This window comes from Paenibacillus sp. SYP-B3998 (assembly GCF_010820665.1).
GTDB lineage: Bacteria > Bacillota > Bacilli > Paenibacillales > NBRC-103111 > Paenibacillus_E.
This window is the reverse complement of record NZ_JAAIKC010000009.1, coordinates 1-57,671: the sequence shown is the minus strand read 5'-3', so window position 1 is coordinate 57,671 and position 57,671 is coordinate 1. Positions and strand designations below refer to the sequence as shown.

Annotated in this window: 47 protein-coding genes and 5 pseudogenes (1 of these 52 running past the window's edge); 12 read left to right on the top strand and 40 right to left on the bottom strand. The window is 41.4% G+C overall.

Translation table 11 applies throughout. The annotated features are described in order from the left end of the window. Window positions 1-273, top strand: the final stretch of a protein-coding gene (locus GK047_RS29795) for a hypothetical protein (RefSeq protein ID WP_240344066.1). The gene continues 315 nt to the left of window position 1, outside the view; only the last 273 of its 588 coding nucleotides appear in the window; the start codon falls outside the window, past its left edge; its stop codon occupies window positions 271-273. A gap of 112 nt (window positions 274-385) precedes the next feature. Here GK047_RS29795 and GK047_RS20415 read toward each other — a convergent pair whose 3' ends face one another. The 15 genes from GK047_RS20415 to GK047_RS20345 all read right to left on the bottom strand — a co-directional run bounded on the left by GK047_RS20415 (window position 386) and on the right by GK047_RS20345 (window position 19,486). After that, the gene (locus GK047_RS20415; protein WP_163951064.1) at window positions 386-1,057 is read right to left on the bottom strand and encodes a YdeI/OmpD-associated family protein; all 672 of its coding nucleotides are present in this window, start codon (window positions 1,055-1,057) and stop codon (window positions 386-388) included. Window positions 1,058-1,150: 93 nt separating this feature from the next. Next, on the bottom strand, window positions 1,151-1,366 hold the full coding sequence (locus GK047_RS20410) for a hypothetical protein (protein WP_163951061.1): 216 nt from the start codon (window positions 1,364-1,366) through the stop codon (window positions 1,151-1,153). A gap of 63 nt (window positions 1,367-1,429) precedes the next feature. Beyond that, a complete protein-coding gene (locus GK047_RS20405) occupies window positions 1,430-2,008 on the bottom strand; it encodes a hypothetical protein (protein ID WP_163951058.1) in 579 nt (192 codons plus the stop codon). Between the two features lie 170 nt (window positions 2,009-2,178). Continuing rightward, complete coding sequence (locus GK047_RS20400) at window positions 2,179-3,180, bottom strand: DUF2569 family protein (protein ID WP_163951054.1); 1,002 nt, start codon at window positions 3,178-3,180, stop codon at window positions 2,179-2,181. Then, window positions 3,161-3,376, bottom strand: coding sequence for a DUF4083 family protein (locus GK047_RS20395; protein ID WP_163951050.1), 216 nt, complete (start codon window positions 3,374-3,376; stop codon window positions 3,161-3,163). The genes GK047_RS20400 and GK047_RS20395 overlap by 20 nt, the downstream gene beginning before the upstream one ends. 518 nt (window positions 3,377-3,894) lie before the next feature. Then, entirely contained in the window at window positions 3,895-4,128 is a 234-nt protein-coding gene (locus GK047_RS20390) for an RHS repeat-associated core domain-containing protein (protein ID WP_481856031.1), read from the bottom strand. A 304-nt stretch (window positions 4,129-4,432) separates the two neighbouring features. After that, entirely contained in the window at window positions 4,433-6,331 is a 1,899-nt protein-coding gene (locus GK047_RS20385) for a S8 family serine peptidase (RefSeq protein ID WP_163951044.1), read from the bottom strand. 598 nt (window positions 6,332-6,929) lie between these two features. Further along, window positions 6,930-7,424 (bottom strand): hypothetical protein, encoded by a 495-nt coding sequence (locus GK047_RS20380; protein WP_163951041.1) that lies wholly within the window; start codon window positions 7,422-7,424, stop codon window positions 6,930-6,932. Between the two features lie 406 nt (window positions 7,425-7,830). Beyond that, entirely contained in the window at window positions 7,831-8,478 is a 648-nt protein-coding gene (locus GK047_RS20375; RefSeq protein ID WP_163951038.1) for a hypothetical protein, read from the bottom strand. Next, on the bottom strand, window positions 8,460-9,143 hold the full coding sequence (locus GK047_RS20370) for a hypothetical protein (RefSeq protein ID WP_163951034.1): 684 nt from the start codon (window positions 9,141-9,143) through the stop codon (window positions 8,460-8,462). Before GK047_RS20370 ends, GK047_RS20375 begins: the two co-directional genes overlap by 19 nt. Next, window positions 9,124-9,417, bottom strand: coding sequence for an RHS repeat-associated core domain-containing protein (locus tag GK047_RS20365; protein ID WP_481856026.1), 294 nt, complete (start codon window positions 9,415-9,417; stop codon window positions 9,124-9,126). The genes GK047_RS20370 and GK047_RS20365 overlap by 20 nt, the downstream gene beginning before the upstream one ends. Window positions 9,418-9,522: 105 nt before the next feature. After that, window positions 9,523-9,804 carry a DUF6881 domain-containing protein gene (locus GK047_RS20360; RefSeq protein ID WP_163951030.1) on the bottom strand — a complete coding sequence of 94 codons (282 nt, stop codon included), beginning with the start codon at window positions 9,802-9,804 and terminating at the stop codon, window positions 9,523-9,525. 13 nt (window positions 9,805-9,817) lie between these two features. Further along, window positions 9,818-14,656, bottom strand: coding sequence for an HYD1 signature containing ADP-ribosyltransferase family protein (locus GK047_RS20355; protein ID WP_163951027.1), 4,839 nt, complete (start codon window positions 14,654-14,656; stop codon window positions 9,818-9,820). 15 nt (window positions 14,657-14,671) lie between these two features. Further along, window positions 14,672-17,647: a DNRLRE domain-containing protein gene (locus GK047_RS20350; protein ID WP_163951024.1), complete on the bottom strand. Its 2,976-nt coding sequence runs from the start codon at window positions 17,645-17,647 to the stop codon at window positions 14,672-14,674. A 201-nt stretch (window positions 17,648-17,848) separates the two neighbouring features. Further along, window positions 17,849-19,486, bottom strand: coding sequence for an alkaline phosphatase (locus GK047_RS20345; protein ID WP_163951021.1), 1,638 nt, complete (start codon window positions 19,484-19,486; stop codon window positions 17,849-17,851). Between the two features lie 159 nt (window positions 19,487-19,645). Here GK047_RS20345 and GK047_RS20340 point away from each other — a divergent pair, with 159 nt between their 5' ends. After that, complete coding sequence (locus GK047_RS20340) at window positions 19,646-20,494, top strand: AraC family transcriptional regulator (protein WP_163951018.1); 849 nt, start codon at window positions 19,646-19,648, stop codon at window positions 20,492-20,494. A 116-nt stretch (window positions 20,495-20,610) separates the two neighbouring features. Here the strand turns inward: GK047_RS20340 and GK047_RS20335 are convergent, their stop codons facing one another. From GK047_RS20335 to GK047_RS20285, 11 genes are all read right to left on the bottom strand, one after another. Next, entirely contained in the window at window positions 20,611-21,780 is a 1,170-nt protein-coding gene (locus GK047_RS20335; protein WP_163951015.1) for an ROK family transcriptional regulator, read from the bottom strand. A gap of 69 nt (window positions 21,781-21,849) precedes the next feature. After that, a complete protein-coding gene (locus GK047_RS20330; RefSeq protein WP_163951013.1) occupies window positions 21,850-22,551 on the bottom strand; it encodes a copper homeostasis protein CutC in 702 nt (233 codons plus the stop codon). A gap of 30 nt (window positions 22,552-22,581) precedes the next feature. Beyond that, a complete protein-coding gene (locus tag GK047_RS20325) occupies window positions 22,582-23,202 on the bottom strand; it encodes a carbohydrate ABC transporter permease (protein WP_240344065.1) in 621 nt (206 codons plus the stop codon). 218 nt (window positions 23,203-23,420) lie between these two features. Beyond that, window positions 23,421-24,314, bottom strand: a complete 894-nt coding sequence (locus GK047_RS20320; protein ID WP_163951009.1) for a carbohydrate ABC transporter permease — start codon at window positions 24,312-24,314, stop codon at window positions 23,421-23,423. Window positions 24,315-24,393: 79 nt separating this feature from the next. Next, entirely contained in the window at window positions 24,394-25,707 is a 1,314-nt protein-coding gene (locus GK047_RS20315; RefSeq protein WP_163951006.1) for a sugar ABC transporter substrate-binding protein, read from the bottom strand. Between the two features lie 57 nt (window positions 25,708-25,764). Beyond that, window positions 25,765-26,769 (bottom strand): asparaginase, encoded by a 1,005-nt coding sequence (locus tag GK047_RS20310; RefSeq protein WP_163951003.1) that lies wholly within the window; start codon window positions 26,767-26,769, stop codon window positions 25,765-25,767. A 368-nt stretch (window positions 26,770-27,137) separates the two neighbouring features. Beyond that, window positions 27,138-27,878 (bottom strand): serine hydrolase domain-containing protein, encoded by a 741-nt coding sequence (locus GK047_RS20305; protein ID WP_163951000.1) that lies wholly within the window; start codon window positions 27,876-27,878, stop codon window positions 27,138-27,140. Window positions 27,879-27,905: 27 nt separating this feature from the next. Continuing rightward, the gene (locus GK047_RS20300) at window positions 27,906-28,271 is read right to left on the bottom strand and encodes a hypothetical protein (protein WP_163950997.1); all 366 of its coding nucleotides are present in this window, start codon (window positions 28,269-28,271) and stop codon (window positions 27,906-27,908) included. A 36-nt stretch (window positions 28,272-28,307) separates the two neighbouring features. Next, window positions 28,308-29,867 carry a sensor histidine kinase gene (locus tag GK047_RS20295; RefSeq protein ID WP_240344064.1) on the bottom strand — a complete coding sequence of 520 codons (1,560 nt, stop codon included), beginning with the start codon at window positions 29,865-29,867 and terminating at the stop codon, window positions 28,308-28,310. Then, the gene (locus tag GK047_RS20290) at window positions 29,860-30,552 is read right to left on the bottom strand and encodes a response regulator transcription factor (protein ID WP_163950994.1); all 693 of its coding nucleotides are present in this window, start codon (window positions 30,550-30,552) and stop codon (window positions 29,860-29,862) included. Before GK047_RS20290 ends, GK047_RS20295 begins: the two co-directional genes overlap by 8 nt. Before the next feature lie 402 nt (window positions 30,553-30,954). Then, window positions 30,955-32,553, bottom strand: a complete 1,599-nt coding sequence (locus GK047_RS20285; RefSeq protein ID WP_481856024.1) for a DUF5050 domain-containing protein — start codon at window positions 32,551-32,553, stop codon at window positions 30,955-30,957. 309 nt (window positions 32,554-32,862) lie between these two features. Here GK047_RS20285 and GK047_RS20280 point away from each other — a divergent pair, with 309 nt between their 5' ends. Next, window positions 32,863-35,466, top strand: coding sequence for an S-layer homology domain-containing protein (locus tag GK047_RS20280; protein WP_163950987.1), 2,604 nt, complete (start codon window positions 32,863-32,865; stop codon window positions 35,464-35,466). 275 nt (window positions 35,467-35,741) lie between these two features. Further along, the gene (locus GK047_RS20275; protein ID WP_163950983.1) at window positions 35,742-36,119 is read left to right on the top strand and encodes a hypothetical protein; all 378 of its coding nucleotides are present in this window, start codon (window positions 35,742-35,744) and stop codon (window positions 36,117-36,119) included. A gap of 271 nt (window positions 36,120-36,390) precedes the next feature. Here the strand turns inward: GK047_RS20275 and GK047_RS20270 are convergent, their stop codons facing one another. Continuing rightward, window positions 36,391-37,155, bottom strand: coding sequence for a cyclase family protein (locus GK047_RS20270; protein WP_163950980.1), 765 nt, complete (start codon window positions 37,153-37,155; stop codon window positions 36,391-36,393). Window positions 37,156-37,455: 300 nt separating this feature from the next. Between GK047_RS20270 and GK047_RS20265 the strand changes: the two genes are divergently transcribed. Beyond that, a complete protein-coding gene (locus tag GK047_RS20265; RefSeq protein WP_163950977.1) occupies window positions 37,456-37,812 on the top strand; it encodes a stalk domain-containing protein in 357 nt (118 codons plus the stop codon). A 305-nt stretch (window positions 37,813-38,117) separates the two neighbouring features. Here the strand turns inward: GK047_RS20265 and GK047_RS20260 are convergent, their stop codons facing one another. The 4 genes from GK047_RS20260 to GK047_RS20245 form a co-directional block, all read right to left on the bottom strand. Further along, window positions 38,118-39,266, bottom strand: coding sequence for a response regulator (locus tag GK047_RS20260; protein WP_240344078.1), 1,149 nt, complete (start codon window positions 39,264-39,266; stop codon window positions 38,118-38,120). After that, window positions 39,266-41,056 carry a sensor histidine kinase gene (locus tag GK047_RS20255; RefSeq protein WP_205516896.1) on the bottom strand — a complete coding sequence of 597 codons (1,791 nt, stop codon included), beginning with the start codon at window positions 41,054-41,056 and terminating at the stop codon, window positions 39,266-39,268. Before GK047_RS20255 ends, GK047_RS20260 begins: the two co-directional genes overlap by 1 nt. 161 nt (window positions 41,057-41,217) lie before the next feature. Next, window positions 41,218-42,345 (bottom strand): low temperature requirement protein A, encoded by a 1,128-nt coding sequence (locus GK047_RS20250; RefSeq protein WP_163951524.1) that lies wholly within the window; start codon window positions 42,343-42,345, stop codon window positions 41,218-41,220. A 310-nt stretch (window positions 42,346-42,655) separates the two neighbouring features. Beyond that, window positions 42,656-42,751: a YjcZ family sporulation protein gene (locus tag GK047_RS20245; RefSeq protein WP_163950968.1), complete on the bottom strand. Its 96-nt coding sequence runs from the start codon at window positions 42,749-42,751 to the stop codon at window positions 42,656-42,658. Window positions 42,752-43,185: 434 nt separating this feature from the next. Between GK047_RS20245 and GK047_RS20240 the strand changes: the two are divergent. Beyond that, window positions 43,186-43,809: pseudogene (locus GK047_RS20240) on the top strand (Tn3 family transposase); the annotation flags it as partial. Between the two features lie 630 nt (window positions 43,810-44,439). Here GK047_RS20240 and GK047_RS20235 read toward each other — a convergent pair. The 6 genes from GK047_RS20235 to GK047_RS20210 form a co-directional block, all read right to left on the bottom strand. Further along, window positions 44,440-44,994 carry a DUF1700 domain-containing protein gene (locus tag GK047_RS20235; protein ID WP_163950964.1) on the bottom strand — a complete coding sequence of 185 codons (555 nt, stop codon included), beginning with the start codon at window positions 44,992-44,994 and terminating at the stop codon, window positions 44,440-44,442. A 565-nt stretch (window positions 44,995-45,559) separates the two neighbouring features. Continuing rightward, window positions 45,560-46,729, bottom strand: coding sequence for a serine hydrolase domain-containing protein (locus tag GK047_RS20225; protein ID WP_163950961.1), 1,170 nt, complete (start codon window positions 46,727-46,729; stop codon window positions 45,560-45,562). Window positions 46,730-46,754: 25 nt separating this feature from the next. Continuing rightward, window positions 46,755-46,814, bottom strand: a complete 60-nt coding sequence (locus GK047_RS30690; RefSeq protein ID WP_481856030.1) for a hypothetical protein — start codon at window positions 46,812-46,814, stop codon at window positions 46,755-46,757. A 183-nt stretch (window positions 46,815-46,997) separates the two neighbouring features. Further along, a complete protein-coding gene (locus GK047_RS20220; RefSeq protein ID WP_163950958.1) occupies window positions 46,998-49,052 on the bottom strand; it encodes a serine hydrolase domain-containing protein in 2,055 nt (684 codons plus the stop codon). Between the two features lie 134 nt (window positions 49,053-49,186). Continuing rightward, complete coding sequence (locus GK047_RS20215) at window positions 49,187-50,458, bottom strand: ATP-binding protein (RefSeq protein WP_163950954.1); 1,272 nt, start codon at window positions 50,456-50,458, stop codon at window positions 49,187-49,189. A gap of 1 nt (window position 50,459) precedes the next feature. Continuing rightward, window positions 50,460-51,200: a LytR/AlgR family response regulator transcription factor gene (locus tag GK047_RS20210; RefSeq protein ID WP_163950950.1), complete on the bottom strand. Its 741-nt coding sequence runs from the start codon at window positions 51,198-51,200 to the stop codon at window positions 50,460-50,462. 482 nt (window positions 51,201-51,682) lie between these two features. Between GK047_RS20210 and GK047_RS29785 the strand changes: the two are divergent. Then, window positions 51,683-51,854: pseudogene (locus GK047_RS29785) on the top strand (DNA alkylation repair protein); the annotation flags it as partial. Between the two features lie 96 nt (window positions 51,855-51,950). On the opposite strand, the pseudogene GK047_RS29780 reads toward GK047_RS29785, so the two are convergent. Beyond that, window positions 51,951-52,037 (bottom strand): annotated as a pseudogene (locus GK047_RS29780) (hypothetical protein); the annotation flags it as partial. Here GK047_RS29780 and GK047_RS20195 point away from each other — a divergent pair. After that, complete coding sequence (locus GK047_RS20195) at window positions 52,032-52,268, top strand: hypothetical protein (protein WP_163950948.1); 237 nt, start codon at window positions 52,032-52,034, stop codon at window positions 52,266-52,268. The pseudogene GK047_RS29780 and the gene GK047_RS20195 sit on opposite strands and share 6 nt — an antisense overlap. 119 nt (window positions 52,269-52,387) lie before the next feature. Continuing rightward, window positions 52,388-52,789 (top strand): VOC family protein, encoded by a 402-nt coding sequence (locus GK047_RS20190; RefSeq protein WP_163950947.1) that lies wholly within the window; start codon window positions 52,388-52,390, stop codon window positions 52,787-52,789. A 359-nt stretch (window positions 52,790-53,148) separates the two neighbouring features. On the opposite strand, the pseudogene GK047_RS30685 reads toward GK047_RS20190, so the two are convergent. Together GK047_RS30685 and GK047_RS20185 are read right to left on the bottom strand one after the other, a co-directional pair. Beyond that, window positions 53,149-53,295: pseudogene (locus GK047_RS30685) on the bottom strand (TetR/AcrR family transcriptional regulator); the annotation flags it as partial. Window positions 53,296-53,374: 79 nt separating this feature from the next. Then, entirely contained in the window at window positions 53,375-54,250 is an 876-nt protein-coding gene (locus GK047_RS20185; RefSeq protein WP_163950945.1) for a helix-turn-helix transcriptional regulator, read from the bottom strand. 160 nt (window positions 54,251-54,410) lie between these two features. Between GK047_RS20185 and GK047_RS20180 the strand changes: the two genes are divergently transcribed. The 3 genes and pseudogenes from GK047_RS20180 to GK047_RS20170 all read left to right on the top strand — a co-directional run bounded on the left by GK047_RS20180 (window position 54,411) and on the right by GK047_RS20170 (window position 57,316). Continuing rightward, on the top strand, window positions 54,411-55,388 hold the full coding sequence (locus GK047_RS20180) for an aldo/keto reductase (RefSeq protein WP_163950942.1): 978 nt from the start codon (window positions 54,411-54,413) through the stop codon (window positions 55,386-55,388). A gap of 111 nt (window positions 55,389-55,499) precedes the next feature. Beyond that, a pseudogene (locus GK047_RS20175) lies at window positions 55,500-55,681 on the top strand (MFS transporter); the annotation flags it as partial. A 429-nt stretch (window positions 55,682-56,110) separates the two neighbouring features. Then, the gene (locus tag GK047_RS20170) at window positions 56,111-57,316 is read left to right on the top strand and encodes an MFS transporter (RefSeq protein ID WP_163950940.1); all 1,206 of its coding nucleotides are present in this window, start codon (window positions 56,111-56,113) and stop codon (window positions 57,314-57,316) included. Window positions 57,317-57,671: the final 355 nt, after the last annotated feature.

The window sequence follows — 57,671 nt, the reverse complement described above, 5'->3', positions numbered from 1 at the left end:
CTATGCATCCGCATCATCACCATGCTACCCATCCACATCATCACCATACTACCCATCCGCATCATCACCATACTACCCATCCACATCACCACCATACTATGCAGTAAAATCACTCCATATTTTGCGCACGTAATCAGGCAATTTGAGTTCGTCAGTCCTGTTTTTAAAGGTAAGCGTAAAATGGCTCCTTCGCTTCAATGCGAAAGAGCCGTTTTGCATTTCTTGTTCTACTTAGAAATCCTCTTCAGCAGAGGGTTTTGTCTTCTTTCTTGATTCCCATTGACCCGCCCATAGAGCATCTAGAGGTAACACTGGAGAACCACCCGGATACGAATATTGTTTTGGGATTTGTACATGGATTTTGCAGAATCTACCGCTTACTTGGCTAGGATTGATTTTTACGATATAGCTCACGACTCTTATAACCCGCCTGAAGAATCATCTTCATTTCCGCTCGACGCTTTACCCTTGTTTCCTCTTGTGTAGTACTATAGACATAACGTGCCCAATCTTTGCGATAACCTGGGGTAAGCGATTGGTAAATGGTAAGCAGCTCTGCCGTATCCTTCAAATCCTTTTCCACACTTGGAATGAAGGAAATATAATCATCTACACATTGACTTGGTTTTGAAGAAGTCTTGTTTTTACTCTTCGCGTCCTCTTTTAGCCCTACAACTGTAAAGATATCATCGAGTCCTACCATTCGTGCAAATTTAATATTGCTTGTCCCGATATACCCATTCTCATCGCTGCCTAGACCCGCTAACAAGTCATCACGATGAATAAATGTTGAGTAGACTTTGTTTCCTTTTTTGGGATACGCCGCAAATAAATAGCCATTCTTATTAAGATGCTGATGTTCAATCACACGTTCAACCAGTTTCTTTAGTGACTCCATATCTAACACAAAAGCAAATATGAGATCATACGCACGATCGCTCAGCGTAGTAGTGTAGCCTGTCAATTCCGCTAAATAATCTGTTCCTTCAGGTTCATTCAGGACTGCTGCTTGATCGTATTTTTGTAAATTCAGCTTTTCTACTATCGATTTAGTCATGCTTCATCCCCCAAATGTTTTCGGATTCTCTTCATTGATTCATGCTAATTATAGTCAAAAACCGAAACTAAATAAATCAAGGAAGAACCGTTGTCACATAGGCTCTTCCTTCATTTCATCTTTTGTAGAAACCATTTTTTTATCCGCGCGTTTGATCGAATCGGTAATCTGTTCATCTTGATCACAATCATACACACAGCATATCCAATCGCTACCTGTTCCCAATGATCCAGGTCGCAGATTTTCCTGCTGGCTAACAATGTTCCTGAATATATCATAGCTGTACGAATTAAGCTTCGTCTTCCCCATACTATCCATCAAGTTTGTCACCGTGTCCGTTCTATCTGTGGTATTACTGTAAATCAAAAAAAGTTAAGCGATGCTTTTAAGTAAATCGGAAATAAAATAAGATAAAATCAAGTTTATAACTGCTACAGCAACAATAGTTATTGGAATAGAATGCGATTTAATAAAACTTCCATTAAAAAATCTAACTTTTTTAAACTGAAATTCCTTTACCTTTTGCAAACAATCATTTATGTCAAAAAGTACCTCTAGGTAAATGAATGCAAACCCAGACAGTACTATCCAGACACTTTGATCGAGTTGGTCTAATTTGGAAAATTGAATGAGTATAACAACCCATCCAGTTAATAATATTTTTAATAAAGATCTAGTAAAAGAAGTGACAAATGGTATATTTGCTGAGCTTACTATTATAAACAAGCCTAGAATCGATATGTTGAGTTCAACAATCGGCTGGAGCAAGTGATAGTACGATGAACCTCGTAGATCGTATATCCATAACAAAAAGGAGCTAAAATAAACTATAACACTCGGTATTAAATAAATCGGTGTCGTCATCACACGAAAGACGTAAAATCTGGTTTCTTTCTTCTTTCTAGCAAATCTTTCTTGACGATTCTCCTCACGAATATTTGTAGTGTTCATAAAAACTTCCTCTCTGAATTAATATGGAATTAATACGCAATATACGAACGTATGGTTTCATTGGGAATTCTTAGGCACGGTTATCTGCTTGATTGCTAGCCTGTAGAAAAGAAAAACCACCAAGCGATAGTTGCAAGGCGGTGGGGGCAATTAAATCCTATGTATAAGTCTCAATGAACAAATGTTTGCTTTACCCTTTTTGACATTAGGAAATAACAAATCCACAAGCCAATCCAAAGCACTTTTATTGAAACACCTGTCATAAGAGAACTTTGAGCAGCGACTTTATACGACAAGAAAAAATTAACACCAAATGCAATTAAATTAAGAACTTCTAAGCCAACAATGACCTTTGGAACATGCTTTTTCTTGCTCATAATCAATATTAGAGAAGCTATCAAACAAATTAAATGAAGTACATTGTATGAAGTTAACAATAGCAGTTGATTCGTCCACTCAACATTTGATATGCCAACTTTGATGATTAGTAAATACGAATAGCAAATAAAGAAAATAGCGATTATACATGTTGCACTGTAAATCAATAGCCATCCTCGTATTGGCAATGAATCAACACTATCCTCTATGCTTAAATCAAATTCCACAATTTCGTTGTCACATTTAGGACAATGACTTATTCCTGATTCTAACTTACTTTCACACCAAGGACATACAACACCTCTGTCTTCCTTCACTTTATTACCACTTTCTATTATTGTATCTTCACTTCCTAACTCCTTGAGCAACAAAGATACTTCATATTCCAAATTAGGAAATTCGACACTTAGCCACAAAAGCCCGTTTTTTGATGGGATGTACATGGCTTTCATATTATCCTTATAATGACTCACCCATCGCATAATTCCTTCTACATCACTAATTCCCAGGAAATAAAGTGGTTCTAATGCTTTTACCAGTAAAGGTTGAATGATTGTGGGTCTAAAGTAAGCAATTGATGACATAAAAGAAAAATACCCTTGAGCAGCTGCTTCACAGGTCTGACTTGGTATCCAGTTATTAAACTCTTCAATTATTTCAGCATCACTTAATAATGATACTCCTAGCTCAATTTCTCTTTGTATGAGTGATAGATCCTGAAATTTTGTTATTACAATACACTCCTCACAAATAAGGCTTTCCTTCCATTGCTGATTAAGACCTCTCCTTGCCAAGCAATTCAATTACCCTATCCAGTTTCTTGCCCATTTCAACATCGTGCTTCCTCTTCCAATCAAAGTATCTAATGCCGCTTATCAACGCAGCGAACAGCAAGATAACCATCAGTAAAGAAATTAGTTGCATTACAGCAGTTGTTAGCGAAAATGAATACTCCATCTCATATTTCTCCTTCTCGACATACTTCTCCATATCTAATGTTTCAATGCATCCTTGTTCGCATTCTGGACACGTAACACTTTCATTTGAGTTGGCACCTAGAACTTGCCTTCGATTTTTCCAAATATAACTACAATATCGCGCAACCATTGATCAGTAGAAAGCTTATTAGGGTCAATAGTCCACTCAATTAGGGCACTAACAGACATTCTTTCCGTAACTTCTTAGTGTGTCCGACTTGTTAGTTGAATCACTTTCTCTCTAGGGAGCTTCCGCTTCTCAATGCTTTGACCACCAATATTAGCGTAAATACTGCAATGCCAACAAAGATAAATATTCCAAGGGAAAAGTATGCGTAGCCAAGGAAATTGTTGGGTTCCTCACCTTCACAAGCACAGGCAAAGGATGGTATCGCATATGTGAAAGTCAAAAAGCATACGAACATAACAATGAGTACAAACCAAGCTGATCTCTTTAGACTCAATTCTCTTCTTCCTTTCCCCTCCAAGAGTCTCTACTCCCTTTTTATCCCTATTGTACCATTGGCGTTTCTATGTTGGTGATAAAGGATTATTACTAACACACGTATACAAATTCAACAACAGCGGATTATCAATCTGCCTCTCATAGCCATCCTCGTTGATGAACCGTCCCATACTCGGGTCATACCAACGCGCACGCAAATACTGCAAACTGGTCGTGTCATCGTACACCTCACCGCTATACTTAAACGGTTGCGGCGTATTCTCCTGCTGGCTCACAATATTTCCAAAGATGTCTAAGATTAAAGACTTAGATATCGAGATATCGACACTTATTAAGCCATAAAGAAAAGCACTGTACTTTACGCAGTGGTCACTGAAGGAGTCCGCTTTTCTTAAAAAAATAAAATATCAGAAAAAACGAGCCTCTAGAATCGCTTCTAAGGCTCGTTTCGTATTAAGGGAGCTATCTTTGCCCCTAATTTCTGAGTTTTTCAAAACCATTGGGTTTTCAGTGGCCTCTTCGGAGATAGGGTCTTTTTTTTTATATCCATTAGTTTGTTAAGCATCGTTGTAGTACTAGTTTGATTAGTTATAGATTAGTTCATTAACAAGGACCAACTACAGTCCAGACATCGTTTGGACCACTTTTCAGATCCGGACGCTCGTTTTGTGTCCACCATTTCGCTTGATATTTCACTCCGTAATAAGCTACAATGTCACCTACCGAATAAGCGGTTGAAGCGTTCCACGGTGCAGGACAATTAAGAATTTGAACAGTTACTGAGTTGCTTGCGGCTGATAAATTATTAAATCCATCTCGCGCCTTGGCCGTAATGGTATGCGAACCAGGTGTTAATCCGCTGATGCTGGCCGAAGTGTTTCTAGCCCTTAATTTAGTGATTGGATCGTTATCTACGTAGACGTCGTAGCCGATCAGACCGACATTGTCTGTAGAGGCGTTCCAAGTCAGGTCTATGGCGTTATTGGCAGTATCAGTTGCAACGAGGTTGGTCGGTGCAGTCGGTGCACTCGTATCGTTGGGTACATTTCCCGGTGTAGGCAGATTCGTTATAATCTCCTGTAAGTTAGGCAGGGAGCCGATTCTATCACTCGCTGGATCTGACGTCGGCACATTGTACGGCAGCCATCTCAGTAGTCGACGAATCTCCGCAGGTGTATACGGCACACCAAATTTAGCTTTAGCGATCCCTTGCAACTGGATGATTGTGCCTACAACGACTGGTGAAGCGGATGATGTGCCGTTGAATGTGTCTGTATACCCAGTTGTCGAATTAACACTGGTCGAATCTAAGGTGGCGACGTTCTCACCATAACCGTAAGCGTCGATCCGGTTCCCCTGGTTACTGAAGCCGAGTCTATGGTGAGGCACCGTCGACGAGCCTGCGCCAACCAGTATGGATCCGGAGTCTTTGAAATCCGGATTATTCGGGTTGAAGGTGTATTTGTTATCCCAGGTTTTGTACAGGTCAAGATCCACATTGCCGTTACCTGCAGCGGCTACTACAGTAATGCCAAGGCTCGTTGCGTACTTGATCGCGTCGAACTCTGCGGTCTGCACTTCAATTGGCATCCAAGCATTGTTAGAGCCGACTTGTATTTCGAGCAGGATAACGTCACCCGCCGATAGCACTTGCGTTGCGGACAAGATTGCTTCAGTTGTACTCCAATTACCTGCGACACGAACTAAAGATGATGCGTATGGCTGTGCTTTGCTGGCCATCCCGATATTGCCGATAGTATTGTCAACCGCTGATACGACGCCGAGTACGGCAGTACCATGTCGGCCATCCCCGTCATTGGTGGAACCTGGCAGCAACTGCATCTTGTGGGCAGCCAGATCTTCGTGATTTAATGCCCAATTCCACTCGACATCGGCCCACTTGATGCCTTTGCCATCGCCGCCTTCAAATTGCCAAGCGTAGGTAGAGTTAGTACCTGTCGGTGCCGACTGCGCATATCCTTGCAGAGAATAACGCGGATCGTCGCCCGATAGGACTGGTGTTGAGTTCGGAAGGGGTGCGCTCGCAGTCTGTTGAGGTAATCCCGGCTTCTGACTCAAATATGCGTCCTCGACGAGCGAAGAGCTCCGCAGCTTTTGCAACAATTGTTGAACGTCAGCGCCTGCCGGGACTTTCGCCGAGTAGTAGCGTTCGAATACGGCTGCATTCTCATTGGTAGCAAAGCTTGCACTAGGTCGCGGTACGAATTGCGAGAATGATCGACCAAACGATAATTCCGGAACGAACGACAGCGATTGGAGCGTTCCTGCTTTATTTGGAACAGGGGCTTGTGCTCTAAGCTTGACAACAATTTCTTCATAGAATGCTGGAGATACGGTGGAAGTGACTGACGAATTCGTTGGAACGGTCTGCCCTCCCTCTGAGGCGTAAGCTCCAGTTTGCCAAGCGTTTAACGACAATAGCAAAGACGAGACGAGGGCGACGGACAACGTGCTTTTGAGACGGAAATACCTGTGCATCATTTCATCCCTTCCAATTCTATTATTTTTATCAGCTATTAAACGAGTCTGACATTCCTTTAGTATAGTTTTAGGTAAATTTCGGGTCAAAGCTGAAGTAAGCGTAAACAACAATAGAAATATTCATCTATCAGAGTCATGCTTCTAATTGCTTTATTTAACACAGATTTAATTGGGATAAATTAGTTTAATATACTATTAAATTATATTTTCTTCAAATCGTCCTTGCTTTTACGCTCTTTAAGAACAGAAGGCTCGATCGCTCGTTAGATGAAGTCTAATAAATTATTATTTCTGAGTAAAAGTCACGAAATTCTATGAAAAATGATCTTTACTATGCCCCTGTCTTAGAGCAATCAACAACTTGCCTCCAAGCTATTGCCGCGTCACACAGTAACGTAAGAATCACTCTCAAGCCCAACCAGTGAGTGGAGCAGGGAGAGGCATGGGCAATTATTACTCCATTGATTACCTCCGCACATACTCTCTGAGCGGTTATTTACGTTGTTAGTGATACAGCGGCAGAAAAAGAGGAACCGCCAAGCGATATTCGCAAGGCGGTAACATTGTAAACTGCGCATCTTTAAGATTTTTTAAAGCATCAGCTTACTTTGGCGCCCTCTAAAATAATCCATTGGTTAACTTCATCAAAAGCTTTAACTCTAGCTTTGACACTATATCCTGGATATAAGTTTTCGGGAGATGTACTGGATTTGCATTCTGAATAATCAGCTATGCCCATTGCATTCAATTTGTTAAGGTTAATAATCACACCTTGTGGATAGAAGACTTCAATAACTCCATCCACTTCAGTCCCAATTACAAGTAAAGATTTTATTCTTTCCCATTCGAGAATATTACATTGAAGAAGATCAGACCATATTTGTTCAAACGTATCCTTTGTTATTTCCAAATAGACAGAATTTTTATTGTCGAGACCTTGATCAGATAAGAAAAAACCATAACTTTCATGTTTTTGATTTGAAATGATAAAGTCACCCGCAGCCTTCACTACGATTTGCCTAAAGACTGTCCCCTCTTCATCTGCCTCGAAATACCAAGTTTCTATTGGTTGACAAAACTCAAAATAGTTCATAGCATTACTCCTCGTATTGATCAACTTAAATCAGTTTTTACTCAGTAACAAAGTATGAGGCACAACATACACATGTGGTCTTCTTGAAGCATTTGATAAATCTGCATGTATTCCTAACTGTTCGCTTGAACCTAATTTAGATATGATTACATTTACCTTATCAACCACTTGTTTATCATGTTGTGGCGACTCCAACAAGGAATTGATTCTATGTTCAACTCGTCATACATTCGTAACCACACCTCCTAATAAAATTGCTCTTTCATGGAGGTATGAAACTTACCGTACATGGCTAGCAATTTCTTTTCAGTTATAACTTGGTACATCTTTCGTTGTTAGCGATACAGCGGCAGAAAAAGAACAACCGCCAAGCTATACTCGCAAGGCGGTTTAAAACCATCAAAATTTAAAGAAAAACACATTTATCAACCATATCAAGCAGATTTTCTGGACGACTTGTAGGTATAATGACTATTCCTCCATCATTCTTGATTACCTCTAAGATTCTTTCTAATCTAGGTCTTAATTTATGAATCCAATCCTTGTTCAACCAAGGGAAACAGTAAATTTTTTTGTTTTGCGCAAAGCCAATAGCTGCTGTTGCATTCCATCTGTCATTACCAATATGTTTAATTAAATTATCTAGTTTTTCGATAGGTAATCCAAATTGATGAATAATAGAATCAAGCTCAAGCTGCCCTTCTATCAATCTACTCCCACGTAATAGTTGCTTCTTCACAGAGCTTGATTTCTTTCCAAAAATATTGGTAGGTTGCGTATCTTCTCCAACATAACAAGACAATGCTTTCAACATCTCTTGATTCAAAAGAGTATTGTTAAGTTTCGCTTCCCCACTGAGTATACTCCCTAATCCAGAAAGTGCATAAGAAAGCCCCCACCCTCCTGCTCCGCAGTCACTTATGATTCCATATGCATGGCCTCCGATAAAATCATAGGAAAAGTCATGACACAAATCTCTCATTTTTCCGTAATTACTTAATATAGGATCATCAATGCTACATAAATTATGCACGCTTACTTGAACCAATTCCAAGTCGCTGGATTCCACCATACCGATCCAAACCCCACTTCCTGTGCATTTAGAATCTCAAAAGATCCTGGCCTATTACTCACTCTTGCAATATATCTAAGACTTTCATCAACGCCGTTATCTACTACATTAAAGTAATCTATCTTTGTTTCAAATTTTACAATGGTTTCAGCTTTGCTTCCTAAGCCTGCCAATTCTGCTTGAGCTTTTGTAGGAAGTTCTTTAAACACATACTGATATCCTGCTTCCCACATGCTCTTGGTATAGTCCCCTAACTTACCAGAACTGATTATTGATGCAGCATTTGTTTTAGTTGTGACATGATAGAAGGTAAATGTGGCACCAGACGCAACTCCTGAAGAAGTAGTTCCAATAGCAGCAGTATCAGCCGCTGCAGCAACAGCAGGCCATGAAAATACAGCCCCTACAAGCCCAGCAAGAAGCCCTCCATTAAATACAACTTCATTTGTTAAATTAAATCTCGAGCTCCCTGAATCGATTTCTGATAAAGTGTATACTTTCTTAGACTCATTTGGATCGATAAAATACCTTTGATCACTGAGTTGTTGTTTTGCCCAGGCTGCAGTACCATCATTACCTTTTGCTAAATTAATTAGGTAGTTATATTGGTTCTGATTAAAGTTTGCATTATATCGTAGGGTCAACATGAGTCAGAGGGTTATTTTCCACATAAGTAAACCTATTCAAGCTCAGTGGATTATTAACCTGCCCACCATACGAATCCTCCCCAACAAACCTCCCCATACTTGGATCATACCAACGAGCCCTCAGATATTGCAACCCAACCTTGTCATCCATCATCTCGCCGCTATACTTGAACGGCTGTGGTAGATTCTCCGTCTGACTTACAATATTCCCGAATATGTCATACGAGTACGAATTAAGTTTCGTCCTCCCCGTGCTATCCATCAAGTTTACCACGTCACCGTGTCCGTTTTATCTATGGTATCTTTAAAACAATCAATACCGCGGCAGAAAAAAGAACCGCCAAGCGATAGTCGCAAGCGGTTGGAAAATAAGTTCTCATTATAACTGTTTTGTATATTTACTCCAAGCATCTTCAAATTCTGAATGTTTAAGTTCTTTAGCATAGAAGCCCGGTGTCTCATTAATACTCTCGACACTGGGAATAGGCTTATCGGATAAACCAGTTCCGCCAAATTCCAATATTTCTGTGGCAAACCCAGTATGTCCATTGGAGAAAATTTCAATCTTTCGAACTTCATAGTGTTCCGAATCAATTTCTGAATAGATTATCGATGGAACGAGCATAGAAGTTTTGTGAATTTCGACTATCATATATCTCATTGTTTGACCTCCTTTACTTTGTTTGAGCCCCAGAGTCTACGAGTCGCCCCTCTAATGGTAACGGCAATGGGTTAAGGTGTACATAAACATAAGGTCTTCCATATTGAATAGGTAAATCTGTAACATCAACAGCAATATAATAACTGACACTATCTGTTTGATACGTATTTCTATATAATGCTTGCGACAAATCTCTTTTTGTCATTGTATTAGGTGCAATATCTGTAAAGTATTGACCGTCTCCATAAGCCGCGTCTCTAGGCCGCTTAGCTTTTGTAGAAGGCCACAGTACCATTGAACTTAATATTCCTTGGTATCCAGCAAGATCTGTATAATGATAAAGTATCCTTTTTTTCTTTTCCTCTTCATCTTTATTTGGCTGAGCGTCAGGAAAAACTGGTGGCGTTACTCTTCGGTTAGGTTCAGGTTCAGGATCAGGTGAACTGCTTTTCCCTCCTGGTATTACCTTTAAGTCTGGCTTAGATGGCACAGAAACATCAGGTACTTCTTTTGGAGCTGCTGATCCAAAAGCTACACCTGCTCCCACAGCCGCTGTTCCTATTAATGCATCAATAAGTGCTTCTAATCCCCATATCACACCAACTACGCACCAAGGGCAATGACCACTTGGGTCAGTTTTCGTTAAAGGATTATTCTCCACATAAGTAAACCTATTCAAGCTCAACGGATTATCAACCTGCCCAGCATACGAATCCTCCCCAACAAACCTGCCCATACTAGGATCATACCATCGAGCCCTCAAATATTGCAGCCCAACCTTATCATCCTGCATCTCGCCGCTATACTTAAATGGCTGTGGTAGATTCTCCGTCTGACTTACAATATTCCCCCAAATGTCATACTGGTACGAATTGAGCTTCGTCTTCCCCGTGCTATCCATCAAGTTTACCACGTCGCCATGTCCGTTTTGAAGATAGTACGCCTTACCTTGACCATCCTCGCGAGCTACAAGTCCTTGTCCACGAATGTAACGTGCTTTCAGCGTTGCTACTCCACCTGAAACGTTACCTTCCGCGATAACCTGTGAACCATCCCAATAGTATCTGGTTGTTTGCCCATTCTCCGTCCGCTCCCACAGCAACCCGTCACCGTTGTACTTATAAGATACGTTGCCTCCGCTCGCCAAAGCAACGTTATTCAGCATGTCCCTTTTATCAAACGTACGAGTTGAATCCGGACTATCAAATGGATTATTTGTCGTCATGCTGGTACGGTCACCACGATTATCGTATCCATAATTCTCATTAAACTGATCCGATGTTGAGATACGATTAAGTGCGTCGTAGTTGAAGTTATTCGTCGTCCCATTTTCTGTTTTTGTCTTCTGATTTCCGTTGTTATCATAGGTATAGGCGAATGTATTCAGCGTTGTTCCATCAGATTTTTTCTCAATTAGAGACCCAATTCGCAGCCCATCATATCCAAATTCTGAAGTAACTCCATTTCGCTGTGTAATCTGCTTCAGCAAGCTATTGTTAGTATACGTGTACTTTGCATCGTAATCTGTTGTCTTAGTTGTCTCCGTATCTTTTAGGAAATCAGCAGATGGCGCAACGATATCCAAACGATTGCGTGAATCATAGTGATAATACGTATTCACACCAAACGGATCGTTCATGACAAAGCGATTGCCTGCAGCATCGTAATCATACTTGATGGTTTTTCCATCAGGGTAGGTTTGTGTATGTAATGCACCCGTTGAAGAATTAAAGGCATATTTCGTCGTACCAGTACCATCGTTCATTTCTGTGCGGCGGCCTGCTAAGTCGTATTTGAATCCAATCGTTTCTTCCCCAGCTAAGGGATTCCAAGCGGCATCCGTGACTTCTTTCTTGCTGAGGAAGTTCCGATTGTCAAATGTATACTTAAACCCATTACCATTACGATCTAACAGTTGAGTCTGATTCCCGTTCGCATCATAGAAAAACTTTTCCACTTTACTATTGGCATCCGTCGTTTGAATCAATCGGCCGATCTCATCGTACTTCTTAAGATTAATTTTACTATCTGGATAAGTTACTTGTAACAAATTGCCAAGATTATCGTACTGATACCCTGTAGGCTCATTCTTCGCATTCAAAACACTTGTCAGACGACCTATCGTGTCGTAGCTGTAGGTGGTTGTGTTCTGCGGCGTTACATAATCTTTGGCTGTAAGCACATGACCCACATGATCAAAGGTGAACGAGCCAAGCGTCGTTGTTTTGGTTCCGCCAGCGAGCTTTTTCGTTTCTTCCTTACTTGTTGTGCGGCCACCTTTATCGTAGTACTCCTTGATTGTGTATCCTTCTGCATCGGTGCTTGCCTTGGTGTTGTTAATGTCATCATATAGCACACTTGCTGTAGAAATGTCTGGGTAGGTAATCAGATTCTGACGACTCCACTGATCATACCCATAGCTTGACTTGTTACCTAATGCATCTTCTGTCCACGTTAAACGGCCAAATTTGTCATAACCATATTTTGCTTTAGACTTGTAGATACCACCCTCGTTTAAACCCGCATCCACTTTCCAACCGATCGGATTCCATTTTGTGAGAGTTTGAATACCTGTTTCATCTGTCTGTTGAACCTGATTCTGGAAATCAAAGTAATCCACTTTTACGAAACTGTTATCTGGATGAATAGCTTTCGTTACGCGACCAATCGCATCGTACTCATACGTCGTCCTGAAGGTTTTACCATCAATAAACGTTTTGAGTTGCCCATTAGCCGTATTGTAGTCGTACTGCTTAATGATCGTTGACGGAGCACCATTAACGTCTTTTACGGCAATGGTCTGCTTGGTCGGATAGGCTCCAGAGTAAGGAGCAGCCGCATTGTACTCTGTTTGGAAACTGACATAGTTTGTCGCGTCCTTCTTAACTCTTGTCTGCCAAGCATTACCGAATGAATCATAATTTTCGTTAATGGTTTCTTGTAGCACTGCACCTGTTAAACTGCCATCACGCACACGAACCGTTGTTACATTACCATGAGTAGCATCTCGGACATATTCCGTGTATTGCGTCTGAGTTGTCGATACGGGTTTGGACACACCGACAAGCAAATGGGATGCTGCATCGTACGTATACGTCGTAGTAACTCCTAACACGTCCACGGAGCTTATGACATTCCCATAGTCATTATAAGACAGGGAAGTGTTACTAATATTGGAAGTGGCATTTCCAGAAACAGCTTTCGTCACTTTTGTAGAGATTGGTGATGTCCAGCGTCTGGCCTCGTCATAGATATAGTCTGTCGTGTTGGTATACGTCTGTCCATTGGAGGAAGACGTAGTAACCACGTTAGTGTTATAGAAAACAGCTGGCGTATTCTCATCGATGTAAACTTTCTTGTTCGTAAATGCGGTCTGTGTAAGACCATCATTTACAGCAACGGAGAAAGAGAAGCTCGTATTATAAGAACTGCCAATGTCACTTAATGGGAATGTAATATCTTTGTGATTAACCGTTTCGAGCGTATTATCACTTTTTGTGAATTGGTCTTCACGTGATTTTACCCGGTATACTTGGTTAACTGAACCCACACCTGTGAACCGAGTCATTGCGCCATCTTCGTAGGTGTAGATGGATTTGGAACCAGTAGGATGAGTAACTCCTGTAAGTAACGCATAAGGATTGCTTGTATTAGGTGTCGTTCCAACTAAGTTAAATTGAGCGTCCTTTATGCTGTAATCAAACGTCGTTGCACGTCCAACCGCGTCTACAACTTGGCTTAACAATTCTTTGCCATTCATAGATGTTTTGTAGTAAGTGACGGTTTGTGTCCCTTTCGTTATGACAACAGATGATGTGCTATAAGTGATGGTAATCGTATTGCCAATCGCATCCGTGATTGTGCTAAGTACAGACCCATAACTGGCATCATTGGTATAAGTAAAGTTAATTACATTCTCATAGGCATCAGCAATTTGGATTAACTGACCTTGCGAATTAAAATACTGACTAACTTTCTGTAGGGAGGTTAGCACATAAGCAGCAGTCTGGCCATTCCTTGAGGCTGAGCTCGTTGCAAAAGTAAGGTCTTTCCATGGATAACCAACTAAGTTATTAGTGGCATCGATTTTATAAACCCCTGATCCTCCAAGGTGGAGGAACTTATTACTTCCGCTAGATTCTACATAGGAGATATTCCAAGTCCACCCTTTACCAATTGGAAATAGCTTTTCATCATTAGGTTGCAGGGTTCCGTTGGAACTTCCATAGCTAACCATTTGGTTAAACTGTGACGAGGCACTATCGTACGATCTGGCTAAGGTAAATCCAAGTCCATTACGACCCGGCAGGCTCATATCAGCAGCCTGCATGGAAAGTCCGCCAGAAAGCGTAGATACGGTTTCCTGATCTAGTTTAACCGAGTATGGAGCTTCATCAGGATGTGTGTTCACGTAACTGTAATCAGGCACAGGATTTGGGTCAGACATTGCAGCCAGTGACCTGCTGAGGACTGGAACTGATTTTACATTATAGCTCTTATCTCCAAGTTCACTTTTTACGATACTCTTAGCTTGCTTCGAGTTATTTACGCCACGAGGACTGACCTTTTCTAAACTCGCCTGTAAATCGCTTTTCGTGTTTTTCTGATCTTTCAGTGCCTTTTCAGCATCGTCTAACGTGTAACCTTGATCTAAAATGCCTTGAATATCAGCATCTGAGATGGAGTAGGAGTCTTTCAGTTTCTTTTTCCAATTCTCAGTCGTGTCGAACTGTTTCTTCTCTTGCTTATCAGCAGCCGCGGCGTAAGAAACTACGCTTTCAAGCGGTAGACTTGATAGTAATAGAGTTGAGAGCACGGTGATAGAAAGTACTCTCGTTAATAGTTTATTCAAAAGGTTTGTTCCTCCTTAGTTGGATTTGGTAGTGGTTTTATTGATAATGTTGCCGTTTGAATCAAATTGGTAATTAGATTGGAACTGCATGGATAGCTTATTGACGATAAAGGAGTAAGGGAGTGTTGTGCTGTAGTTACCTCCGACACCCACGATTTTAATGTAATAAGTGCTTCCAGCAGTTACATCGTATAGGATATTTTCAGCAAGTCCTGCTCCTCGCCCCGTTAAAGCTATTAGATTCATATTAGAATCGTAAATATACGCATCGTAGTTTAATCCAGCAGGGACATTGAGAATGAATCTATCTAAGCCAGTAGCTGACGCCACATACTTGTAGAAATCAATATCCGTTACTGACGAAATCAGTGAATTATAATTTTGCGAGTAATTTATAGCAAACGCTTGTGCTGAAGTGTCATTCGGTTCATATGCATTAGATAATGTTAAATTGCTTCTTATAACGGGATTCGACCATTCAACTCCATCATTCACCAAAACTTTGAAGCTCCATATACCACTCGCTAATGCTGTTGTTGACTTTGTTGTAGCGTTTCCGCTAATAATCCCCGTGTTGTAACCGACTGTAGCCCAATTATCTTGTGAACCTAGAATTTGATATGAGGTTTGTACTTGTCCATCTACATCTGCATATGTCCATGTGAAGTTTAGCACGTTATCAGGTATCTGTTGTCCATCTACATATGATGTAAGGGATAAGGTTGGTTGACTATTTATTTTAATATAACTGCTTGCTGTATAAGATGAGTCAGCTCCCTTGTTATCCTTGACTCTTACTTGCCAGTTATATAAATTGTTTCTACTTAACTTGCCGTTCGGCACTGTAAAGGTGTTAGCACTTGAATTTACCCATCCAGAATCATAGATATTTGTGCCTGACGAATTGCTAATAATGACTTCATATGCGGATTGTGTATTTCCTGCATCAGGATCAGAAAAAGTCCAGTTCAGGATTGGCGTGATAGTTGCCAATGCAGGTGCAATTGAAGTACCTAATGGGTTTATATTACTCGGGACATTTGGTGCATGATTATGAGCTATTCGAAATTGTGCTGATTGCCCCCAAGCACTGTACAACCCACCGTCATAACCACGGACTCGAACTAGAGCATTCGTTGATTCAGCGATAGACGAAAAGTCATAGGAAAACGTGGTAACTCCCGCATTCGTTAATGCAACTATATCTGACCATGTTGAACCACCGTTTGTTGATAACTGAATGTGATATTTCAATTGGCTCTGTGGTGTTTCACTATCGTTAGCAGCTGTCCAAGAAATTGTACTTGTCCCATCCCATACATCATTAGAGGATGGTGATAATATTAGTGGAATACTGGATGGTTCATTATAGACAATCGTGATTTTAGGTATTAATGTGGGTTCATTATAATGATAGTCAGAAGCGTAGAATGAAGTTAATCCATTAATAGCATTTTCTCCGATGATTTTCACCCCGTAATTTGGTGATGTTCCTGAAACCCATTGTTGTACAAGATTAGTTATATCCCAGTTGTACCACCCATTTCCACCAACCCAAGTTCTGTCAGAAACATTTGGATCATGCTGTGGTTGGTTATCCCAATATGCAGTATCAACAGCCCATGAAGAGATGTTTTTATAAAAAGCTATTTGCCATCCATCACCACCAGTAAAACGGTACAAACTTACATTTGCAGATTTAATAGTGATGTCACTCTTAAAAGAAGATAAGTCAAATTGAAGAAGTCCCCTACCTTCAGTAAAATAATCTTTATTTATAGAAATCGTAGAACGAGGAGAACCTGGCGTGGGAGGTGTACGGTTTCTACTAGTAATAGATGTATTCATTCCCTTAACTGATGGTTGCATTGTCACTGTAGGATCGACCTTAACGGGATAGACTAAATTAGAGACATCTGCAAATAAATCAATAAAAGTCTTATTTTCTTCCACTCTTATTTTTTGTACAACATCCCTGTGAATACCAGAACTATCTTCCAACCAAGCGGGTTCTAGCTGTAAATTGCCTGACTTAAACTTATCATCTAGTTTTCCTTTAACTTCAAAAGAAAAAAGTGTTGGTGCGGATGAATCCTTTAAAACAAGCGTTTCTTTAACACCCGTCTCCGTAATCTTCAATTCAACATCAGTTGAATTCCAAGCTTTCGAATACAAAATAGTACCTTTACCATACACAGTTCCAACAACAGAACTTGCTCCTACTGGAATAAAAGTAAGTTTGTCATTTCCTTTTCCAATTGAGTAACCCTTATTATATTTTTTCGGAAGCTCTGCTTGAAATGGAACGTGAAGTGGGCGATAAGCTGTTTCATCCTTATCCACCTTTTTAGCAAGGCTTCTTTTCATTCCATCTTGAATCAGAGATTTCACTTTCCCAGATGATTCCTTTGAAAAAGACGTTATCGATTTATCAATTTCAGCCTCATCGGTTAAATCGATTTGTATATCTTGTAATTGACCATTCTCATCTTCATAGTGCACATCTTCTCGACCAATAACAGCTTGGTATGATCCATCCTCCAAGAGATAGTGTTTGCTATTACTTGTTCGCTTCTCCTTCACCTCTCGAATAACTTTCTTATTAGATTGAACGTTAGTTTCTTTTCCAAGCATTCCGTCTAAAAGTGATTGACTACCCGTGTAAACATTGGTACTCACAGTAGAGTGAGTATTAGAATCTTGTTGAACTGTGGAGGTTGGCCAAATATCGGTTACTTGTTGTGAGACTGGCTGATTTAAAGCCGATTGGCGAAGTAGGCTAGAAGTAATACCTGATGATTTATAAGCTGGGTGTGTCATTTTCACTGCATTCGAGCTTGAGTGTTGAGTTCTTTGCTCCAGAGCTATGTCATTGCTTAGCTCACTCCCTCTAATAGTTGGCGAAGCAGCAACACCTCCAAAAGGTAGTGAAGTTAATAGAACTGAACTAATTACTAATGTTGATGCTCTCTTTTTCCATTTCCAAGTCATATAACGACTCCTTTCAACAATTAATTCCAACATACTTAAATATATCTTAGAAAGTAATTATTTTCCATGGTAACTTTTGTTTTAAAATATTATAAATTTAAAATTTTCATCCGCATTTCAGAAATAAAAAATAACCCTCTCTACCACAAGAGGGCTATCCTATCCGATACATTATTCGATTGTTTCACTCCGATATACCAGCTAATTAATTAAATCGACAGCTTCCTGCGACAACCAAATCTTGCCGTTTATCGATAGCGTGAGCGCGTTCAATTGTATGGTCTTTCCATCGAGCACCGCGATATTCTTATCAACCGGAAGCTTCAATAGGTTCGTGCCTTTGGTTACAGTAACAACAGGATTCAATGCATCGGATTTATCTACAGTTACAGTAGCTCCTTTGGCTGTAAAGGCATCGCTCGATGCGAATAATGTCTGGCCTAACGGCTCCAAATCGAGGTTCATTATCGATTGAAGATACTTATTCACATCAGTATTTTCAATCACCCCGCTTTTCGCATAATCCGTTGGCTTGAAATTGTTCGGGTGATAAGCGACTAGCAGCACCTCTTCAGCCGTATGCTCTTCCGTTGCAAAGGAGATGCCGACCTTCTCACCTAGCATTGGGCCGACTACTTTGGAAAAGTTGTCTTCATCGATGCTTTTCTTGATCTGCTCGATGTCCTCTCCTGTCAAATCTGTAAGCCCGTAATCTTGCGCCAGCACTTCCTTCAGATTGGATTTATCCTCATTGATCTTATCTTTTACTGCGTGAGAAGTCAGTTTAGCCTTGCTTAAAACAGCGTTCATTTTCTCCATCGTGTCATCGTAATTGCTTAAATACAAACCGCCCGTATTGTGGTCCGCAACGGATACGACGGCTGTATGGCCATCCTTTTTCGCGAAATCAATAGCAACTTTTAATGCGCGATCATAGGCAAGCGTTTCACTAATCATCCCTATCGGATCGTTGTCATGACCAAACCAATCAATATTACTAGCTTCAACCATCAAGAAAAATCCTTCTTTGTTGCTGGATAACGTATCAATCGCTTTTTTCGTCATTTCTGCTAGATTGGGCTGAACCTGCGGATCATGCTCGATGTCGGCATCTAAGCCTTCAGGTGCGAACAGCCCCCACAATCTATTCGCCTTCGTGTTTAACATCTCTTTCTTCGTTGTCACATAAGTATATCCGTTGGTTTCCAATACCTTTGTCAGATCTTCTCCATCCTTGCGGTTGCTGCCTTCTTTACCAGGGATGAGGTAGTCGGAGCCCCCGCCTAGTACAACGTCGACCCCGCTATATACCATCTGCTCGGCAATGGATTCCGCCTCATCGCGTTTAAGCGCATGACTGACGAAGGCTGCTGGCGTCGCATCGACGAGCTCGCAAGTGAAAACCAAGCCTGTCGACATGCCATTTAATCTAGCCGCTTCAAGAATGGTTGGGATAGGCTTATTCACCTCGCCTGGTTTAGGAGTGGCAATGCCTGGCATTGCTACCACAGACGGGAGGACGGCAAGAGATTCGCTGACCGTTTTATAGCCTGTGGCATAAGCAGTTGCAGCAGCAGCCGAATCGGTCGTCAAAGATTCCGTCGGATAAGTCCTTACTAATCCTGAGACATATTTATCCAAGAAAAGCGGCTTTCCACCTTGATACCATCTGGCTAGATTGGTTGTGGTTAAACCCAGACCGTCTGGAATAACCAGAATCACGTTTTTGACGGTATGCTCCGCTTCATTTGCGCTAACGGAAGACATACCGCCGCTTGTAGCGAACACGCTGCATAGCAATACAAAGCTATTGATGCCGTAGATTAGCCTTTTTCTCATTTTCAATCTACCCCATTTCCAAATGTATGTAACTGCTTACACCTTACAGTCTATCGTAAGATTTAATGAATATTCTGCACGTATCGCATCCAAAATTAGTTTTTTCAACATATTGCATCCAATTTGCAAATCCTTTATATTCGTCTTGAGGTGTTATGGATGGAATCTACTTTCTACAGCAGTCCCCCTTTTAATATTTCTCGCAAAAAATTAATCCATACGAGCATGCCGTCGCATCATTACCATGATGCCTATGAAATTCTTTATTTTATTTCCGGGGAAATCTATTATTTTGTTGAAGACAAAACCTATCCGATTGTCAGCGGCAGCCTATTATTTATTAATATCAATGATCTTCACAAATTAGTTAATTCAAGCGGCAAACCATTTGAAAGAATTACCTTGCTCTTTAAGCAGCAATTTTTTAGTAACTTTATGATCAATAACGACAATTTCGATCTCTTCTCAAGCTTTACTTCTAGTTCTAATATTCTCCGATTAAAAGGCTCTGAACAAAGTTTTATTGAGAATTTGTTTGAGAAAATGATTCATGAGGAGTCAAGGCAGCCGCCGGGGTTTGTGCACTATCAACAGCTTCTACTTATTGAACTATTAATTTTTATTAAGCGAAAAGTCGATGCTGGAGAAAGCAGTTCATGGGAGGAACCCCATCGTACCCACAAAAAGGTATTTGAAATCATTGATTACATCCATAGCCACTATAATCAGCGCCTAACATTAGCGTGTTTATCCAAGAGATTCTTTATTAGCGCTTCCTATTTCAGTCGAATTTTCAAAGATACGACGGGTTTTACGTTTATCGAATATTTGAACAATGTCCGAATTAAGGAGGCTCGTTTACTGCTTCTGGAATCCAAATTCAACATGACTCAAATTTCCGAAAGCGTCGGGTTCGATAGTTTAACTCATTTTGGGCGAACATTCAAAGAGATCACCGGATTGCCCCCGTTGCAATATCGCAGATTGCAGAGAGAGCGTAACACGTAACTCTACACCTCGGGGTTTGACCTCAGCCATGCGTCGGCGCCACAACGCGCGAAGCGTTCTGACACACCCTTATATACATAGAAAAATCGCCCTCCCTTCTTGACGAAGGAGGGCGATTAGATAGATTTATCAACGTAGCCATTCATCACTAGCATAGCTGCGCCTACAACGATAGATTTGGCTTTCAATTCGGAAGTCAGGATTTTAAACGTGTCACGAAATGGTTCCCATACCACCTGTGCACACTGCTCCTCGATTAAAGGCACAATTTCACTGTGCTTTTCCACCAAATCACCGCATAAGATAACCGCGTCGGGATTGTACATGCAAACGATATTGTTAATGGCTATGCCAATGTAAAGAGAAGTTCTGGAAATAATATCTTGAGCCCAATTCTCTTCGTTTTGTACAGCCGCAAACAACTGCTCGATATCGGTGGTCTCCTTGATCCGGTTTGCTTCGTGCAAAATGGCTGACTCGTCAATATAGGTTTGCAAGCAACCCCTTTTGCCACATTCGCACAGGTTGCCATTGGGATCAAGCGTTGTATGTCCTAACTCCCCCGCACTGTTCGAACCCCCTCGGAAAATCTCACCATCAATGATCAAAGAGGAACCGACTCCGCTGCCCAGTTCAATCAACGCTGTCTTTTTCGAGCCGCGGGCAGACCCAAGCAAAAACTCGGCAAGTATTTTCACTTTCAAATCATTATCAATGACCGTAGGAATAGGCAGCTTGTCCTGAATGAGACGGGCAATAGGGACTGCTCTCCATCCCAATGTGGACGAATATTGGACAATTCCCCGCTCATGATCGATCACCCCAGGTACACCAATGCCGATGCCAATAATTTTCGACTTGTCGAGTTGCTTATTCTCAATAATCAAGTTGATCGTTTCGAAGATGACGGACGCTGTCACCTCAGGGGTTGTCTGCAAGGCGATATGCTCCACCCGCTGTTCATGGAGCAGCTTCCCGCTGAATTCCATGACGCCGAACTTTATTGCCTTTTTACCGATGTCCACCCCGAATGTATAAACGGCTTGCGGATCGATATCTAGCATAATAGCCTTTCGTCCGACACCTACCGAGGTTAACGCGGTTTCCCTTACCAAGCCTTGTTCACATAACTCGGCAACGATGCGACCAACGGATGTAGGACTTAGCTTCGTAATTTTGGTAATTTCAGCACGGGAGATCGGCCGCTTTTTTTTAATGATTTCCAAAATCATCTGCTTATTGTGGAGTCTGATCACATCTTGGTCATGCTTCTCAATTTTTTTCATGTACTTGATTCCTCTTCTTTATTCCACCCATGTTAATAACTTTAATGTTATCAAGCCAGCAGACCGCAGTCAACCTGTAGAATCATGATCCTTAAGTAACCTTTTTATCGTTTTAATTTTGTTTGGATCGATATCGTTTATGGGATTATTATCCACTCGGACACCTCTGCCAAAATGAATTTCTTTAACGCCTGTCGCACGAAGAAAGGCGGGAATTGTATCAACCGACAACCCGCTTCCGGCTAAAATTTGCAAGTGTGACTGATTGGCTTGTTGGACAAGCTTCCTTATTTCTACTTGGGCATCAAGTACGCTGGACTTCCCTCCTGATGTGAGTATTCGGTCAATCTGGCGATAAGAACGAAGCTCCTCTAGCGCCATCTCCTGAGCGCTTACTTCATCAAAGGCGCGATGAAAGGTCACGGATAATCCCTCAGCTTCATCAAGAAGTTGTCGCAATATCTCATGATCAATGCGGCGATCTGCGGTAAGCGTCCCAAGGACAATACCATGAGCGCCAATGTGTTTCACGGTCTGTATATCTTTAATCATCGTTATGAGATCACTTTCGTTATAACAAAAGGATTGACTGTGAGGGCGAATCATCACTTGAACGGGAACGCTCGTGCGATGGACAACCTCCTCAATTAATCCATAGCTGGGCGTTAATCCGCCCTCCAGAACCCCGGTAATGAGCTCGATGCGATCTGCACCGCTCTGTTCGGCTAGCACCGCATCTCTCACTGTAGTTGCAATCACTTCCAGCAGCATGGCTCTCCTCCTTAATCGTTTGGGATGTCGTCACCCTTTGACGGCGCCCTCTGTAAGACCTGATACAATGTATTTTTGAGCAAAGGCGAATAGGATCACAACGGGAATCAAAGATAAAATACCGGCTGCACTCATTTGCCCCCAGTTGATATCAAATTTTTGCACAAAATTACTGAGTCCAACCGGGACTGTTTTGGTACTTTCGCTATTCGTGAACATAACCCCAAAAAACAAATCATTCCACGCTCCTGTAAACGCGAATACAAGAGTTGCAACAATGCCGGGTCGCATAATCGGTAAAATAATTTTTATCATCGTTTGAGCCTTGTTACATCCATCAATAAGAGCCGCTTCCTCCAGAGATACGGGAATTCTCTGAAAGAAACTCGACATAGTGAGTAAACAAAAAGGTATGTTCATAGCTGTATAGGTAATGATCAACGAAGGCAGCTTATTCAACAGCTGGAAATGGCTGAAGGTGATGAAGAGCGGAACTAATATGACCATCACTGGAATCATCTGCGTAGCCAAGAAGGAAATAAGAAATAGCTTCTTCCCTTTAAACGAATATCTGGCCATACTATAGCCACCAAGAATGGACACGATCAGCACAAGCATCGAACTGCTCATACTAACAATGAAGCTATTCATAAAATACTGAGGAAAATTAGAATTTTGAAGGGTGTCCCAATAGTTCGAAAAGGTTAAATTTTGGGGCCAGAGCGTTAAATGCCCGCTATATATTTCCTGTCTATCCTTCAGGGACGTTACGAGCATCCAGTAAAAAGGAAATAGTGAACCTATCAGAAACAGGATTAATAGAAGGATTCTAGAAAATGTAGGGAACACGTTCCGCATAGAGGAGACCATTAGAAATCACCTGCATCATCATATTTAGTAGCTTTCAAAAAAAGCAGCGTATAAACAATTAGAATCGTTAGCATCAGAATTCCTAGCGCAGAGGCTTGACCGTAGTCCGTCGTATAGAAAATTTTATTAAAAATATAAGAAGGCAAGTTGTGAGAAGTATTGGCTGGCCCTCCATTCGTCATAATGTAAATCAAATCAGCTGAATTGAATACCCAGATCACTCGAAGCAAAATCGTAATAATCAGCGTCGGCTTGATATAAGGAATCGTCACTCGAAACAACTTGGTAAATCGGCCTGCCCCATCTATATCAGCTGACTCATAGATATCTTTAGGCACGTTCTGTAGAGCAGCAAGAATCATAATTCCGAAAAAAGGCACTCCATACCATACCATGGCCGCGATGACTGGGAATATAGAGACATGTGGAATAGCCAAAAAGGGGATGCCTTTTTCCAGAATTCCGAGTTTCACCAATAGGTAGTTAATAAGTCCATTTTGTTCATTAAACATCCATTTAAAGATCATACCGATTAAAAAGGCAGAAACCGCCCAAGGTAGAAAAACAATTGATTGGTACAGATCTTTCCCTTTAAACTTTGTATGAAGTGCTAGTGCTAAAATAAATCCAAGAACGAACTGCAGGCCTACCGTTAAGATGACCCAGAGCAGCGAATTCCCTAAAATCTGGGGGAGATTCCCATCTGCCAACAAGGAACTGAAATTTTCAAATCCTGAAAAGTGGATATTCCCTGGCTCAAATAACACATAATGCATAAAAGCTAGCTTAAACCCTTCTACCAATGGATAAGCAAAAAAAGCGAGTATGATAAGAACTGCAGGAGCGATTAATAAATAGGGCTCGAATGATTTCCATCGATTTGCGTTTAGCATGTTTGATCTCCCCGCCTTTTCGATACGTTAGAATAAATAACCGGGGATTAATTGATATCCCCGGTCACTTTGGCTACTTCTAAGGATTTTCCTTCATATAAGCTTGCTGTTCTTTCGTTAGGAAATCGGCAAGATGCTTCGTCGTCTCTTCAAGTGATTGAGCCTTCGTCAAATACTTTTGCGTTTCTTCCACAGCGAACGTTCCTGTGAATTGACCAAGCTTCGTTAAATAACTCGGAGGGCCAGCAAACACAATGTTGGCATCCGCCATGGAACCTGCATACCCGGCAATCGGCCCTTTGCTGAAGAACGGATCCTTCAAATTATCTTTATAAATAGGAATCGTAGAATTTTTGATGCTGTACTCCAGATTGTTCTCAGGTGAACTAAGGAATTCAATTAACTTCCAGGAAGCCTCTTTATTTTGCGATTTGGAGGACATTGCGTAAGCGGCTGTGTAGCCCCAGAAAATATAACGTTTTCCATCATCCGCTTTTGGCATTGGAACGACATTCCATGTGCCTTCCTTCATATTTTTCTGTGCTGTAATAATCACTTCAGGCGTTTGATTTAATATAGCAGTTTGACCGTTTAGGAAACCTTGCACCATTTCGTTGAAACCCCAATTGACGGATTCTTTGGGAGCGTTCCCATTTAAGTAAATATCATAGAATTTCTTAAAAGCTGCTGCGGCCTCTGGCTTATACAGGATCGATTTCCCATCTTTATCAAACCAGCTGTCAGAGTGAACCGCAGCCATTACGTACTCCATAGCCCGAATAACGCCGTTAGCTCCTCCCCTAAAGGAAATGCCGTATCTCCCTTTCGAGGAATCCGTTAATTTCTGCGCTAAATTAAAATAATCATCCCAAGTCGCGATTGTCTCAGGCATATTTAGTTCTTTAAACCAATCGCTTCTTATAAACAGGCCTTGAAGCAAGAAGCCGTCTGGAATGGCATAGACATTCCCTTTGAATTTATTTCTCGCTTGCTTTGCCGCTTCCGTCAAATTATTTAATTGATCCCATTTGTCATAAAAGGGCTGCAAATTCTCAATATAGCCAGCGGAAGCCATAGCTACCAAGGAAGTATCATCAATGCTTAATACATCAGGAAGAATGCCTGCTGCACCCATCGTCATCCATTTCTTATTCGCATCGTCCCAAGGAACAGAGGTATATTCCACTTCAATATTAGGGTTTTTCTCTTGGAATTTTTTCAAAAGCCCCTGCATGAGAGCTGTTCTTTCCGGACTTGGAAGCGGATCAAGATAGGAGATTTTCGCTTTCTTTCCCTTGGTATCTGCCTGTTGACCGTTATTCGAACAGCCCGTTAAAGCAAAAGTCAGAAGAAGAATGGAACATAGCGCTAGAATCGTAATTTTTTTCTTCATTTTAACCCCTCCTGTAATTTGATCTATGTTATTAATTAATAACCTAACCAATTGTATCTATAGGGCTTGTAAAGTGAAAACCGCTTTATTCGTTCCAATCGTTTTATGATTATCGTTCTTAATCTCAGTTGGAGAGAGCTGATACATACGATCAATCGTGCTTTGGTTGCTGTAACCAATTTGCTCAAGAATCGAGGCCGTAATAAGTGGCCACTCATCCTCAGAACCATCCATCACCTTAAGCGCAAAGCCTAGCTTTTCTTTTTTTAAGCCAAAACAATAAACGCCTTTAGCTCCACCCTTAGCAACAATGTTGGGATCCATAAGTAAACTGGAACAAATGCGATTCGAACCCGCAATCATCTCAAAATTCGCGTTCATAAGACCCGTTATTTTGATAACAGCCGATCGAATATCGAGATCATCAATCGTCTCTGGACAGGCCAGTTTCAAGAAGGCGATTGCTAAATGCTTCAGCGGAATAGCGAATACAGGAAAGCCGCAACCATCCGTACCTATGTGAATCTGTTCTCTTGCGCATTCGGATAAGTAGGCTAGCGTGTCTACGATCTCAGCTTGGGCAGGATGGTTGGGTTCCCAGTAGCCCTCCGTCGGATATCCCATTGTTTTACACAAAGCAAGAATACCAAGATGTTTTCCAGAGCAATTATGATAAATCGAACGTTTAGGCTTTTGTGCTCTAAGCATGGCTTCCGAAGCGGGAACGCTTAAGGGGTATGTGGGGTGACATACAAGCTCATCCTCTACCACCCCAATTTTGGTAAGCATAGATTCCAATGCTTCAACATGGAAGGTCTCCGCGCGATGAGAGCCGATCATAATTGCAGCTTCTTTATCAGAAAGGCCAAACGCTCTATCTGCGCCATGCCTAATGACAGGTATAGCTTGAAATGGTTTTCCGGATGATCTCAAATAAGTTAACGCATCTACATCCCCCACTGCATACTTAACAGCGCCAGAAATGGAAACTCCGCAAATATGACCTCGATGCACACATTCTAGTGCGCCTCCGCGATATTCTTCGACTAATATTTTATCCATTGTGTCTTCCCCTCTTCTGAGTTAATTCCCAAATCATTAACATTAGTGGAATAATAATTCCGCTAATGTTATTAAAATCGCAAAAAAAACATAAAAACGGGGTAAAAATTCAATAACTAAGCTGAATCCATCACTTATCCAATTCATTTATTCCAGTGATGTTAATAAATAAATACTAACAACTCACCGTTATGATGTCAAACAATTTTTATTTTTTTGTCAAATAAACTAACAGGTAGCGCTTTCTTATGGGATTTTCACAGAATAAACTGCATTACGAACAACGTTCATGTCATATAATATGACTTCAATTAAAAGCAATGGAACCCTAACTGGATCAAAGGGTTTTGCGCATGGGGAGGGATTCACTAGATGGAGGTAGCGACCACGTTCCGTGTACTACACGACAAAAAAAGATCACCCGAAAATAGCTTCGGCGTGATCTTTTTTTTGTCTAATCGTTCGGTACCAGCATGTTGTATAGCATGGCGGACTCTTCTTGTTTCGTCAAGGCTCGTTTCGAACCAAAGTCGATTGTGCCATCGGTCGTTGTCACTTCGGAACCATACAGCTTTAATGCTAGTATTGTCTGAATATCTAGAAACAGGTGTTAGACTGCCATCCACCATGAAACTATTTGAAGACTGATCGCGAACTTCAAAACCCGTCGAATGTGTTAATAGCATTTCGACCGTAACGGGAGTTGCAAAGGGATTGTTGACTTTGTACCCATCCAAGTATTTCTCGATATTGTCCTGCAGCCCTATCTTTCCTTGGTCTACCAACTGCATGATGGCCAGAGCCGTAAACACCTTGGAGACCGAAGCGACGCGGAACACGGTTTGATCAGGCTGAACCGGGGTGTTGGTGCTTCGATCCGTAACGCCATATCCCTTCCTGGCTAACACTTGGCCATTCTGCACGACGGCGACAGTGAGTGCGTTTATTTTCTTTTTGATTGGATCTTGGGAAAAATAATCGTCTAGGAACTTTTCTACTTCTTTAGCAGATTGTGGACCTCTAGCCATATTTGCTTGGGCTGAGGCCGTTGTCCCCGCAGCCGTGGCCGCTTGATCGATAGACGTGCTTAAAAAGAGAAAGGCTAGCATGAGAATCGAATGCTTATGGAAAATTTTTTATTTTTTAACTAAACTTATTTCCTCCTCTTTATCATTCCATTTAATGGAAAGCGTAAAACGATCTTCCTCTACATAAGGGGTATCTAGCGTAGATTTCCCGCTTATTTTCAAGTTCGATGAGTGCGTTTCACTTTTCCCGCTGAATTTGAAGTTTTTGCTATTCACAAAAGAGTAACTGACATTTTCAACAGACTTGCTTTCTTTTCCGATATACTTTATCACAAATGCTTTTTCATTAGCTGATCGATCAAGCGAACAGTCTACACGCCAAGATTGATTTTGCCCATTAAAATCTATTGGCTTTGAGCATCCTATCAAGCCGATTAGACTTAATAGGATCAGGCTGACTATCCATTGTCTCATAGCGATGCCCCCTTATGAGCTGTTCACATCTTCTTGCTACACGAGCTTTAATTTCACATAAAAATGGATCTGTCCACCGCTTTGCTCCACCCAGATGGAGCCTTCATGCGACTCCACAATACTCTTGGCAATGGCGAGCCCAAGGCCCGAACCGCCAGTGTCAGAGGAGCGAGAAGCGTCAACCCGATAGAACCGTTCAAACAACTGCTGCAAAACGTCATCGGTAAGAAGCTCTGACGGGTTGCTAACTTGCAAGGTAACATAACGATGATCATGGAGGACTGCAACCATGATCACACCTGGCATCAGGCTGTACTTGATCGCATTGGTTAACAGGTTCTCGAATACACGAATCATCTTATCTACATCGATGCGTACCAACAGCTTTTCCTTCGGGATGTTGCGTCTGATGGTAAGGTGATGCTCCTCAGTTGTTGTAACAAATTCCTCAATCAGCTGCTCCAACAGCTCGTTGATCGCAACCCCCTCCTTGTGTAAAGGGACTTCGCGATTAGATAGCTTCGTGTACTCGAACAGGTCATCGATGAGCGACTTCAACTTTTCAGCCTTATTGTAAGCAATACTAACGTAGCCAGCCGCCTGCTCCGGCGTCTCGTAACCTTTGTCATGCAGCAGCCGCAAGTAACCTATGATGAGGGTAAGCGGTGTGCGCAAATCGTGAGAAACATTCGTGATCAACTCGCTTTTCAAACGCTCGTTCCGGCGTTCTTCCTCAATCCTCTGCTGCAAATCCTCCACCATCAGGTTCAAATCTCGGGCGAGTGAGCCGAGCTCGTCGGAGCTGCGTTCTATGACACGGTAATCCAAATTTCCCTTTGCAATAATGCGTAAGCCTCCAGCCAGTTCTTCGACGTGCCGCATTTTCTTTCGCGTTAAGAAGTAGAACAAGAGAATGAACACAGCGATAGCGCTTAGCAAGGACAGCGGACTTTGACCTTTCAGATACGTAATGTGCGGTTCAGGAATACCGGAGACAATCAGATACGATTTTTGTTGATTATAGTTAATCGGATAAAAACTGGAAAACTCCTTTCTTCTATAATCCTGATCCGTCCGGGCATTCATTGCGTTGCCTATCACATTGTGGATTTCGACATTCGTTTCTGCCGCGTTGCTGCTTCGAAATAGGACCTTTCCTTCCAAATCGGTTACGAGAACTTTGAATTTCTGATCATTGGACATTCTCTTTACATGTTCTTCAAAGTTTCTCATTCTCGCCGCTGGATCCTCGCTATCTGGCACATTGCTTTCGTTTGACCAGGTCTTTAGTTCATTAACCAAGCTGAGCGCTGCATCATCGATTCTTTCGATACCGTACTTATAGTCAATGACGGCTACCCGCCGCATTTCATTGAACACGTTAGAACAGATACCATAGGCTAGGGATGCGACCAACAAACAGATGGCAAAGGTAAGCATTAATTGCAACCGAATGCTTCGTTCCACATGGCTCATACCAAGGACGTACAATCTCCGAACCAGTAAGATCAACTTTCGAAGCAAGTTAAACGGGAAGCGTGTAAACGGAAACCTGTTCAGTCTAGAGTACGGATCGAAATCATATGGATTACTCAACTTTGTAGCCGACCCCCCAAACAGTTTTTATAAACTTCGGTTTTCTTGGGTTTTGCTCAATTTTTTCGCGAATTTTGCGAATATGCACCATCACCGTATTGTCAGAGTCATAGTACGTTTCCTTCCAAATCGTTTCGTAAATTTTCTCTGTGTTCCACACCATCCCACGGTTACGTACCAGAAGTTCGAGAATGGCGAACTCTCTCGGCGTTAGCTTAATTTCACTGCCTTCCAGCTTAACTTCATGCGTCTTTGTATTAATTGTCAATTCATCGACCTCAAGCTCGTGATCCTTGCTTACATGCGGTATATTAAGCCGCGTGTAACGGCGAAGTTGAGATTTAATTCTAGCGATAAGCTCTAGGGGGTTAAACGGTTTGCTCATGTAATCGTCAGCGCCTGAGCTTAAGCCCCAGATTTTGTCCATGTCTTGACTCTTGGCGGAGAGCATGATGATGGGCATATTTTTATGCTCTCGAATTTTGAAACATGCCTCGATCCCATCCATTTTCGGCATCATAATGTCGAGAACGATCAGATCCACCTCTTCCTTCTGAAGGACTCGCAATGCTTCCGCTCCATCGGCCGCTCGGAGTAACTGATATCCTTCATTTTTTAAGTATATCGCCAGCAAATCTATGATTTCTTTCTCGTCATCGACAAGGAGTATCGTAGGTTGTGCCATCACGGTAGCCCCCTTTGAATTTTGGTATAGATGAACTAATTTGAAAGTATGCACGTAGTTTCAATACACTTTCATAAACGTACCAAGACGGGAAAATAAATACAATAGCTTTATTCGTAATCCATGGTACTCAGTATAGCCGCAGAATCTTAACAGATTGTAGAAACCTTTCTTAAGATTTTCTTAACGTACTGATTTTTGTCTGCGTCCTAACCCTCACAAGTTGATTCAGTCGTTTGACCAACCATAACTAATCCCGTAAACAGCTATGGACTAACATCATGCAAATCAAGCTGCTTGGGCGTTTCCAACACACAAAAGACCGGAAATTGATCGGAGAGTTAACCGAGCAGTTTCCAGTCTTTTGTACGTTTATGGACCGTTATTTGTTATATGTTTCTTCTACTTCACTACCTTTATTGATTTATCCTCCGCAGAGATAATTAAAATTGCATCATTGTATGCATACACATTTGAAACCTGATCTGCAATTGCTAGATTGAGTTTACCTGATTTGTCCAAAACTTTTACGCCATAATCTCCACCCGCTGCGAGCTTGCATATTAGTTTGTCATTTACTAGTTGGACACTTTCTAATGGATCTATCAATACAAGCGTATCTTCTTTAGACGGCTCTGCCTTGTAAAGATTGAATTGGCCCTTAATATCTGCAACGGTGTAGTATACATGCCCATCTATTTCGCTATACCAACTTGCAGCTTTGTTATCAGACAGTTTGTGTTCATTTGTTCCATCTAGGTCTGAGGAATACAAGAGATGATCAGCATCTTTTACATAATATAGCTTGTTATCTATAATCTTAAAATTGGCCAATTCTGAATGTGTAATCTTTTCAGTTTCATTTGTTTTTAAATTTATTTTGTATACGTTATTTAAATCTCCAGTTTCAACAGGATAGGGTGAGCCCAGTAGATATGCATCGTCGCCGATGATTGTAGTGGAACGATCACCGCCAAAACCTCTACCAGGTCTGTTGTCTACAATATGCCATCCGTATATGAGATTGGGATCTCCCACTTTTTTACCATGTGCAGGCTCTTCTCCTTTTGGTATCCAACTAAGATTGTTACCTCCAGGCGGTACGGATTGATTTATAATTAAGGATCCATAAGATGAATCTTTGAAATCGAGATACCCCCGATACTTATTTTCAGCTTTTCCATCGTCGTTTACCTTGCAATATACATCCGAACCCATTGTAGCTCCTCCAACATGATAAGAAAACCAAAGCTCGTCATCTCTTATTTCAAATTTCAGAGACTTATTAATTCCATGTGAGGTATCCAAATCATAAGCATACACCAATTCTTTGTTTGATGTGTTATTCTCAGGCACTCTATATACTTGGTTCGTATGCTCAATCGTTTCTGTAAAGTAATAATAATTTTTAAACACAGCAACACCATTTTCGCCCGCATCTGATGTAAGATTCACCGTTTTTAACTGTGGGTTATCGGAAGTAATCGCCAGCCCTTTGGAGGGATCCCACTCATACTCCCATCCAAACTCATCATGAGCAAATTTCCATGTGAGAGGAAAATAAGTGACTTGATTAAAGCTTAAAAGTGGATATTCTTCATGAGAATTATCAACTAATTTTCCATTTACCTTAATCTCAGCTGTTGAAACTTTAGCCTTGTAGCTGTTCGAATTTTTTTGATTTGTTTGGTACGGCATAAACGACGAGGCCACTTTACCTTTAGCGATGTTAAGACCATCTTTTGGGTTCCATTCAGCTTCTAATCCCAAAAGCCTAGAATCATACCATGTTATTGGAAAATACGTTGTATCCTTATAGAGTAAAAGTGGGTATTCTCGGTACTCATTTTCAACTCTATTCCCATTTAGCTTAACTTCAAAGTTAGGCAGTGTGACTCTTACACTTTGCTCCGCAGCGACACTCTCCTCAAAGTATATTGAACTCAAACTAATCATGAACAAAGCAACCAATAATACAATCTTATAGCCCAAACAAATCATCTCCTCTGCTTATTCGGAAATCTATAGTATTAGACACAGCTAAATCGAATTGGTTTCATCACAAATGTTGTAATATATAACTGGCCAGCTCCGCGCTCCCCCTTACTGTCAGCGTTTTTGTTTTTTCGACAAACAGTGACGATTTGTGAGAATCTTGTGAGACTGAAATTGTATAATAGGGCCGAGAACGCTAGGAAGGTTCGAGTAGAAGCGTACAGGAAGGGGACCGTTGCGATAACGGAGCATTTGGGATTGCAGAATAGGCCAAAGGTCAAAAAAACGTATATTACAGAAATGGAGAGGGTAGTTTTGAAAAAAAGAAAAATTTTAGCTTTCACGTTCATCATAACATTACTGGCGCCTTCGGTCATACTGCCGAATCACGCTCATGCGGCTTTACCTGGCGCAAAGCATCAAAAAGTGGGCGACGATGTATTTTTGGGCGGGAATTATATTGAAATGGGAATCTCGAAAAGCGGCTCGTTTGGTTCGAAAAGCGCAGCGCCAGCCAACTTCCATCCTGCGGGAGGCAGACCTAATATCGGGTTTAGTGTAGACGGGGATGGCTTCGATAACGGCGACCCGATGACTAGCGGCGATTTTTTTCTTCCAGGATCTCCTTTTGAAGGGTTTTTCGTTGGAAGTCGAACAGGATCAGAGACAGGCGTAGTCACTAAATTTTTTAATTCAGAACGAACAGGAAGCATCCAAATTCCGAGTATAACAAATGAAGATTTATCCAGCGGCGATACGCTAAGCGTCAAGACTACAGGTATAACACAAAATGGGAAAATCAAAGTCGAACAAACGATCTCATTTGGCGTGAATGACAAATACTTTAAACTAGCGGTTAAGCTAACGAATTTGAGCGCAGAAACACTCTATGACGTTCGCTATATGCGCATTGTAGATCCGGACATTGATGCAGACTTTAAGGGCACCTATGCAACATTGAATTCTGTCCCCAAAAATCCGCCGTCCGATGCACAGGCGATTGTTATCGCCAAAGGGCCAGTCACAGGCAACCCCTTCATTCTGATGTCTGCGGACAGTCGGGCAAGAGCTGCGATTAATGCTAACGATCCTTACAGTAATGCAGCGTATCAAGCTGACGGAAGTAAATTGAAATCAGCCGAAGTCACAGACGACCAAAATGTCGGTATAACAGGAGCGCTCGGTAATCTAGCGCCGAACGCGTCAGCAACATTTGATATTTTTGAAAGTCTTGATCCTGACCTTAAAAAAGCATTAGATTCTTTAAACAATGCCACGCCTACTAATCATCCGCCAACAGTAACGGACAATACATATAAGACAACAATAGGAACTTCGGTAAGTGGAGCCGTGTACGGTTCGGATGCTGATGGAGACGCGCTGACATTTAGTCTTGTCACATCTCCAGCCAAAGGATCCGTAGATTTGGCTGCAAACGGGGCGTTTACTTATAAGCCTAAGCCGGACGCACTGGGGCAAGACAGCTTCACATACAAGGCTAACGATGGGAAGGCGGATTCCGTCTCAGCTGCCGTATATTTGACGATCACTCGCGTAGAGGCAGAAACGCCAACTTCTTCTCGTTCTTCAGGCAGCTATGGCGAAACCATTACAGTTAACGTGGAAAATTCGGGGACGAATAGCGGAGTCGTAGTAGCCTCTGCCGTGATTAACCGCACGATGAAATCAGACGGCACCAAAAAAGACCAAGTGGATTTTTCTGCCGAACAGGCAAAGAAAATGGTGGACAACATCATTGCGGCGGGTTCGACCTCTGCGAGCATCGTCATTCCGGACGCGAAAGATGAAGTGTCGGAAGTTCATGTGACCGTTCCGAAGGAAGCGAAGAAAATTGTTTCCGATGCCAAAATCGAATTAGGCATTGCTACGGAGAACGCAAAGATTAAGATTCCAAGCGATTCTTTGCAGAGCTTAGCAGACGAATTGTATTTCCGCTTTTTCCCGATTAAGGATGAAACGAAGAAAAAAGAAGTTAACGACCGCGCCAATAATGAAGCGATCGTGAAGGTAGCGGCAGGTGATAAAAAAGCAACAGCTGTCGGTCGTCCGATGACGATTGAAACCAATTTGCAGAACCGTAACGTTACATTAGTGATGCCTCTGAAAGGCGTAGCTTTAAGTCAAGCTGAAATGAAAGACTTGGCCGTTTACATTGAGCACAGCGACGGAACGAAGCAATTGCTGAAGGGTGTACTTGTTCCTTACAATAATAAAGGAGATATGGGGCTTCAGTTTTCTGTCAATAAATTCAGTACGTTTACGCTTATGCATGTGCCAGGTTTAACGACTAAAAATCAACATACTGCGTATATGAACGGCTATGAAGACGGTACTTTCAAGCCGGAGAATAAAATTACTCGTGCTGAAATGGCAGCCTTATTGGCGAGAGTCGTCACGCGGGATACAAAGTCAGCCAATCTGGCCTACAGTGACGTTTCCTCCACGCATTGGGCAAAAGACGCAATTGCCAAGGCAACGGCGATGGGACTCATGCAAGGCTATGCCGACGGGACATTTAAAGAGGAGCGATCTATTACACGCGCTGAAATGGCAAGCATAGTTTCCTCTTTAACAGGCAACGAGCAGCGCACAGGTACCGGGTTCACAGATATTGCGGGCCACTGGGCGCAAGCGTACATTGTGAAAGCGCAAGGCGCGGGAATTATTAACGGTTATCAGGACGGATCATTCCAACCTGAAAAAACGCTGACGCGCGCCGAAGCAGTCACGATGATCAATAAGGCGCTTGGCAGAGGACCGCTAAGCGGATTCGTGCAGTCGCCTTGGAAAGACGTTGCAGAGACGCACTGGGCGCTCCGTGATATTGAAGAAGCTTCCGTAGACCATGCTTTTGAGAATAAAACAGATGGCGGCGAACAGTGGGTTCAAAAACCTTAAGCCAAAATTGAATATGTAAATTTAAAAAAGGTATAGCCCTGGGCAGATAACTGCTTTAGGGCTGTACCTTTTTTAGGCTTACCAACTACTTGCAACTTTATTTGGCATGGTTTCGTCGTTATCTAGGGAACAAGGAATATGAGAATACAAAGGCGAGTAAAAAGAATATGCTGATTATACCCTTCCTGTACACCGTATCAGCAACGAATAATAATTTGTGTCAAAAGGGAGCGATTGTATGAGAAGAACTTATTTATTCCCCGTCTTTCTTTACATTGATTGTAATGATGTCTTGTTTAGGGTGCGAAAAAGCTACCAAAAAAGGTCTCAAATTAACAACTAAACAATTACAAGAATTTTATCCTGGTGACATATCAAAAGTTAATCATATCGAGATTCGAAGCGGTTCAACTGGCGAACTCAAAACATTTACTAACAAACAACAGTTACAAGATTGGCTTAGTGGGGTACGTAATTTAGAATTTAAGCCTGACCCAAATCAAGAAAAGAGAGTTGGTTATTTATTCTTTGTGGATTTTTTTGAAGGAAATGATAAAAAACTCCGACTCACTCCTGGTGATGTTGAAGGAAATTATTATATTTACAACAAGGATTTAGAAAAGCAAATTCGAAATCTTTTTGAAAGTAAGTAATGATATATCCATCAGGGGAGCCAAAATAACTTCCTTTTTATACGAAAATGATGTTTAAGGTTGGGTTTGCACGGTTATGGTACCATTTGACCCACTTCTCGGGATTTTTTAAAAATTAGGCAGTTGGGCTATCCTGTAAATGGATGTTATAACCTGAGTCTGCCGAGCTTCTGATTTTCATATACAAGAATGATTCTATTTGACGAGTATCACCCCTAGCATCTGATTATTTCAAGGTTGAGTAGAATTCTTTGTACGCTAATGTCACAAATCACTCGTGTTTGTCCACGATTGCGACCGGACGGCTCCAGCCCGCACTCGCCTTTTCCACTTTGATCGGAAAGCAGCATACTTTGAAGCCGAACGGCTTCGGAATTTCCTCCAAATTGGCCAGTTTCTCGATCTGGCAATATTCCCGATCCTTGCCGACATAATGCGCTGCCCATAGGACGCCTTCTCTAGGCTGTTTTTTATACGCTTCAGCCTGCAGATTAAGTGGAATATCCCACCCCCAGCCATCAGTACCGACTACCTTGATACCCTGGTCAAGCAGCCATAGCGTAGCATCGGCCGATACCCCGACGTGAAGGAACGCATAATGTTCGTGGTACAGCCGTTTATCCGCATCGCTTCGGATGAGAACGATATCGAATGGTTTCAACGTATACGCAATCCGTTCCAGCTCGGCGATCAGATCGTCTGTCGTAATCTCGTAACCTGGCGGCTTCATGCTGAAATCGAGCACCACACCGTCGGAATAAAACCATTCGAGTGGTAATTCGTCAATCGTTCTTGCCTGCTTCCCTTCCGAAGTTGGCCAGTAATGCCATGGCGCGTCAATATGAGTACCCGTATGCGTATTGAGCGTTACCGTTTCCGTCGCCCATGCCTGGCTTTCCGGAAAATCATCCTGCTTGAGGCCGAGTGCCGCCGCCGCTTGCTGCGCTCCAGCCTCATGGTTCGCATACTCGATCTTCGCCGGTAACGGCTCTCGAATGTATGGACTAATCGGCACGCTTAGGTCAATAATCTTCATTACATATTCCCCTTCCCTCGTCACTCATTCAAACTATTCATACCATATTATACCAAATTTTGATTGTCCACATGTCTATAATTGGGATCTGATAACGTTTTAATTATATATAGTGCAGTCACTTTGTAGCCGATGATTCCACCCTTTTCTAAATAAATAGTTTATTTGGAGTGGTAACAGGACTCCTGATTGCTTCATCAGTTTCTGTTTATGCGTCAGATGAAATAAAAGCGTTCTTGTTTCCTGTAAGTATTTCAGTAAAATCAACAGGATATTAACTATTCAAAAGATTATGCAAAATTGAATTATCAGGGTTCTGCATATGTTCCGTTGAGGTTCTTTTCAGAATACATGGGTGCAAAAGTAGAATATAACGATTTTAATCAAAAAATTAACATCTATGCTAACGAGCAATATAAAGTTAAATCCATGATAAATTCGAAGCAGAAAGATAACTTATTTGAATTAATTACCTACTCTAATAAGAGAGAATATAAGGAAAATGAAACAACTGATATTTGGAGTACATTGAATTATTTGGATAAATCCTCTTTAAAAATAACACATGGAAGTTATAAAATCAGCGCACATGTCACATATAAAATAAATGGCCAAACTAATACGTTAATGAATGAAATTACTATAATAATAAAATAATGAAAATAGTATACCCGATTTGCAAACGTTATCTCCTATCACATCATCCTTATCTACTTCTGTAAACGAAGTATCGTCATATAAATCCACCCTTTAAATGCCTAGTGTATGTATCTCTAGCATCATTGGAGACCAGTTCTACTTTTCAACTTTTAATAACAGAAGTTTTAATTATATTTATCAGTCAATTCTTTTTTCAGAGATTCATCATCTGTTTTGAGACTAATTACAATAAACGGTATGGCCGTAAAAAACAAAACAACCGCGCATCAAGCTTTCGCGGTTGTTTGGACTGACGTAAATATTTATTTTTTATCGGATAATCGACTTAGCAACAAGGTGTATAGATCTACCAGATCCTCAGACGGACGAATACCGAGCTCCCGACTGAGAAGCCGAACATAATCGGTATACAGAGCCGTCAGTCCTTTTTTGTCCCCGGTCATCTCGCGTATCGTCATAAGATGACGCATAACCGATTCATCCAACGGATTGCGCTCCTTCACCTTGAGCAGCAGCTTCGACGCCGGGATCGTATCCCTCATTGAAATAAGCGCTGCGGCAAGCCGTTTTACGAACGAGGCATACAATTCCGCATAGCGCTCCGTTTCGTGAATGGCCCACACATACGCCCTATCCCCGAACAGATCGCCTGTATACAAACGCTCGATTTGCAGCGCTCTCTCCACATTCCCGGCTTCAATGGATTTCAGCTGCTCCGCTTGCTTTTCGAATTCCACATAATCGATAACGGGATCCTTCAAGTCGAGCGCGTAACCATCGTTCTCCGAGCGTACGACCTCGCGCATGCCAAGCGGTTCCAAAGACTTGCGCAATTGATAGACGGTCGTATTCAGGTAGTTCTCCGCACCCGTTTGCTGCATCCCTCCGAAAATATCCGTAACCAGCCTGGAACGAGGAATTCGTTTGCCGCGGTAAAGCAGCAAATAAGCGAACACCTCCGCGCATTTCCGCGAAATCCACTTGGTGCGACCCACTTCATTACTCACGGCGACGTCGCCGAGCATCGTTAGGACAATTTTTCCGGGCTCTGCAGAAACCGGAGCTGACAGCGATGACGAGCGGATGATCCGCTGGTTCGCCAGGGCACGATTTACCGCCCGCTCCAGTCGCTCCTGGGACACGGGCTTAACCAAGTAATCCAGTACGGACAATTCATAAGCTTCCAAGGCAAATTCCTTATGCGACGTGACGAAAACAACTTGCACCGAAGAATCGGAAGCTTCTATCTTGGCGGCGAACTCCATTCCGCTCTCGCCTGGCATAGAGAGATCTACGAACGCCAGAACAATATCTGTGTTCTCTTTTAGAAAAGAGGCTGCGGACTTCGTATCTGTAAATGCTCCCGCCACGTGAACCCCAGGCAGCTTGATCAGCATTTCACTCAAAATCAAATGCATCATTGGCTCATCGTCCACCAAAATCACTTTCATCAACCCGCTTCCTCCTCCATTCCACAGCTGTCGAACGCGTTACGTCCATCAACGGAGCCTGGCAAAGTGAATGAGAAGGTCGCTCCAATGCCCAGCTCGCTCTCGAACCAAAGACTGCCACCGTGGATGTGAACGAATTCGCGGGTCAGTGCCAATCCGAATCTCGTATCCCCTGAATCGCCCCCGGCAACCATAGCCTTTAAGAACGGCTCCTCCAGACGCAGCGCTTCCGATGTCTGATCGTCGATGCCTACTCCGTTGTCGCGCACAGAAACAACGATCAGATCGCCGTCCATAACGGCCCCGATCTCAATCGCCCCGCCAATGCCAGTAAACTTAATCGCATTCGATAGCAAATTTCGCAAAATGAGATCCAGCATCTCTTTATCGGCTCTAACCGTAAGCTTCTCGTCGATTCGCTCCGTCATCCGAATCTGCTTCATACCGGCCTTCGTGCCGGAAATCAGTAATGCCTGCCGGACAACCTGCTGCAAATTCCAGCCAACCGGGCGAAATACGACATTCCCTTTCTGGCTGCGATACCAATCCAGTAAATTTTCGACAAGATAGAACGTGTTTTGCACTTGTCCTTTAAGTTCCCTCACTAATTCGGCATGCTCGAAGTCGGCGGCGGTCAGTTTATCGCCCAGGAGCTCGGTCAAGCTGACGAGGAGTGCGATCGGATCGCGAATGTCGTGCGCCACGACGGTGAACAGCTTGTCCTTGAACGCGTTCAGCTCGGACAGTTGCCGGGCGTTCTCGCGCAACCGGGCCTCGCTCTCTTTCAACTCCGTAATATCGTTGAACATCAGCATCTTACCGATCAGGACCTTACCTGAATCGTAAATGGGTGACAAACTACAAGTGTAATACCGTTTCCGGTTCGCATCGAATCTGTGGAACGGGAAGCGTTCGTCCTCGTCACTTGCGGTGCGAATGCGTTCAATCAGTTCCGGACTGGAGGGCAAAACCTTCCCCATATGGACGGGGTAGCGTTTCGTCAAACCGAGTTCGGGAAGCACCTTTTCGGCTGCGTGGTTGTAACTGACGATCTGGTCCTCATAATCGATCAGGACGACTCCGTCCCGGATCGTTTCGAACACCTTGGCCATCGCAAGTGGCGTTAAGCGAAGCAAATTAAACCGTAAAATCCCCCAAACGTAGGCGACACCCGATACGGCGAACCCGAACGGTGTTAAATCAACGCTCATGCCGGTCCATAAAAACAAATTGAAAAACATAGGCGCGATCGCCCCCAAAAGAAGGACGGCAATCTGCTTTCGCACGATCGGCAAAGCCCGCCAATACATGGGAATAAACAGCAATATCCCGCACAGCAAAACGAAATAATTATAAACGGTATGCACCTTATACCAGGGCCCTTTGACCGTCGTATATAACGAAACCACAGAATCCGTGTTCAGACTATACCGCTCATAAATCAGGTGATGCCAGTCGTTGGTCAAATGGAGGAAAAAGACCGCTGCGGGCACAGCAAACAGCACTAGCGCGAGAAGCTTGCGATAGCGGGCCGCCGTCCCTGTAAATTGAACGACCTGAAAGAACCAGAGCGTAGTGATGAATGGAATACCCAAATATTCGATTTGGAGCGACAGCTTCACTTCGTTTAGGTTTCGGCTCAACACCTCAAATGCGTAGCCAAGTGCATAGCAAGCCGCTGCCAGCATGATCAAAACCATCGTTTTTGCAACTGGCAGATGGCGTTTGCGGTAAGATAAGAAAGAGACGAACACCATCAGCGCCGTTGCGAGAAAAAGCGTTATCGCCATCCACTGTCTTGTGTCCACGGCTGCGTCTCCCTTTTATTAAAATGTACTAAATTTAGGATATCATCTTCTCTATTTTGTGTCCACGGCTTCGGCTCCTCCAACGTTTGCACTCGCTGCACTCAGCAACTTTAACGAGTTGGATCCAAATCGCACATGTAAGTTCAAGTCGTTAATTTAGCATATACAACAAAGAACACCATCACTTCTCCAATAATTATGTAATTTGGTATAAAGAAAAACAAATCCACTGTAAAAAAAACGCCAAGTAATCCTAATAATAAGGCTAAATGAGCTATCCCCAATCTTAGATGTATATGTCTATATTTATTGAAGACCAACGAGGTTGAAAAAAAGTAAAGCAATACAGATCCAAAAATAAAGCTTAACATAAATGAATAATTTAATTGTTCCAAAAATAACAATTGAATCGAAGCTGCGATCATACACATTGATAAATAAATGAATAAATGACCATAAATAATAGTTTGCCCTGCAGTCTCTATTATTTTGTTCACTTTCTTTTCGACATTGTCAAAATATTGCCACCACATAGCGATAATTAATAAAAAAGTTATTGACGCAAATAAAATAGATTGCCACGTCCAGTAGCTAGACTGCAATACTGTTAGTATACTGATTACTGCTTCGCCAAGAAGAATAAGTGCAAACAGTGAGAAGCGTTCTAATAAATGGTGAGTATTTATTGGGCTTTTCACCAAGTATTTCCGACCAATTAATGGGAGCAATATGTCTACAGTTATTCCCGCATACAAAACTACATAACGAATCCACGAGTCAAAGAATAGTGATAAAGAAGATATCGCCAAACCAATCCAAAAGCGACTCCCCAAATAGCGGGCAGTGATCTTTCTATGTGCTTCTTCTTTCTTATGTACCGCAAGATATTGAATGGCAGTCATAGCTCTTAAACCAACATAGCCTACTAAAAATGGAATATAGTATTGATCAAAATTAACTGATAGGCTTGCTGTCATTATTAATACAAAAAATAGTTGTAGAATCAGAAATATTCGGTGAGAAATGATATCTTGTCCAAACCGATTTACAAAGAGCGATTGCCCTACCCAAGCCCACCAGATCGGAACAAATATTAGGACGAATTTCGTTAAGTATTCTACTGGAATTGAACCATATTCGACATGTAACAAGACATGACTCGCTTTTGAAACAGCTGCTACAAAAAGTAGATCATAAAATAGTTCCAACCAGGTAACTTTCTTCTCAGCAAATGCTGTAGTGTGTTGAAATTCCGATGCGTGTTTATTCATCATTGTACTCCTTTGCTTTTGATGTGTTGGATCCCCTATCACAATTTATTTGAGTACTAACCCATCTTATCTGATGTGATCGATTACGAATAGGGTAATATGATTATTCTATGGGAGAATGTCATATGTTTGAAATATCTGCTGATAGAGTGAATCTGAGGATGGAAGCAAATTAAATTGAATTATTTCGCGTTAATCTGCCCGTTATCTTAATAAAAACAAGGAGCAGCTCCCTCGACAAATCTGCTCCTTGTTTGTTCAGCTATCGTTTCTCGTTAGCTCAACTCCCAACAACATACCATGACAGTGTTTATATAACAAAAGCCATCAAAACAATGACAAGAAGTATGAACAGTACAAGAACAGCGGCACTCGAAGTACCATATCCACCAGCGTATCCACTCATATAAAACACCACCTTCCCTTATGGGAATTGAATATAGGAGGAACAGTTATAATTTATTAAACTTAACCTGTTATTGATTGGACACACTTTGTATTTGGTCTTTCGTTCGGGTTGTAACGAATAACCCGAACAGTGCTGATCTGATCGACCATTTACTCCAATATCCTATTGATGTTTTTTTGTTAATCCAGTCAATGTTGTGTATGATTATTTCTCCAATGAATTTATCCGCAACAAATATCCCACAATAAAAGCCTTTATTCTCTGCAAACCCCTTAAGTTCTGATTCAATAAAAGACTTTACATCCTCCACAGTGCTCAACGTCAGTAGTTAATAATACTCTCCAAATTCCATTATTATTAGTTAACCCTGAACTTATTAATTTACCTTTATTGTCTACAATTAATATTCGTGCATTTTGGGATCATCAACGGAAGAAGCGAAACAATATAGCGCAGCTCTTTATAGCATGCTGCCACGGGTAAAGTTGACGGACCTACTTTTAGAAGTAGCGAGTTGGACTGGGTTTGACGAGCAATTCATTCATGCTTCAACCAATCGTCAACCTAAGACCGAAGAAAAACCGATTGTTCTCGCATCGCTCATGGCTATGGGTACCAATATTGGCTTAACAAAAATGGCGGATGCAACGCCTGGTATCTCGTATCATCAAATGGCCAATGCTACCCAGTGGAGAATGTACGATAATGCAATGAACAGAGCACAAGCAACACTTGTGAACTTTCATCATCACCGTTCTTTAGCCTCCTACTGGGGCGATGGAAGCACTTCCTCATCTGATGGTATGCGTGTGCAAGTAGGCGTTTCGTCTCTCAGTGCCGATCCTAACCCCCATTACGGATCAGGCAGAGGGGCTACTATTTATCGATTTGTCAGTGATCAATTTTCATCGTTCTATACGAAAATCATCAATACAAACGCTCGCGATGCGGTGCATGTCATCGATGGCCTACTGCACCATGAGTCGGACTTATCAATTGAGGAACATTATACGGATACCGCTGGCTATACGGATCAGGTCTTTGGTTTGACTCATAAATATATATATCAATAAAACTGCTATAGCTATTAAATAGTTTGCCTTCTTAGAGTTCATGTTATAGATCCCTTCCCTAATAATCATAAAACCAATTCACTTGCTTGAACTAAACTACCGATAGCGGGGAAAGGCTTCCGAGCGTCCGCATCAGCATCGTGGTATTGTTAATGAACTATCGTTTCCGTTAGCTCAATGATCCGGAAATCTACTGGTTCATCGAGAACATAACCTAAACACAAAGCACAGAGTTCGCTTGTGATGCGAGGTCATTGCCTCTACCCCTCAAACATGGTCATTGGAGGGTAGTGAGAGAACAGTTTTTTTGACGGGAACTGCGTCCCTAAGCCACCCTCGTTCTCCCGGCTATCACCATCTTAAGATGCCTACACAAAAATAGGCCAGCCAGAAATCTCTGGCTGACCTATTAATACCAAAAATCCACCCCAAAAAAGGCGGAAAGCGGAAACAAAGAGCATTATTACGCGATAGGGGTGCATAAGCTCCTGTATAGCGCTAGTTTCCGCTCTCGTTTTGAGAGGGATAAGGGCTTTACTGCGTGACACACCCATAGTAAAAGTGGGGTACGGTTGGTCTATGAATGACCGTCGCGCCCCGTTCTTTATATTATTATGCTGTTTTCTCTTTCTGACTAATTGCGTGTATATATTTAATAGTAAGCTTCCATAAGACTTTCCCAAGCCAAAACATTAACACACCAATCACAATAGAAATTGGCAAAAACTGCACTGGGCTTGGTGTAAATACTCCCATTTCGATTGTTATTCCGGCAATATCATATCCCATAAGATACCCGACAAATTTAACAATTCCGCCTATCGGCGTAATAACTCCACCAATCATTAAAGCAATGGAAAGAGTACTGATGAACGGCAAAAGTAACATACCGTTGATGCCTGCAAAGTTGCTAAAAAATGCAAATATTGCGCCGAATTTACGCCAACTAAATTTACTGTTCTTTGAAATGGCTTCACCTAAGTATGCTTTCGCTAATTCTTTTGGGTTTCCTAACCGTTCGATAATTTTCTCAGAAGATACACCATTATTTTGCAATTCAAGCATTACACTTTTGATTTCTTTTACAATGTCAATACGCTCGCAATCGGACATAGATTTCAAATACTTTTCAATTTTTATAAAATAGTCATTCATAATTTTATCCATAATTTAACTCTCCTTTAATTTCCGATATAGCTGTTAATAAATTATCCCATTCTAAGGACATCGCGTTTAAGTATTCGTTTCCTTTTTCTGTAAGGGTATAACATTTTCTTGGGGCAAGCCCTCGGTACTTTCTTGCCAAGATGAAAAAATATATTCTTCTTTCAATAATCTTCTAAGTAGTGGATAAATTGTATTTTCTTTTGCAGAACAATAGGATACTGCTCTAACTTACTTATGATTTCATACAAAAATCAAGTGTTCCTCGCTTAATTTGTGATTTCCAATCTTCTACATTCATGTATTGTACCTCCTGCATATATATCGTACAACACAGTACTTCATGTAAATTCAGTACCAGCAACCGCCGAACGCAAGCAGAAACAGCGGGCAATGTTACGCAATAGGGGCACCCCCCCTTGTATTGCGCGGGTTTTCCGGGCGTGTTTTGAGGGGGGCAAGGTTTAAAAAGTTGCTGCCATAATTCCATAAAAGCCCCAAATTTATTTTTAGAAGTAAGTTGGGGCTATGACAAAATTTATCACTATTTTCCGTTTTTCCTTTTTTCCTACTTGTTAAATTCAGCAAGTAAAATATTTTTAAAAGGATTAGGACTGTTATCTCTACCCAAACTGTTCAAACTGACGACCAACGTATGATTTCCTCCAAGTGTACCTCCAGCAATCGTAGAAAACCCTAGAATGCCACCTGTGTGTCCCCATATCGAGACACCATTTGAAAGCTTAAATTCAGAGATTCCAAGACCATATCCTTCGATTCCTTTTCTTCCTACAGGAACTGTAGTAAGCATTTGTTTTAGTTGCTCTTCCTTCAGTAATTTGCCACCGAGCAAGTAAGAGAAGAATTTATTTAAATCGTCAGCATCAGAAATCATATCTCCAGCCGAGCTACCTGCACTTGGATTATAATAAGTAACGTCTTTTATCTCACTTGCTTCGTCTGGTTGGGAATATCCCCGAGCATGCTTGGTGCCTGGAATAACGCTTGAATTGCCAGGTAGGAATGTATCCAACAATTCAAGCGGTTCAATAATCCGATTTTCAATCTCTTCCGCGTAGCTGTTTCCGGTTACTTTTTCAATAAGAATACCCAGTAATACGTATCCTGTGTTTGAATAAGACCAGCCCTTTCCTGGAACAAAGTCTGGGGGCAGAGAAATCCCCAACTTCACTATTTCTTCAGCCGTATACGATTTTTTTGTATCCATAAAATCAGCGTCTTTGGATCTTGAGTATTCAGCGATACCACTTGTATGGTTCAATATCTGCCGGATGGTAATCTGATTACCATTATAACCGTTTCCTTGAATGACACCAGGCAGCCATTTTTCGATGGAGTCGTCTAGATTCAAGCGGTTCTCTCCAGCTAATTGAAGTACAACCGTTGCGGTGAACGTCTTCGTCACGCTACCAATGCGAAAGCGATAATCTGTTTCCATTGGTTTCTTTGTGCTCAGATTCGCTATCCCAGTGGCATAACCCCACTTTTTTCCCCCCTCAGAAGTTTTAGCAAGTATCCCCGGGAATCCAAGTTGCAATGTATCCCCCATAGCTTGCTTGACGGAATTATGATCTTGTTGAGTGCTTGTTTGTAAAGAACTAGATTCATTTTGAATGGGCTCTGCTTTTACAATTGAGGTTGGCGATGTGTATAGCAGGGAACTTCCAGTTATCAAAAGGGCCAGACTTGCAAATGTAATTTGACTACATATTTTCATAAGGTATTCCTCTTCTCTATTAATATTATAAGTTTGTAATCATCTTCATAATTGTTGTTTTACCAACGCCATTCTGTCCTAACAAGCGGTAAATTCCTCTTTTTTTCGCATCCCAGAAATTAATTCTTTTCCTTAAAATACTCTGTTAACTGGTTTGTTTTTCATATATACGGCATATCTGTTCCGCCTTTCACACCTACCTCCTGCATATACATCGTACAACACAGTACCTCAATAATCGTTAGTATATCAACCAAAGTTGAGTAGTCTATTTATTCTTCAAATTAATTTTAAATACATCGCCCTCATTACCACCAAAAACGATCATCCCACCTTCAGGTAGTACTACCGTATGATTGTTGCTTGCCTTTGAAAAGTTCACAACCATCCCCTCCGCGTCATAAACGGCAAATCCCCCACTTACTGGAGTCTCAACGTTCATGACGCGATTGGCTGATTTATCATCAATTTTATACCATACAGCCTGACCACCCGATGGTATGATGCAAAACGAGTCGTTCCCTTCATAAATGGATTGAATAGCATCTTCACTGATATACGATTGTCCATTGATCTTTAAATACTCTTTATGGTTCTCGTTATAGAAATTCAAATCAAAAGCATCTCTTCCGCTCGAAATAGGAATTTCAATTGCATTTACTGCTTTATTCTCGTCAACAATTTTAGTGCCTGATGCGTATCCATGGTTGATATCAACGGATATATTTTTGGCCAAAAGCGTTTTGATCAGATACATTATTGAAGTTATCTTTTCATCCAAAGCGTAGTAGTTTTTTCCATTTCTATGTTCCCATACCGTTTTAGTTGACTGATTTAGAGGATTGGAATCTAACTTTTGATATTCATAGGTTACCGTAACCGCTTGACCTAATCCTGGAGTATTTATATAAGTGTCAAGTTTTAAATAGGTTTTTCCATTTTTCGGTTGGTCAAAGCTTACGGTTGCACTCCCATCGTTGTTTTTGAATTGTCCATTGCCCGTATATACATATTTTTGAGGCGGTAACAATCCAAATCCTAGAGCGGGTAAATCAATCTCTCCGTTCTTTATCTCCAGATTTACCGTTTTACCTACAGTACCGTATAATCCAGAGTAAGCAAGCAAATCGGATGGCATGTCCACTTTCAATGGAGGTTCAAATGTTTTTTCAGGTAGGATTTCTTTAATGATGCCTTTGGCTCTTATATATTCCAATAAAATATTAGATGCAAATATACTATTGTAGGTTCCACTACCTCCCGATGAAAGCACAGCTATAGAAATATCATGTTCGGGTAGGGTAGTCAAAGCAGCGTGATACATATACGTATCTCCACCTTTAAATAATGCGGTTATTCCGTAATCACTAAATGGTGCTAAACGGACAGCATCCCAACCAAGACCATAATTAATGGTGTTTGTCTCTTCAGAAACCCACACTCCCTTTCTATACTCATGACTTTGCATAGCCTTTGCTGACTTCTCAAATAAAATATCCGTTCGATTCCCGATTAATACTTCAGCGAACTTACTTACTTCTTCGGCCGTGGAGTAGAGGCCTCCTGACCCAATGAGATTGGCATTCTCTACGGGTAAAGCCTGATCTATCGCAGGAAAATAAGTTTTTGCGAGCCTGTCTCTATCAAATGAATCACGTGGTGTTTTGGTAGAGGTTAAATGAAGAGGCTTGCTAATAAAGGTTTCAAAAAAATCGCTGTAACTTAACCCGCTTACTCGTTCGATCAAGATTTCAAGCAGTTGAAAACCATCGTTACAATATACCGAGGATTCGCCTGGGTTTGACTTTAACCTTTCTGATTGTAATTTGACCAATAATTGATCATGATTTTTCGTATCATTGTCATCGAACAAAAAGCTATTCTCGTAGTGACTACCGTAAAGTCCTGAAGAATGATTCATCAACATGCGTGGCGTAATCTCTTTATATCGCTCATCTGCCATTTTAAAGTCCTTGATATACGTGGTTAGTGGTTTATCAATATCAATTTTATTAGAATCAGCTAGCATCATCGTTGCAGCAGACACATACGTTTTACTTACCGAGCCTATTCCAAACATCGTGTCTTTGGTTATCGGACTCTTGGTCGCTTTATCGTATACACCAGCGCTATCCGATAAAACAATGGATCCATGATCCATAATTGCATACTGCAATCCACTTACACCATAATCGGACACGATCTTCGAAGCCAGCTCCTGTGCCTTTTCTTTTACAGTATCATGATTCGTAAGAGCAAAAGCAGGGGTGACCGGTATTGCAATAAGCATAGCGGTCATTACTATAGAAACCATCTTCTTCATTATTAATTCCCTCATCATTCTTTCTAGATTTACTTGCTGAATTCATCATACAAGGAAGAAGGCTGTTATATTAAAAATCACCCTGAAACGAAAAAAACAATCCCTAAACAACATGTTGTTTAAGGATTGTTGGTTTAAAATGGCAGCAGAACCATATTATTAAATACTTTAAGTTTTGTTTCAAAAGTCATATGACCACCGTACTTGTCGCAGATTCTAGCTATATTTGTTAATCCAATACCATGAAATTCCGGGTTTGGTTTTTGGCTGTGCAAGTCGGTTACTTCATTTTCCATATGATTCATGATGTGAATGAGAAGATTAGACTCGGTAGAATGTATTTTTATAAGAATGTACCTATCTTCTGCGATTTTTAACTTTTTAGAAGCTTCTATTGCGTTATCTAGCATATTTCCAATGACAACACATAAGTCATAACGGTCAATATGGATTTCTTGTGAATATAAGTTAAGCTTCGTATCTATTCTTATGCCATTGGCTTGTCCAATATTAAGCGTATTTGTGACAAGGGCATCTATAACCAGATTCCCCGTATTTACCCTTTGGTAGGCTCCTTCGACTTTATTTAATGTCGTCTTAATATGTTCCAGTGCAGTTGCTAACTCATTTCGCTTAATGCACTCTTCAATATACAAAAACTGTTGATTCGTATCATGAATGATTCTTTTAATGGATTTGAAGCTGTGAACGACTTTTTCGTAATTCGCATCCTGATAGTCCATCTGATGTTGCAACTGAGCATTCTCATGCATGAATTGAAATTTATCAATGATCGTATCAAAAATATAGACAATCATAACGTTTAAAAATAGTAATACAATGACGGATATGAAAGAATAGGCGTCCTTATAAGTTAGAATATTCAGTTGGTTTATACTTATGATAGGAATAACCGAAAAAAATATGTAGTAACGATAATGCAAAGAGTAACTTCTACGTTTTGCAAGTAGTCGTATGATCTGAATGATAGCAAACATGATCATGCAACTGAGTAAAATAGCTTTTGTGTAGGCTATTTGATCATGTTCATTTACAGGGTCAAAGCTAAACTCAACTGAATATAGGGTATAAAAAATATAAAGGGATATAAAATTAACGAGAGATATTAAAACACCGTATAACATAGAAAAAATGATCTTGTCTTTAATTTCTACTTGATAAGATTGTGCAAAGCTAAATATCATGAGCAAGGATAGAATCAAAGATAAAATAGGAGAGATGGGAATAACCAGATATAGGTAATCAAGCAACCCAAACATAATGAAATAAATGAACCGGTTATGTTTTTTAGCTGATTTATCAAACACCGAGTTGAAGAAAAAATTAATTTGAACGCCCATCACAAGTACAATGCTAAAGACAATAGGAAAATTATTTTGAATCATATCAATCGACCTTCATAATCATAAATTTGGTGTAAGTATCTTTAACCTCTTTAATTTTAGAACGACCTATGGGTAATTCCAACCCATTGGACATTAGAACAACTCCGCTAGCAAATTTCTTCACATGAAGCAGATTAATAATAATAGAACGATGGATTTGCAAGAAGTTACTGTCTTTTAAGGCCAAAGCATAATCTGAAATGATGCCTTTGCTTTCATAGGTTTGATTAGTGGTCGTAAAATGTAGTTTGCTTTTTATAGTTAAGCTTTTGGCAGCTTCAATACTAATGAGGTCATCATATTTTAAAACGATTTCTTCATAGGTTGACTTGATAACCATAAACTTTTTATCAAGTGCTTGAAAGTATTGGCATATCTTGATCATTTTCTCCTCCAAGATCGAAGGAGCAATGGGTTTTATCAAATACTGGAATGTCATGACATCAAAACTTTCCACCATATATTCAGGATAGCTTGTCAGAAAAATAATTTGTTCATCCAGGTTATTTAACCCTCTTATTGTACGGGCTGTTTGAATCCCGTTCATCCCACCCATTTCAATATCCAAAATTAAAATATGGAATGGAGTTTCATGGCGCTCATAATAGGATACCAACTGCTCTCCCGAGCCGAATAATTCGATTTCAAAATCTATATTTGTTTTTATCGACAACGTAATCAGGATGCTTTTAACAAGCTCTCTTTGTTTTTCCTCGTCATCGCAAATAGCCACTCTATACAAAAATGATACACCTCTCATTTCCAATACCTTTATTCTAAAACTCTATATAAGCATGATACAACCTTTTGACTTTGTATAGATAGCTTTTGGATGAAATGCAAATTAAAATCCCTCAACACCAAATGAACGAGCTTCTTTTTCGGAGTTTCTTTGCATACTTATCCCCCTAAATATTTCCTTGACTGTACCTTACCAATTTTCGGAGGTGTTTTGAATGTCTTTTTTATTACATCCCTATGGAGTTATGTTATAAATTTTTACTAGAACAAAATTCTACTGACAAATAATTTAATGGCTCATCACGTTATCCTACCCGTCAATGATCTGGTCACAATCCGGTTGGGTGTTGCGTATATCTCCGACTGAATCTGCTTCCTGCTTAGATGGAAGTGCAATTAAAAATACTTACAAAATCTGATATAGTCTTAATAGATAGCATAAACCCTAAGGGTAAACCTCCAATTAGAAAGAAGTATTAAACAATGTATGTAAAAATGGTTATGCAGGAGCTTGAAGCTCTCGGCAAGGAACGAACCAAGAAAAAGTACGGATCCAATGGCGCGTACGAACCGCTTTTTGGCGTGGCTGCATGCGATATGAAGCCCCTCCATCACCAAGAAAATTAAAATAAATCAACCTTTGGCTGAGCAGCTTTTGCGATCGGAAATCCGCTGGGCGCGCGTTGTGTCGCCGCCGCATGGCGGCTGTCAAACCCCACATTTGGAATAGTCCTAAATCGTTAAAGTCATCCCCGAATACCATTACATTTTCTGACTTCACCCCGATATCATTAAGCACCCATTGCACGGCTTCTTCCTTTGATGCTGATTTTTGCATGATTTGAACCATGTATACCGATTAGTTCTGCTGTACCATTCGTATACTGAAACATCCGAAGAGCAGCTTAAGGCTCTTACCGAAAGCAAAATCTGGCAAGGACCTCCGGCCGTTAAGAATGGCAATGTCATTCCGCTGGATTACAAAACACACTTCTACTTTGATGCGAAATCCATTCTTGGCCAGATCGATACCTTGACGGAGACGATGCTGGAGCAGACAAGTAAATAAGTTTACTAAGGAAACCGCAAGGTATGTCATACCTTGCGGTTTCTTTTATAAGATTCGCTTCTGCTGCCAGAAGTAGAGTATAGTAGAAGTAGTTGAATATATTCCAGGAGGCTACAGCCATGTCACAGGAGATTTGGATTAACCTGCCGGTCAAAGATGTTGAGAGGTCAACTGCCTTTTTCAATGAGATTGGATTCCATGCGGTGAGCGTTGGTAATGAAAGAGCCAAGCTTGCCATAGGCCCAACAACGATTCTGCTGTTCCCGGATGCGGCGTTTGAGAAATTTACAGGTTCAAAAACCGCAGATACTTCCCATAGCGCAGAAGTAATATTTTCCATTGGCGCTGAAAGCAGAGAAGAAGTAGATGCCTTTATTCAAAAAGTAGAGTTTGCCGGAGGAAGCATCTTTAGCAAGCCGAGTGAAATTGACGGCTGGATGTACGGCGCAGGATTTGCCGACCTGGACGGTCACCGCTGGAACCTGCTGTACATGGATGAGAGCAAAATGCCGAAACGCTAATATGGAAACGCCGGTCACCTGCTTAGGGTCACCGGCGTTTTTTTACACCCCGTATAATCTCATATCTGTCATTCAAATTAAAATCGTTGCTTAGAAGGAAAAATTCGTGGGTTAAACTAATACAAATCACCTGGGTTAGCCCGTGTTAATTTATTAGTCTTACATAAACTATATTAACACATATTGGAACTAGCCTGACCGTTACTTTAATAAACCAAAAGAAAGAGCTGCCACGCGGCAAGCTCCTCCACTATCGTTTTCCTTTAGCTCAATGGCGGACATCTGTATCTAACATCCTTTATTGAGCTCTCTATCCCGTTAAACTTTTTGAATTTTCTACGGAGGCGTCGCTCACCTCCTCATTTTTCCATTAATTCCGGTAAGTTAATTGCTACAGCAATGTTGCATAACAATCCTCTGGCTAGGAACAACATAGTTCTTTCTTCGGGCTTCTGGATTCCTGCCTGATGGAATGCATGAAGTACGATTTGTCGCACCTCCCGGAATGCAGCATAGGAATGAAGTGCGTGGCACTGGAAACATCCCAGATGTATGCTGAAGTCGTTATGAACATCATTTCATACTTCAACGAAATATTCCCAACTGCAATTCCTTTGTTTCAGTTGCGTGCGTTGATGAAGCAAGATGTCTGAGCTTCTCCAACGTATTTCCCTGTGGAAGTGGGGTATACAGCAAAATTTTAAGCTCAGGGAACTCAGCGATCAATAACGTTGTTTGTCTCAGGGACAAACTTCCTACAACAGGATGATTCAGCTCTTTGTTGCCATGAGTGATCCGGATATCGTGCAATGCCCACCATTCCCGAAACTCCAAACTGGCTTCGCTTAAGTCGTGTATAAACTGGCTAAACCACGGGTTATCTGCGTATTGGTCGCTGGTCGCTCGAAACAAGGCCTGACCGTTTTTCGCTTCTCTTTCCCAGTTTACAAGCAGCATACGCTGTGAATGATTGGTAAAAACATACCATATCAAGTTGAGATCCCTTTCAGAACGCTTAGAATAATCACCAAAAACCCGGCTCGCCAAAGAGTTCCACCCAACAATATTCCATTTGTAATCAACTGCATACGCCGGACAGGTATCCCAAGAATCCAATACACTTTGAAGCACGTTATTATAATCCGATGACTGTTGAGGCAAATACTGAATCGTATCCGTGTCCAACGCCAAATTGAACAGATGCCTTCGTTCCACCCAATCCAATCGCAGCGCTCTAGCGATGCTCTCCAACACTTGCGACGAGACATTTATATCACGCCCCTGCTCCAGCCACGTATACCAAGAAACGCTAACTCCGGCAACTTGCGCCAACTCCTCTCTTCTTAACCCTGACGTCCTTCGTCTTGTCCCTATCGTAAATCCGTGTTCCGAAGGATCCAGACGCTCTCTGCGCGTCCGTAAAAAGTCTCCCAATTCCGAACGCCGATTGTTCGTACTCATTTAATCCACTCCTTATAAGGTAAGGGTAATCCCTTTAACCTGGTGTTACTGCACCTATGATAACTAAACTCATCGTTATCCAGTTGTATCTGTGGCATAATCATACCACAGCACAGGTAACGCAGTGCAATTCAATCAAATAGGAGGAGAGACGATAAACATGAAATATCGGAAATTAGGGAAAAACGGACCGGAAATCTCTGTGATCGGTTTTGGAACTTGGGCAATTGGCGGCGGAGACTGGGTGTTCTCATGGGGCGAACAAAACGATCAATTGTCGCAAAATAGTATTCGTGCTGCGCTTGATGCTGGCATTAATTTTTTTGATACGGCTGCTGTTTACGGCATGGGTCACTCCGAAGAAGTGCTCGGTAAGGCGCTTAAAGGCAGTCGCGAGAAAGCCGTGATCGCTACTAAGTTTGGTCTAGTCTGGGACGATAAAAACAATATAACCCGCAACGGAACATACGGTTCGATCATTCGCGAAGCGGAAGATTCCTTGCGCCGTCTCGGTACCGATTATATCGATTTGTACCAAATGCACTGGCCGGATACTGACGTTAAAGCACCTGTTGAAGAAACAATGCGAGCCATGGAGAAGTTGGTTCAGGATGGCAAAATACGTTATGTCGGAGTCAGCAACTTCCCCATCGCACTTCTTGATGAGGCTTTGGCGGTCAGACATATTGATTCCCTGCAACCGCCTTACTCAATACTTGCCCATCAGGTGGAGTCCGATCTTCTGCCGTATTGCATAGATAAAGGAATCGGCGTACTGGCTTACAGTCCGCTTGCATCGGGACTTCTCTCGGGCAACTATACTTTCGACTCACGTTTCGACGAGCAGGATTGGCGATCGAAATCCCCTTCCCATACCGGGGAAGGTTTCATGCAAAATATCGCCATCGTCGAACAACTCAAAGACGTAGCCGCACAACTCGACATCACCGTTTCCCAATTAGCCATTGCTTATGTTCTGGCGAATCCTGCCTTAACAAGTGCTCTTATTGGCGTACGTAAGCCCGAGCATATTTTGAATGCATTGGCAGCTGCCGAAGTAAAACTGAATGAATCTGTGCTTACAGAGATAAAAAAGATTGCCAAAAGCGCCCGAATCGTAATGCCTATCAATGAATAGTGTATTCAAAAACAACACAGGCCCCAAACCTCTTGTGTTGTTCATTTCATAAAAATAATTGGCGGAAAAATTGCTAACCGCAATCCCATTAAATGCGCTGTTCTACATGTGGCTTTCATGAATGTGCCGGCACTACAAACCTATGTCCAGATGCTGGCTAAACGTTATGTTCCGGCGTTAAACGCGGCAATATTGATGTTGTATCTGCGATCAATATTGCCGCGTTTAACGCCGGAATTGCTATCGGATCGTACCTGGGATGCGTGATTATAGATTCCATCGGACTTATTCATTTGGAAGTTTCAGTATAACGTCATAATTGTTAAGACACTGAAACCCTGACTAGCAACACGTAGCACTCCACATGTCTGGAGACTTCATATTTGAAATAAGGCACTATCAAAGAAATACTAGACCAATTCGGTAGCCTTGAATGGCGTAACGAAGGGGGATTTCTTGCGTAACATTGATCCGTTATTTTCTTTAACGTGCCTTAACACAGCGGAGGATTCTTCTCGAGGAGCACTACAAAGAAGTGCAGCAACATATGCTTGAGCTTAGCCATAATCTGAATTTACTTGCAGATAAGATCGTGAATTATAAGGCAATGGTGGAGAATTACTTACTTAACAAAACAAAATAAGTCTGATCCAAACAACCATAAGTCAGTATGGGTGTTGTTTGGCATCCCATTTTTCGAAACTAAGGAGAATCCGATCGCTATGAAAAAGTCATATATATCCTATATAATCGCCATCGGCATATTTGGAATTATTAATACCGAACTTGGCATTGTGGGTACTTTACCGCAGATTACTCAGCACTACCAAATCACTGTCTCGCAAGCAGGATTACTTGTTAGTTTGTTCGCTCTAGTCATAGCTATGTTCGGACCCTTTATGACTTTACTATTTTCAGGGATAAATCGTAAAAAAATATTGGCCGGAGTGCTTGTCATTTTCGCAATTTCCAATCTGGGATCAGCATTTGCTCCTAACTATACGGTTCTATTACTTTTTCGAATACTACCGGCCTTTCTTCATCCTGTTTACTTTTCAGTCGCATTTACAGCTGCTGCGAGTTCTGTCCCACAAGATCAAAGCACCCAAGCGGTGGCCAAAGTATTTACAGGTGTGACGGTAGGTATGGTTCTCGGTGTTCCAATCACATCATTTATTGGAAATCAATTTTCGCTTGAATCAGCATTTCTATTCTCAGCGGTGATTAATGTGATAACATGTATAAGTATTTTAGGTTGGATTCCTTCTATGCCAGTCAAAGAAAAAATATCCTACGGGAGCCAATTAAAAGTATTAGTAAAACCTCAATTATGGCTGAATATCGCAACTGCATGTTTCATTATGTCAGCTCTATTCGCTGTATATAGCTATTTTGCTGAATATCTAGGCAAAGTGACAAACATGAATGGGACAACGATAAGTGTCATGTTAGTTGTATTTGGCGCAAGTGGTGTCTACGGTAATCTTCAAGCTGGTAAGCTACTAAGTAAAAATATCGTTAAAACGACCTTAGCGTATCCTTTGGTATTGGGAATGATCTATTTAATGCTATTTTATGCGGGGACCTATACGATACCGATGATTATTATGATCATTGTATGGGGAGCTGTTTTCACAGGCGGTCTCATTATAAGCCAAATATGGCTAACATCTGAGGCTACTGAAGCGCCTGAGTTTGCAAATAGTTTGTTTGTATCTTTTAGTAATCTGGGTATTGCGTTGGGTACTGCTTCGGGGGGCTGGTTTTTATCCAAGATAGGCACACATCAAATAGTATGGAGCGGTTTACTATTTCTGATGCTTGCATTCATCTGCATTGGGCTAAAAATCAAACTTTTTGATCGAAAAAAGAATAAAATTTCATGCCCAAAACAAATACCAGCACTTGAAGAAATAAACATAGGTTAAACAAGGAATCAGCGTCTTAAAAAGCGTCAAGTCCTCTTTAATAAGTGTCAGGGCAATCACATTGGAAAATAAAGGTATTAAAGAAACAACGATGAAGCTGTATAAAAAAGAAAACCTGTAATCGAAAGTCTTTTTAGGCTCCACACTAGACTCAGTGGTTAACTGGTACCAATATATATTAGTACTTTTCTCTAAAGTAATAATAGTTCCTCGTTGAGCTATCGTATCCCGTTAGTTTAGTAATGTTTGCTTCTTATGTGACTTTAATTCTTGATCGATAATTTTTGAAGTAATAGCTCTCCAGCAGATTTAAATTCTTTATTACTGCTTATAAACTCTTCAACTTCTGATAATT

Coding starts and splice junctions, on each gene's coding strand:
- GK047_RS20415 (WP_163951064.1), bottom strand. CDS start 1,057: ATGACTAAATCGATAGTAGAAAAGCTGAATTTACAAAAATACGATCAA.
- GK047_RS20410 (WP_163951061.1), bottom strand. CDS start 1,366: ATGGGGAAGACGAAGCTTAATTCGTACAGCTATGATATATTCAGGAAC.
- GK047_RS20405 (WP_163951058.1), bottom strand. CDS start 2,008: ATGAACACTACAAATATTCGTGAGGAGAATCGTCAAGAAAGATTTGCT.
- GK047_RS20395 (WP_163951050.1), bottom strand. CDS start 3,376: ATGGAGAAGTATGTCGAGAAGGAGAAATATGAGATGGAGTATTCATTT.
- GK047_RS20385 (WP_163951044.1), bottom strand. CDS start 6,331: ATGATGCACAGGTATTTCCGTCTCAAAAGCACGTTGTCCGTCGCCCTC.
- GK047_RS20380 (WP_163951041.1), bottom strand. CDS start 7,424: ATGAACTATTTTGAGTTTTGTCAACCAATAGAAACTTGGTATTTCGAG.
- GK047_RS20370 (WP_163951034.1), bottom strand. CDS start 9,143: ATGTTGACCCTACGATATAATGCAAACTTTAATCAGAACCAATATAAC.
- GK047_RS20360 (WP_163951030.1), bottom strand. CDS start 9,804: ATGAGATATATGATAGTCGAAATTCACAAAACTTCTATGCTCGTTCCA.
- GK047_RS20350 (WP_163951024.1), bottom strand. CDS start 17,647: ATGACTTGGAAATGGAAAAAGAGAGCATCAACATTAGTAATTAGTTCA.
- GK047_RS20345 (WP_163951021.1), bottom strand. CDS start 19,486: ATGAGAAAAAGGCTAATCTACGGCATCAATAGCTTTGTATTGCTATGC.
- GK047_RS20340 (WP_163951018.1), top strand. CDS start 19,646: ATGGAATCTACTTTCTACAGCAGTCCCCCTTTTAATATTTCTCGCAAA.
- GK047_RS20335 (WP_163951015.1), bottom strand. CDS start 21,780: ATGAAAAAAATTGAGAAGCATGACCAAGATGTGATCAGACTCCACAAT.
- GK047_RS20330 (WP_163951013.1), bottom strand. CDS start 22,551: ATGCTGCTGGAAGTGATTGCAACTACAGTGAGAGATGCGGTGCTAGCC.
- GK047_RS20325 (WP_240344065.1), bottom strand. CDS start 23,202: ATGAATAGCTTCATTGTTAGTATGAGCAGTTCGATGCTTGTGCTGATC.
- GK047_RS20320 (WP_163951009.1), bottom strand. CDS start 24,314: ATGCTAAACGCAAATCGATGGAAATCATTCGAGCCCTATTTATTAATC.
- GK047_RS20315 (WP_163951006.1), bottom strand. CDS start 25,707: ATGAAGAAAAAAATTACGATTCTAGCGCTATGTTCCATTCTTCTTCTG.
- GK047_RS20310 (WP_163951003.1), bottom strand. CDS start 26,769: ATGGATAAAATATTAGTCGAAGAATATCGCGGAGGCGCACTAGAATGT.
- GK047_RS20305 (WP_163951000.1), bottom strand. CDS start 27,878: ATGCTAGCCTTTCTCTTTTTAAGCACGTCTATCGATCAAGCGGCCACG.
- GK047_RS20300 (WP_163950997.1), bottom strand. CDS start 28,271: ATGAGACAATGGATAGTCAGCCTGATCCTATTAAGTCTAATCGGCTTG.
- GK047_RS20290 (WP_163950994.1), bottom strand. CDS start 30,552: ATGGCACAACCTACGATACTCCTTGTCGATGACGAGAAAGAAATCATA.
- GK047_RS20285 (WP_481856024.1), bottom strand. CDS start 32,553: ATGATTTGTTTGGGCTATAAGATTGTATTATTGGTTGCTTTGTTCATG.
- GK047_RS20270 (WP_163950980.1), bottom strand. CDS start 37,155: ATGAAGATTATTGACCTAAGCGTGCCGATTAGTCCATACATTCGAGAG.
- GK047_RS20260 (WP_240344078.1), bottom strand. CDS start 39,266: ATGAAAGTGATTTTGGTGGACGATGAGCCAATGATGCATTTGATTTTG.
- GK047_RS20255 (WP_205516896.1), bottom strand. CDS start 41,056: ATGGCGATAACGCTTTTTCTCGCAACGGCGCTGATGGTGTTCGTCTCT.
- GK047_RS20250 (WP_163951524.1), bottom strand. CDS start 42,345: ATGAATAAACACGCATCGGAATTTCAACACACTACAGCATTTGCTGAG.
- GK047_RS20245 (WP_163950968.1), bottom strand. CDS start 42,751: ATGAGTGGATACGCTGGTGGATATGGTACTTCGAGTGCCGCTGTTCTT.
- GK047_RS20235 (WP_163950964.1), bottom strand. CDS start 44,994: ATGGATAAAATTATGAATGACTATTTTATAAAAATTGAAAAGTATTTG.
- GK047_RS20225 (WP_163950961.1), bottom strand. CDS start 46,729: ATGAAAATATGTAGTCAAATTACATTTGCAAGTCTGGCCCTTTTGATA.
- GK047_RS20220 (WP_163950958.1), bottom strand. CDS start 49,052: ATGAAGAAGATGGTTTCTATAGTAATGACCGCTATGCTTATTGCAATA.
- GK047_RS20215 (WP_163950954.1), bottom strand. CDS start 50,458: ATGATTCAAAATAATTTTCCTATTGTCTTTAGCATTGTACTTGTGATG.
- GK047_RS20190 (WP_163950947.1), top strand. CDS start 52,388: ATGTCACAGGAGATTTGGATTAACCTGCCGGTCAAAGATGTTGAGAGG.
- GK047_RS20185 (WP_163950945.1), bottom strand. CDS start 54,250: ATGAGTACGAACAATCGGCGTTCGGAATTGGGAGACTTTTTACGGACG.
- GK047_RS20180 (WP_163950942.1), top strand. CDS start 54,411: ATGAAATATCGGAAATTAGGGAAAAACGGACCGGAAATCTCTGTGATC.
- GK047_RS20170 (WP_163950940.1), top strand. CDS start 56,111: ATGAAAAAGTCATATATATCCTATATAATCGCCATCGGCATATTTGGA.